The 55,743-nt window shown below is 73.6% G+C and carries 51 protein-coding genes (1 of these 51 only partly in view); 28 read left to right on the top strand and 23 right to left on the bottom strand.

The genetic code is table 11. The annotated features are described in order from the left end of the window. Positions 1-275 precede the first annotated feature (275 nt). Positions 276-1,022, bottom strand: a complete 747-nt coding sequence (locus ABZ261_RS15500; RefSeq protein ID WP_356859290.1) for a hypothetical protein — start codon at positions 1,020-1,022, stop codon at positions 276-278. Positions 1,023-1,146: 124 nt separating this feature from the next. On the opposite strand from ABZ261_RS15500, the gene ABZ261_RS15505 reads away from it, so the two are divergent. Together ABZ261_RS15505 and ABZ261_RS15510 are read left to right on the top strand one after the other, a co-directional pair. Then, a complete protein-coding gene (locus ABZ261_RS15505; protein ID WP_356859292.1) occupies positions 1,147-2,358 on the top strand; it encodes a pyridoxal phosphate-dependent aminotransferase in 1,212 nt (403 codons plus the stop codon). A 122-nt stretch (positions 2,359-2,480) separates the two neighbouring features. Beyond that, a complete protein-coding gene (locus ABZ261_RS15510) occupies positions 2,481-2,918 on the top strand; it encodes a hypothetical protein (RefSeq protein WP_356859294.1) in 438 nt (145 codons plus the stop codon). Between the two features lie 149 nt (positions 2,919-3,067). Here the strand turns inward: ABZ261_RS15510 and ABZ261_RS15515 are convergent, their stop codons facing one another. Both ABZ261_RS15515 and ABZ261_RS15520 read right to left on the bottom strand, forming a co-directional pair. Beyond that, positions 3,068-3,244 (bottom strand): hypothetical protein, encoded by a 177-nt coding sequence (locus tag ABZ261_RS15515; RefSeq protein ID WP_356859296.1) that lies wholly within the window; start codon positions 3,242-3,244, stop codon positions 3,068-3,070. Between the two features lie 225 nt (positions 3,245-3,469). After that, positions 3,470-5,293 (bottom strand): phosphoenolpyruvate carboxykinase (GTP), encoded by a 1,824-nt coding sequence (locus ABZ261_RS15520; RefSeq protein ID WP_356859298.1) that lies wholly within the window; start codon positions 5,291-5,293, stop codon positions 3,470-3,472. Positions 5,294-5,582: 289 nt separating this feature from the next. On the opposite strand from ABZ261_RS15520, the gene ABZ261_RS15525 reads away from it, so the two are divergent. The 5 genes from ABZ261_RS15525 to ABZ261_RS15545 all read left to right on the top strand — a co-directional run bounded on the left by ABZ261_RS15525 (position 5,583) and on the right by ABZ261_RS15545 (position 9,784). Continuing rightward, a complete protein-coding gene (locus tag ABZ261_RS15525) occupies positions 5,583-6,296 on the top strand; it encodes a hemolysin III family protein (RefSeq protein ID WP_356859300.1) in 714 nt (237 codons plus the stop codon). A gap of 114 nt (positions 6,297-6,410) precedes the next feature. Beyond that, positions 6,411-7,988: an MFS transporter gene (locus ABZ261_RS15530; protein ID WP_356859302.1), complete on the top strand. Its 1,578-nt coding sequence runs from the start codon at positions 6,411-6,413 to the stop codon at positions 7,986-7,988. Beyond that, complete coding sequence (locus tag ABZ261_RS15535) at positions 7,985-8,626, top strand: TetR family transcriptional regulator (RefSeq protein WP_356859304.1); 642 nt, start codon at positions 7,985-7,987, stop codon at positions 8,624-8,626. Before ABZ261_RS15530 ends, ABZ261_RS15535 begins: the two co-directional genes overlap by 4 nt. A gap of 33 nt (positions 8,627-8,659) precedes the next feature. Continuing rightward, positions 8,660-9,391: a Mut7-C RNAse domain-containing protein gene (locus ABZ261_RS15540; RefSeq protein ID WP_356859306.1), complete on the top strand. Its 732-nt coding sequence runs from the start codon at positions 8,660-8,662 to the stop codon at positions 9,389-9,391. A gap of 48 nt (positions 9,392-9,439) precedes the next feature. After that, positions 9,440-9,784 (top strand): hypothetical protein, encoded by a 345-nt coding sequence (locus tag ABZ261_RS15545; protein WP_356859308.1) that lies wholly within the window; start codon positions 9,440-9,442, stop codon positions 9,782-9,784. An 82-nt stretch (positions 9,785-9,866) separates the two neighbouring features. On the opposite strand, the gene ABZ261_RS15550 is transcribed toward ABZ261_RS15545, so the two are convergent. The 3 genes from ABZ261_RS15550 to mca all read right to left on the bottom strand — a co-directional run bounded on the left by ABZ261_RS15550 (position 9,867) and on the right by mca (position 13,195). Further along, positions 9,867-11,897 (bottom strand): thioredoxin domain-containing protein, encoded by a 2,031-nt coding sequence (locus tag ABZ261_RS15550; RefSeq protein ID WP_356859310.1) that lies wholly within the window; start codon positions 11,895-11,897, stop codon positions 9,867-9,869. Between the two features lie 175 nt (positions 11,898-12,072). Next, positions 12,073-12,321, bottom strand: a complete 249-nt coding sequence (locus ABZ261_RS15555) for a hypothetical protein (RefSeq protein WP_356859312.1) — start codon at positions 12,319-12,321, stop codon at positions 12,073-12,075. After that, positions 12,314-13,195 (bottom strand): mycothiol conjugate amidase Mca, encoded by an 882-nt coding sequence (mca, locus tag ABZ261_RS15560; protein WP_356859314.1) that lies wholly within the window; start codon positions 13,193-13,195, stop codon positions 12,314-12,316. The genes ABZ261_RS15555 and mca overlap by 8 nt, the downstream gene beginning before the upstream one ends. Before the next feature lie 160 nt (positions 13,196-13,355). Here mca and ABZ261_RS15565 point away from each other — a divergent pair, with 160 nt between their 5' ends. Both ABZ261_RS15565 and greA read left to right on the top strand, forming a co-directional pair. Beyond that, the gene (locus ABZ261_RS15565) at positions 13,356-13,754 is read left to right on the top strand and encodes a DUF4307 domain-containing protein (RefSeq protein WP_356859316.1); all 399 of its coding nucleotides are present in this window, start codon (positions 13,356-13,358) and stop codon (positions 13,752-13,754) included. Positions 13,755-13,944: 190 nt separating this feature from the next. Continuing rightward, positions 13,945-14,442, top strand: a complete 498-nt coding sequence (gene greA, locus ABZ261_RS15570; protein WP_356859318.1) for a transcription elongation factor GreA — start codon at positions 13,945-13,947, stop codon at positions 14,440-14,442. A gap of 153 nt (positions 14,443-14,595) precedes the next feature. Here greA and ABZ261_RS15575 read toward each other — a convergent pair whose 3' ends face one another. The 3 genes from ABZ261_RS15575 to ilvA all read right to left on the bottom strand — a co-directional run bounded on the left by ABZ261_RS15575 (position 14,596) and on the right by ilvA (position 17,917). Beyond that, positions 14,596-15,453 (bottom strand): ABC transporter permease, encoded by an 858-nt coding sequence (locus ABZ261_RS15575; protein WP_356859320.1) that lies wholly within the window; start codon positions 15,451-15,453, stop codon positions 14,596-14,598. Continuing rightward, positions 15,450-16,433, bottom strand: a complete 984-nt coding sequence (locus ABZ261_RS15580; protein WP_356859322.1) for an ATP-binding cassette domain-containing protein — start codon at positions 16,431-16,433, stop codon at positions 15,450-15,452. Before ABZ261_RS15580 ends, ABZ261_RS15575 begins: the two co-directional genes overlap by 4 nt. Before the next feature lie 254 nt (positions 16,434-16,687). Further along, positions 16,688-17,917, bottom strand: coding sequence for a threonine ammonia-lyase (ilvA, locus tag ABZ261_RS15585; protein ID WP_356859324.1), 1,230 nt, complete (start codon positions 17,915-17,917; stop codon positions 16,688-16,690). A gap of 162 nt (positions 17,918-18,079) precedes the next feature. Between ilvA and ABZ261_RS15590 the strand changes: the two genes are divergently transcribed. The 3 genes from ABZ261_RS15590 (at position 18,080) to ABZ261_RS15600 (ending at position 19,683) form a co-directional block, all read left to right on the top strand. Beyond that, on the top strand, positions 18,080-18,586 hold the full coding sequence (locus tag ABZ261_RS15590) for a MarR family transcriptional regulator (RefSeq protein WP_356859529.1): 507 nt from the start codon (positions 18,080-18,082) through the stop codon (positions 18,584-18,586). 190 nt (positions 18,587-18,776) lie between these two features. Then, a complete protein-coding gene (locus tag ABZ261_RS15595; RefSeq protein WP_356859326.1) occupies positions 18,777-19,304 on the top strand; it encodes an RNA polymerase subunit sigma-70 in 528 nt (175 codons plus the stop codon). Positions 19,305-19,434: 130 nt separating this feature from the next. Continuing rightward, entirely contained in the window at positions 19,435-19,683 is a 249-nt protein-coding gene (locus ABZ261_RS15600) for a hypothetical protein (protein WP_356859328.1), read from the top strand. 64 nt (positions 19,684-19,747) lie between these two features. Here ABZ261_RS15600 and ABZ261_RS15605 read toward each other — a convergent pair whose 3' ends face one another. Further along, a complete protein-coding gene (locus tag ABZ261_RS15605; RefSeq protein WP_356859330.1) occupies positions 19,748-20,902 on the bottom strand; it encodes a cystathionine gamma-synthase in 1,155 nt (384 codons plus the stop codon). A gap of 175 nt (positions 20,903-21,077) precedes the next feature. Between ABZ261_RS15605 and ABZ261_RS15610 the strand changes: the two genes are divergently transcribed. From ABZ261_RS15610 to ABZ261_RS15625, 4 genes are all read left to right on the top strand, one after another. Next, positions 21,078-22,196: a hypothetical protein gene (locus tag ABZ261_RS15610; protein WP_356859332.1), complete on the top strand. Its 1,119-nt coding sequence runs from the start codon at positions 21,078-21,080 to the stop codon at positions 22,194-22,196. 390 nt (positions 22,197-22,586) lie between these two features. Further along, positions 22,587-23,252, top strand: coding sequence for a peptide-methionine (S)-S-oxide reductase MsrA (gene msrA, locus ABZ261_RS15615; protein ID WP_356859334.1), 666 nt, complete (start codon positions 22,587-22,589; stop codon positions 23,250-23,252). Positions 23,253-23,338: 86 nt separating this feature from the next. Beyond that, positions 23,339-23,845 (top strand): hypothetical protein, encoded by a 507-nt coding sequence (locus ABZ261_RS15620; protein ID WP_356859336.1) that lies wholly within the window; start codon positions 23,339-23,341, stop codon positions 23,843-23,845. A 123-nt stretch (positions 23,846-23,968) separates the two neighbouring features. Continuing rightward, on the top strand, positions 23,969-24,706 hold the full coding sequence (locus tag ABZ261_RS15625; RefSeq protein WP_356859338.1) for a hypothetical protein: 738 nt from the start codon (positions 23,969-23,971) through the stop codon (positions 24,704-24,706). Positions 24,707-24,905: 199 nt separating this feature from the next. Here ABZ261_RS15625 and ABZ261_RS15630 read toward each other — a convergent pair whose 3' ends face one another. Beyond that, complete coding sequence (locus ABZ261_RS15630; RefSeq protein ID WP_356859340.1) at positions 24,906-25,946, bottom strand: NAD(P)-dependent alcohol dehydrogenase; 1,041 nt, start codon at positions 25,944-25,946, stop codon at positions 24,906-24,908. Between the two features lie 171 nt (positions 25,947-26,117). Here ABZ261_RS15630 and ABZ261_RS15635 point away from each other — a divergent pair, with 171 nt between their 5' ends. Continuing rightward, positions 26,118-27,029, top strand: coding sequence for a helix-turn-helix transcriptional regulator (locus tag ABZ261_RS15635; protein WP_356859342.1), 912 nt, complete (start codon positions 26,118-26,120; stop codon positions 27,027-27,029). Between the two features lie 209 nt (positions 27,030-27,238). On the opposite strand, the gene ABZ261_RS15640 is transcribed toward ABZ261_RS15635, so the two are convergent. The 3 genes from ABZ261_RS15640 to ABZ261_RS15650 form a co-directional block, all read right to left on the bottom strand. Further along, on the bottom strand, positions 27,239-30,547 hold the full coding sequence (locus ABZ261_RS15640) for a S8 family peptidase (RefSeq protein WP_356859344.1): 3,309 nt from the start codon (positions 30,545-30,547) through the stop codon (positions 27,239-27,241). 353 nt (positions 30,548-30,900) lie between these two features. Beyond that, positions 30,901-32,148: an Ig-like domain-containing protein gene (locus ABZ261_RS15645; protein WP_356859346.1), complete on the bottom strand. Its 1,248-nt coding sequence runs from the start codon at positions 32,146-32,148 to the stop codon at positions 30,901-30,903. A gap of 226 nt (positions 32,149-32,374) precedes the next feature. Then, complete coding sequence (locus ABZ261_RS15650) at positions 32,375-32,719, bottom strand: hypothetical protein (RefSeq protein ID WP_356859348.1); 345 nt, start codon at positions 32,717-32,719, stop codon at positions 32,375-32,377. 109 nt (positions 32,720-32,828) lie between these two features. On the opposite strand from ABZ261_RS15650, the gene ABZ261_RS15655 reads away from it, so the two are divergent. Continuing rightward, positions 32,829-33,152: an LAETG motif-containing sortase-dependent surface protein gene (locus ABZ261_RS15655; RefSeq protein ID WP_356859350.1), complete on the top strand. Its 324-nt coding sequence runs from the start codon at positions 32,829-32,831 to the stop codon at positions 33,150-33,152. Between the two features lie 200 nt (positions 33,153-33,352). Here the strand turns inward: ABZ261_RS15655 and hutH are convergent, their stop codons facing one another. From hutH to ABZ261_RS15670, 3 genes are all read right to left on the bottom strand, one after another. Next, the gene (gene hutH / locus ABZ261_RS15660; protein WP_356859530.1) at positions 33,353-34,909 is read right to left on the bottom strand and encodes a histidine ammonia-lyase; all 1,557 of its coding nucleotides are present in this window, start codon (positions 34,907-34,909) and stop codon (positions 33,353-33,355) included. 87 nt (positions 34,910-34,996) lie between these two features. After that, the gene (locus ABZ261_RS15665; protein WP_356859352.1) at positions 34,997-36,139 is read right to left on the bottom strand and encodes a GGDEF domain-containing protein; all 1,143 of its coding nucleotides are present in this window, start codon (positions 36,137-36,139) and stop codon (positions 34,997-34,999) included. A 176-nt stretch (positions 36,140-36,315) separates the two neighbouring features. Then, entirely contained in the window at positions 36,316-37,110 is a 795-nt protein-coding gene (locus ABZ261_RS15670; RefSeq protein ID WP_356859354.1) for an enoyl-CoA hydratase-related protein, read from the bottom strand. A 189-nt stretch (positions 37,111-37,299) separates the two neighbouring features. Between ABZ261_RS15670 and ABZ261_RS15675 the strand changes: the two genes are divergently transcribed. Beyond that, positions 37,300-37,920, top strand: coding sequence for a hypothetical protein (locus tag ABZ261_RS15675; protein ID WP_356859355.1), 621 nt, complete (start codon positions 37,300-37,302; stop codon positions 37,918-37,920). Positions 37,921-38,741: 821 nt separating this feature from the next. Here ABZ261_RS15675 and ABZ261_RS15680 read toward each other — a convergent pair. Together ABZ261_RS15680 and ABZ261_RS15685 are read right to left on the bottom strand one after the other, a co-directional pair. Further along, positions 38,742-39,866: an adenylate/guanylate cyclase domain-containing protein gene (locus ABZ261_RS15680; protein ID WP_356859357.1), complete on the bottom strand. Its 1,125-nt coding sequence runs from the start codon at positions 39,864-39,866 to the stop codon at positions 38,742-38,744. A 572-nt stretch (positions 39,867-40,438) separates the two neighbouring features. Next, on the bottom strand, positions 40,439-41,299 hold the full coding sequence (locus ABZ261_RS15685) for a biotin--[acetyl-CoA-carboxylase] ligase (RefSeq protein WP_356859359.1): 861 nt from the start codon (positions 41,297-41,299) through the stop codon (positions 40,439-40,441). Positions 41,300-41,408: 109 nt separating this feature from the next. On the opposite strand from ABZ261_RS15685, the gene ABZ261_RS15690 reads away from it, so the two are divergent. The 4 genes from ABZ261_RS15690 to ABZ261_RS15705 all read left to right on the top strand — a co-directional run bounded on the left by ABZ261_RS15690 (position 41,409) and on the right by ABZ261_RS15705 (position 44,151). After that, positions 41,409-43,022 carry an acyl-CoA carboxylase subunit beta gene (locus ABZ261_RS15690; protein WP_356859361.1) on the top strand — a complete coding sequence of 538 codons (1,614 nt, stop codon included), beginning with the start codon at positions 41,409-41,411 and terminating at the stop codon, positions 43,020-43,022. A 24-nt stretch (positions 43,023-43,046) separates the two neighbouring features. Then, complete coding sequence (locus ABZ261_RS15695) at positions 43,047-43,256, top strand: acyl-CoA carboxylase epsilon subunit (protein ID WP_356859363.1); 210 nt, start codon at positions 43,047-43,049, stop codon at positions 43,254-43,256. A 117-nt stretch (positions 43,257-43,373) separates the two neighbouring features. Further along, on the top strand, positions 43,374-43,502 hold the full coding sequence (locus ABZ261_RS15700) for a hypothetical protein (RefSeq protein WP_356859365.1): 129 nt from the start codon (positions 43,374-43,376) through the stop codon (positions 43,500-43,502). A gap of 31 nt (positions 43,503-43,533) precedes the next feature. Then, positions 43,534-44,151 carry a nucleoside triphosphate pyrophosphatase gene (locus ABZ261_RS15705; RefSeq protein ID WP_356859367.1) on the top strand — a complete coding sequence of 206 codons (618 nt, stop codon included), beginning with the start codon at positions 43,534-43,536 and terminating at the stop codon, positions 44,149-44,151. Here ABZ261_RS15705 and ABZ261_RS15710 read toward each other — a convergent pair. Continuing rightward, positions 44,123-44,731: a hypothetical protein gene (locus tag ABZ261_RS15710; RefSeq protein ID WP_356859369.1), complete on the bottom strand. Its 609-nt coding sequence runs from the start codon at positions 44,729-44,731 to the stop codon at positions 44,123-44,125. The two genes, ABZ261_RS15705 and ABZ261_RS15710, sit on opposite strands and share 29 nt — an antisense overlap. A gap of 365 nt (positions 44,732-45,096) precedes the next feature. Here ABZ261_RS15710 and ABZ261_RS15715 point away from each other — a divergent pair, with 365 nt between their 5' ends. Further along, positions 45,097-46,869: a biotin carboxylase N-terminal domain-containing protein gene (locus tag ABZ261_RS15715; RefSeq protein WP_356859371.1), complete on the top strand. Its 1,773-nt coding sequence runs from the start codon at positions 45,097-45,099 to the stop codon at positions 46,867-46,869. A 522-nt stretch (positions 46,870-47,391) separates the two neighbouring features. Here the strand turns inward: ABZ261_RS15715 and ABZ261_RS15720 are convergent. Continuing rightward, complete coding sequence (locus tag ABZ261_RS15720; RefSeq protein ID WP_356859373.1) at positions 47,392-48,324, bottom strand: DeoR/GlpR family DNA-binding transcription regulator; 933 nt, start codon at positions 48,322-48,324, stop codon at positions 47,392-47,394. Positions 48,325-48,490: 166 nt separating this feature from the next. Next, positions 48,491-49,939, bottom strand: coding sequence for an NAD(P)H-quinone dehydrogenase (locus tag ABZ261_RS15725; protein ID WP_356859375.1), 1,449 nt, complete (start codon positions 49,937-49,939; stop codon positions 48,491-48,493). Between the two features lie 96 nt (positions 49,940-50,035). Between ABZ261_RS15725 and ABZ261_RS15730 the strand changes: the two genes are divergently transcribed. The 3 genes from ABZ261_RS15730 (at position 50,036) to ABZ261_RS15740 (ending at position 53,424) form a co-directional block, all read left to right on the top strand. Beyond that, the gene (locus ABZ261_RS15730) at positions 50,036-50,473 is read left to right on the top strand and encodes a gamma-glutamylcyclotransferase (protein WP_356859377.1); all 438 of its coding nucleotides are present in this window, start codon (positions 50,036-50,038) and stop codon (positions 50,471-50,473) included. Positions 50,474-50,710: 237 nt separating this feature from the next. Next, the gene (locus tag ABZ261_RS15735; protein ID WP_356859379.1) at positions 50,711-51,535 is read left to right on the top strand and encodes a purine-nucleoside phosphorylase; all 825 of its coding nucleotides are present in this window, start codon (positions 50,711-50,713) and stop codon (positions 51,533-51,535) included. Positions 51,536-51,792: 257 nt separating this feature from the next. Beyond that, the gene (locus tag ABZ261_RS15740) at positions 51,793-53,424 is read left to right on the top strand and encodes a phospho-sugar mutase (RefSeq protein WP_356859380.1); all 1,632 of its coding nucleotides are present in this window, start codon (positions 51,793-51,795) and stop codon (positions 53,422-53,424) included. Between the two features lie 724 nt (positions 53,425-54,148). Here ABZ261_RS15740 and ABZ261_RS15745 read toward each other — a convergent pair. Next, positions 54,149-54,850, bottom strand: a complete 702-nt coding sequence (locus ABZ261_RS15745) for a PH domain-containing protein (RefSeq protein WP_356859382.1) — start codon at positions 54,848-54,850, stop codon at positions 54,149-54,151. A gap of 137 nt (positions 54,851-54,987) precedes the next feature. Here ABZ261_RS15745 and deoC point away from each other — a divergent pair, with 137 nt between their 5' ends. Continuing rightward, positions 54,988-55,743, top strand: the 5' portion of a protein-coding gene (deoC, locus tag ABZ261_RS15750; protein WP_356859384.1) for a deoxyribose-phosphate aldolase. The gene runs 201 nt beyond the window's last position; 756 of the gene's 957 nt are visible here — the first part of the coding sequence; it begins with the start codon at positions 54,988-54,990; its stop codon lies beyond the right edge, outside the window.

A 55,743-nucleotide genomic window follows, 5' to 3' on the forward strand; every position in this document is an offset into this window, starting at 1 on the left:
GGACTTCTTCGTCGCCCCGCGGGCCGCGGGCGGTCGGGGCGGCGCGGGCGGTCACGGGGGGCCGGGGTGCCGGACGGCCGTACGCCTCGGCGTCACCGCCCCTGCGCCTAGCGGGACTTCTTCGTCGCCCCGCGGGCCGCGGGCGGTCGGGGCGGCGCGGGCGGTCACGGGGGGCCGGGGTGCCGGACGGCCGTACGCCTCGGCGTCACCGTCCCTGCGCGTAGCGGGACTTCTTCGTCGCCGCGCGGGCGGGCGGGGCGTCGCCGCCCCTGTGGTCAGCGCGGTTTCTTCGTCGCCCCTCGGCCGTGGCCGCGGCCCGCGGTGGCGCCCGGGCCGGGCGCCGTCGGACCGGGCGACGGGACCTCGGACGCGGCGGGCGGGACGGGAGCGGAGGGCGAGGCGGCGGCCGGGGGGCCGCTCGGGCCGCGCGTGGCCGCGTCGGGGGCCGCGCTGGAGGCCGTGCCGCCGGTCGGGAGCGCGGCCGGGCGGGAGGGGGCCGCGGTGGAGCGGGCGGGGACGGGCGGGGGCGCCGACGCCGGGGCGGCGTCGTCCGTGCCGCCGTCCCCGGCGGCCGTGGACTCCCCGCCGACGACCCGCCCGCCGTCCGCGGGGCGCGGCGCGCCCGCACCGCCGGGGCCGCCGGCACCGCCCGCCGCGACGGCGATCACGGCGACGGTTGCGGCCACCCCGAGCACGCCGGCGACGACCGCCGCCCGGCGGCGGCCGCCCGTGCGCCGCTCCGCCCGGCGGGCGGCCCGCCCCGCGCCGGGCACACCGGTGCCACCGGAGCCCGGCGCCTGAGGAGCGGGCTCCGGCGGCACCGCAAGCAGCTCGCGCGTGGCGTCGTACACGTCCTGCCAGCCGTGCGCCGCCGCCGGGTCGGCGTACTCCTCGTAGGCCGGGGCCGGAGCCGGCCGCGGGTGGTACACGCTCGGCCCGGCCTCGGGCGCGCCGCCGGCGCCGTGCGGGCCGTACGCCCCCGCCTCGTACTCCCGTTCCGTGTACTCCCGTTCCGTGGGCATGACAGCGAATTCTAGGGACGCAAGTGACCGATGAGACAACCGGCGTCGATAACCGGGCAGCCTGCATGTCTCACGTGGTGGAAAACACGACCCATGAGGCGTTACCGGGCCGTAAGCTCACGACATGCAGGTGATCCAGTCGACCAAGCTCGCCAACGTCTGTTACGAGATCCGGGGTCCGGTTCTCGAGGAGGCCATGCGACTGGAGGCGGCCGGTCACCGCATCCTCAAGCTCAACACCGGCAACCCGGCCGCCTTCGGCTTCGAGTGCCCCCCGGAGATCCTGGAGGACATCCTCCGCAACGTCTCCTCCGCCCACGGCTACGGCGACGCCAAGGGACTGCTGGCCGCCCGCCGCGCGGTCGTCATGCACAACCAGACCATCGGCATCGAGACGGACGTCGAGCACGTCTTCATCGGCAACGGCGTCTCCGAGCTGATCGTGATGGCCATGCAGGGGCTGCTCGACGACGGCGACGAGGTGCTCGTGCCGAGCCCGGACTACCCGCTGTGGACGGCGGCCGTCTCGCTCTCCGGCGGCACGGCGGTGCACTACCGCTGCGACGAGCAGTCCGACTGGACGCCCGACCTCGCCGACATCGAGCGCAAGGTCACCGACCGCACCAAGGCGATCGTCGTCATCAATCCGAACAACCCCACGGGCGCCGTCTACGACGAGGCGGTGCTGAAGGGGCTGACGGACATCGCCCGCCGGCACAACCTGCTCGTCTGCTCCGACGAGATCTACGACAAGATCCTGTACGACGGCGCCGTGCACACCCCGACCGCCAAGGTCGCCCCGGATCTGCTCACCCTCACCTTCAACGGCATGTCGAAGGCGTACCGGGTGGCCGGCTACCGCGTCGGCTGGATGTCGATCTCCGGTCCGCGCGCGCACGCCGACTCCTACATCGAGGGCCTGACGATCCTGGCGAACATGCGGCTGTGCGCCAACATGCCGGGCCAGCACGGAGTGGTCGCCGCGCTCGGCGGACGCCAGACGATCAACGACCTGGTGCTGCCGGGCGGGCGGCTGAAGGAGCAGATGGACACGGCGTACGAACTGCTGACCCAGATCCCGGGGGTGAGCTGCGTGCGGCCGAAGGGGGCGCTGTACCTCTTCCCGCGTCTGGACCCGCAGGTCTTCAAGGTCAAGGACGACCGGCAGCTCGTCCTGGACCTGCTGCGCCAGGAGAAGATCATGGTCGTGCAGGGCACGGGCTTCAACTGGCCCGAGCCGGACCACTTCCGGGTGGTGACGCTGCCCGCGGTCGCCGACCTCCGGGACGCCGTGACCCGGATCGGGAACTTCCTGGACGGCTACAGCCAGCCGTAGGGCCGGCCGCGGCGCCGGCGGTCGCGGAACGGGAGCGGCGGACCGCAGTCCGTGACCCGACTCAACTTTAGACGTGATCCAAGCTAGGATGGCTTCCTGTCAGAGCACAGGAGGCCGCCCCCATGTACGAACCCATACGCACCAGGTCGGTGCACAGCACGATGGCCGGCACCCCCTCCGACCTCCCCCACCGGTCGCGCGACGAGGAACTGGACATCCAGCTCGCCGGGCACCTCGCCGCCCTGCTCGCCGTCACCGACGAGCTGCGCACGCTGACCCCGTCCGCCGACCTGGACACGGCCTCGGACCGTCTGGCGGCGCAGGTCGCACGGCCGCGGGGAGGACGTGCGCCCGTGCGGGCGGCGCCGACCGCTGCGGCGCCCGACCCGCGGATCCTGCACCGGCGCGCGCACACGCTCGCGGGGCGCGCCCTGGTGGTCGCCGCCTCGCGCGCGGACACCGCGGCCGCGATCCTCACGGCCCAGCGGATGGACGCGCACGCCGCCGCGCTCGCCGCGCCTACCGGGCTGAGCACCACGGAACTGAGCACCACCGCCTGACCCCCTCCCGGGTCCCCGATCGGCCCCGGTCCGCGTGCACCGCAGCGACGCGCGGACCGGGCGCCACGAACCGGCGACGCCCCGCCCGGGAAAGTGCTGCCCGGTGAACACGCCCCTCGGGGCGACGTGCCCGCGGATCGGCATGCCTCTCAGATGAACAGGAAGAAGAGCAGCAGGATCAGGGCCGCCACCAGGACCCACCAGACCCACACATGCCGGTGCCCGGTGTGCGGGCGGTCCTCGGGCCCTCCGCCCCGGGGGCGGTCCTCGGCCAGCCGCGGGTTGTCCGGACGGTCGCTGGAGTAGAAGTCACCACCGTCTGCCATGGGCTCATCACTCCTCTCGGTGGCCTGGCGGGTACCCCGCGGGAGCGGGCCCACACGGTCGCCGCAGGCAGGCGCTCCGGCCCCGGACGCGCCGCAGCCGCCGGTCCGGCCGGCCCCCGTCGGTCGGGGGCGGGCCGGGACCGGCGGCTGCGCGGTGACCACGGCCGGTCGTGACGATCGCTGGTCAGGGCACGGCGACCGGCCGTGGAGCCTCGGGCGGGCCGCTCAGCCCAGGCGCTCCACCAGCGCCCGGTACTGGTCCCACAGTTCCTTCGGGGTGTGGTCGCCGAAGGTGTCGAGGTGCTCGGGGATCAGCGCGGCCTCCTCGCGCCACACCTCCTTGTCCACCGTGAGCAGGAAGTCCAGGTCCGCCGCCGACAGGCCGAGGCCGTCGGTGTCCAGCGCGCCCTGGGCCGGCAGGATGCCGATCGGCGTCTCGACGCCCTCGGCCCTGCCCTCCAGCCGCTCCACGATCCACTTCAGGACACGGGAGTTCTCGCCGAAGCCCGGCCAGACGAACCTGCCCTCGTCGTCCTTGCGGAACCAGTTGACGTAGTAGATCCTCGGCAGCTTGGACGGGTCCTTGTCCTTCGCGACGTCGATCCAGTGGGCCATGTAGTCGCCCATGTTGTAGCCGCAGAAGGGCAGCATCGCGAACGGGTCGCGGCGCAGCTCGCCGACCTTGCCCTCGGCCGCGGCGGTCTTCTCGGAGGCCACGTTGGCGCCGAGGAACACGCCGTGGTTCCAGTCGAAGGACTCCGTCACCAGCGGCACGGCGGTGGCGCGCCGCCCGCCGAAGAGGATCGCGGAGATCGGCACGCCCTTGGGGTCCTCCCACTCGGGCGCGATGATCGGGCACTGGGAGGCGGGCACGGTGAAGCGGGCGTTGGGGTGGGCGGCCGGGGTGCCGGACTGCGGCGTCCAGTCGTTGCCCTTCCAGTCGGTCAGGTGGGCCGGGGGCTCCTCGGTCATGCCCTCCCACCACACGTCGCCGTCGTCGGTGAGGGCGACGTTGGTGAAGACCGCGTTGCCCCACAGGGTCTTCATCGCGTTGGCGTTGGTGTGCTCGCCGGTGCCGGGCGCGACGCCGAAGAAGCCGGCCTCCGGGTTGATCGCGTACAGCCGGCCGTCCTCGCCGAAGCGCATCCAGGCGATGTCGTCGCCGATGGTCTCCACGGTCCAGCCGGAGATCGTCGGCTCCAGCATGGCGAGGTTGGTCTTGCCGCAGGCGCTCGGGAAGGCGGCGGCGACGTACTTGGACTCGCCCTGCGGCGGGGTCAGCTTCAGGATCAGCATGTGCTCGGCGAGCCAGCCCTCGTCGCGGGCCATGACGGAGGCGATGCGCAGGGCGTAGCACTTCTTGCCGAGCAGGGCGTTGCCGCCGTAGCCGGAGCCGTAGGACCAGATCTCGCGCGACTCGGGGAAGTGCGCGATGTACTTGGTCGTGTTGCAGGGCCAGGGGACGTCCTCCTGGCCCGGCTCCAGCGGGGCCCCGAGGGTGTGGACGGCCTTGACGAAGAACCCCTCGTCGCCGAGTTCGTCCAGGACGGCCCGGCCCATGCGGGTCATGGTGCGCATGGACACGGCGACGTACGCGGAGTCGGTGATCTCCACGCCGATCGCGGACAGCGGGGAGCCGAGCGGGCCCATGCAGAAGGGCACGACGTACATGATGCGGCCCCGCATGGAACCGCGGAACAGCCCCTGGTCACCGGTGAAGATCTCCCGCATCTCGGCGGGGGCCTTCCAGTGGTTGGTCGGGCCCGCGTCCTCCTCCTTCTCGGAGCAGATGAAGGTGCGGTCCTCGACGCGCGCGACGTCGGTCGGGTCGGAGGCGGCGTAGTAGGAGTGCGGGCGCTTGATCGGGTCGAGCTTCTTGAACGTTCCCTTGGCGACCAGTTCCTCGCACAGCCGCTCGTACTCGGCCTCGGAGCCGTCGCACCAGACCACGTCGTCCGGCTGCGTCAGTTCGGCGATCTCGTTCACCCACGAGATCAGTTCCTGGTGGTTGGTGGGGACGCCGGTGGAAGCCGAGATGTCGCGCGCCACGGTTGCTCCTAAATGAGGGATTTTGTCCTGGTTGCCCCGTGGGGGCTGCGACCCGGATGCTTCACGGTTCGCTCATCCGGTGCCGACCGCACTCATTTGATCATCCGACGAGAGTGCCCATCTGTCCAGAGGAGCTCACAAGTGAGCGACGTGAGGAATGCCACGGTTTTCCAGGCACGTTTGCGACCCCTTTGCGTCCCGCTTGGGCAGACCTGAAGGTCTTTTTGCCCGGCGCCCACCAAGGCCGCGGCGACGGCCGACGCACAGTCCCGTCGGTACCATTTCCGGCATGACTGCGCCCGTCCCCGACGCGCCCACGGACACGCCGGCCGCCGGCCGCGGGCCCGTCGCGCTCTCCTTGCCGCATCCGGTCAAGCCGAGGCTCCGCGGCTGGCTGCACCTCGGCATGTTCCCGGCCGCACTCGTCGCAGGACTCGTGCTCACCGCCCTCGCCCAGTCGAGCCGGGGCCGCCTCGCCTGCGGGATCTACGCCCTGACGGCCTGCATGCTCTTCGGTGTCAGCGCGCTGTACCACCGGGGCGACTGGAGCCCCCGGATGGACCGCGTGCTGCGCCGCCTGGACCACGCCAACATCTTCCTGATCATCGCGGGCACCTACACCCCGCTCACCGTGCTCCTCCTGCCCCCCGACAAGGGCCGGTGGCTGCTGTGGGGCATCTGGACGGCGGCCGCCGCCGGCATCGCCTTCCGCGTCTTCTGGGTCGGCGCACCACGCTGGCTGTACACGCCCTGCTACATCGCGATGGGCTGGGCGGCGGTCTTCTTCCTGCCCGACTTCCTGCACGCCGGCGGCCCGGCCGTGCTGATCCTGGTGGTCGTCGGCGGCCTGCTGTACAGCGTCGGCGGCGTCGTCTACGGCATCAAGCGGCCGAACCCGTCACCGCGCTGGTTCGGCTTCCACGAGGTCTTCCACTCGCTCACCCTGGCGGCCTTCACCGCCCACTACGTGGGCATCTCACTGGTGGCCTACCAGCACGCCTAGCCCCCGCACCCACTCCACCCCCGAGGCCACGGCTCCCCGAGCCGTGGCCTTCTCGCGTTGCTGACACCTGATCATAGTTGACAGTCACGCGATTTTGATAGTTACTCTTATTTCATGACGACTGTCACCGAGCTGGACGAGACGCGGCGCGACCCCCGCCGCTGGTGGGCCCTGGGGGCCCTGGTGGCGAGCATGCTGGTGCTCGGCTTCGACACGACGATCCTCAACGTGGCCCTTCCGACGATGGCGGAACAGCTGGGCGCCACCACGGGCCAGCAGCAGTGGATGGCCGACGCGTACATCGTCGTGTTCGCGGCGCTGATGCTCCCGGCGGGCCTGCTCGGCGACCGGTTCGGACGGCGGCTCATGCTGATCACCGGGCTCGGGATCTTCCTCGCCGGATCGCTGGTGGGCGCGGTGGCCGGGGACGTGAACGCCGTCGTCGCCGCCCGGGCGGTCATGGGCGTCGGCGCGGCGCTGGTCACCCCGCTCGCCCTGTCCGTGCTGCCCTCGCTGTTCGGCCCGGACGAGCGCAACAAGGCCGTCGGCGTCATCTCCACCGCGTCCGCCCTCGGCCTGCCGCTCGGCCCGATCATCGGCGGCTGGCTGCTCGACCACTTCTGGTGGGGCTCGGTCTTCCTGGTCAACGTGCCCATGGCGGCGATCGGCGTCACGGCCTGCGTGTTCCTGCTCCCCGAGACCAGGGACCCGTCCTCACCCCGGGTCGGCGCCGTCTCCGCGGCCTGCACCGCGGGCGGCCTCGGCGCACTCGTCTACGCGGTCATCGAGGCTCCCGACCGCGGCTGGAGCGATCCCCTGATCCTCGCCCTGTTCGCCGCGGCCGCCGCTCTGATCGCCGCACTGGTGCTGCGCGAGCGCCGCGCGGAGCGCCCCCTGCTCGACCTGACCCTGCTCGCCCATCGCGGATTCCTGCTCAACACCCTCGCGGCGACCCTGGTGATGTTCGTCCTGTCCGGCCTGCTCTTCCTGGTGCCGCAGTACCTCCAGGCCGTACGCGGCAACGACGCGCTGGGCACCGGCCTCCGGCTGCTGCCGATGATCGGCGGTCTGATGGTCGCCACGCGCGGGGCGGCGCGGGCCGTCCGGCGGTTCGGGGCGCGCGCGACGGTCAGCGCGGGCCTGGTGGTGCTGGCCTTCGCCGCGTTCCTCGGCAGCCGTACGACGGTGGAGGCCGGTTACGGCTTCACCGCGCTGTGGCTCTCCCTGGCGGGCGCCGGCTTCGGGTTCGCGCTGGTCCCGGCCATGTCGGACGCGCTCGCCGCCCTGCCCAGGGACCGCGCGGGCAGCGGTTCCGGGCTGCTGATGACGCTGCGCCAGGTCGGCGGCGCGCTCGGCATCGCCCTGCTGGGCAGCCTGCTGTCCAGCGCCTTCCGGGACCGGCTGGACGTGGCCGGGCTGCCCGCCGGGCTCGCCGACGCCGCCGGGGACTCGGTCGTCGCCGCGCACGTCATCGCCGGCCGCACGGGCTCCGCCCGGCTGGCGGCTTCCGCGGACACCGCCTTCGTCCACGGCATGGGCCTGGTGCTGCTGGTGTGCGGCGCGGCGGCCCTCGTCTCGGCGCTGCTGGCCGCCGCGTTCCTGCCCGGTGCCGCGCCCGCCGGGCGGGACGAGCCTGACGAGCCGAGCACGAAGGAGCAGATGGCCGCGTCCGGGACCGATGCCGGAGAATGACCCGCATGACGGCCGCACGTTCCCCCTACTCCCCCGCCGACCGCCCCCGGCTCGGTCTCCGGGAGCGCAAGAAGATCAAGACCCGTGAGGCGATCCGCGCCGCGACCTACGCGCTGATCAAGGAGCAGGGGTACGACGCCACGACGATCGAACAGATCGCCGACCGGGCCGAGGTGTCGCCGTCGACCGTCTTCCGCTACTTCCCCACCAAGGAGGACATCGTCCTCACGGACGAGTACGACCCCCTGATGCTGGAGGAGCTGCGCGGACGGCCCGAGGACGAGCCGTGGGCACAGTCGCTGCGGTACGTGGTGGGCAAGGCCCTCGACCTGATCGAGCAGGAGGACCCCGAGGTGCTGCGGCTGCGGGCGCACCTCGGGGTGCAGGTGCCCGCCGTCCGCTCCCGGATGTTCGAGAGCATGACGGAGACCGGGCGCCTGCTGCGCCACGCCCTCGCGGAGCGCACCGGCCTCGACCCGGAGAGCCTCGAGGTACGCGTCTACACGATGGCGGTCATCGGCGGCCTGATGGAGGTCTCCATGCACTGGGCCGAGAGCGGCTTCGAGGGCCGTATGCGGGACCTCATGGAGCGGGCCCTGGACGTGCTGGAGCACGGCCTGACGACGGAAAAACCCTGAGGCGCGGCGCCCCGTCCGTGCGATGCTGACGGGGTGAACGGACCCGAGATCCACGTCGAAGTCGCCCCCGCGCTGCACCTGTTCGTACCGGCCGCCCGGCGCGGCGCGGCGACGGCCCTGGCCACGGACGGCGTGTCGACGCTCGGTCACGTCGTCGAGTCCCTCGGGGTGCCGCTGACCGAGGTCGGCGCCCTGGTCGTGGACGGCCGGGAGGTGCCGTTCTCGCACGTCCCGGCGGCCGGCGAGCGGGTGGCCGTCCGGCCGGTGGAGCGCCCCCAGCACGTGCCCGGCGCGCCCCTGCGCTTCCTCCTCGACGTGCACCTCGGCACCCTGGCCCGCCGGCTGCGGCTGCTCGGCGTGGACACGGCGTACGAGTCGACGGACATCGGCGACCCGGCGCTCGCCGCCCGCTCGGCCGCCGAGAAGCGGGTCATGCTCAGCCGCGACCGGGGCCTGCTGCGCCGCCGCGAGCTGTGGGCCGGCGCCTTCGTCTACAGCACCCGCCCCGAGGACCAGCTCCACGACGTCCTGGACCGCTTCGCCCCCGAGCTGCGCCCCTGGACCCGCTGCACCGCCTGCAACGGGCTGCTGAGGCAGGCCGCGAAGGACGAGGTCGCCGACCAGCTCAAGGGCGGCACCCGGCGCTCGTACGACGTGTTCGCGCAGTGCACGGAGTGCGGCCGGGCCTACTGGAAGGGCGCCCACCACGAGCAGCTGGAGGCGGTCGTGGAGCGGGCGCTGAGCATGCGCACCCAGGGGACGTGAGTACGGCGGCCGATCACCGGGGGCGGTCCGCGCGCTGGGATGGGGGGCATGGACACCACCACTGCGCAGCAGGCCGCCCTCACCCCGCGGCAGCGGGACGCGTTCCTCACCGGCTGGGCCGTCGCCGGGCTGGCCGCCCTCCTGCCGACGGTCGGGCTGGCCTGGCTGGTCGTGCTCTCCGGGGAACGCGGCAGCCGCTGCCTGATGTACGGCGAGCAGTGCCCGGCGATCCCCGGCTCCGCGCTGTACGGCGCCTTCTGGCCGGCGCTCGCCGCCGGTGCGGCCGCCCTGGCCTGGCCCCGGGGCCGCTGGACGGGCGCCAGGGCCGGCGCGGTGTTCGTGCAGTGGGGCGCCCAGCTCACCCTGGGCGCGCTGATCCTCGCCGGCGCCTGACGTCCGTCCACCGCGCCGCCCGCCGCGTCCGCCGCCGTCCGGTCCGCGGACTCGGCGGCGAACTCGGCGGCGGACGGTCCCGTCAGCCGGTGGCCAGCCGCGCCCGGAGGGCCTCCGGGTCCGTCACCGGCAGGTCGCACACGAAGCCGCGGCAGACGTAGGCGGTCGGTTCGCCGTCGCGGAGCACCCGGTCGGCGAGGAGCGGGAACTCGTCGCTGTCCGGGGTGCCGCGGGCGACGACGGCGCCCGGTGCGGTGGCCTGCAGCGCCGCGCGGTGCAGCGCCGTCGTCCGCGCGTCGTCCAGGGACGGCCCGACCACCGCCACCTCGCGCGGCCCGTCGAGCAGCGCCTCGGCGACGGCGAGACCCCATCCGATGAACCGCGGCACACGCGGTCCCAGCGTCTTGACGACCCCCAGCGCCCGCTCGGCGGCCGTCCGGTGGCGCTCGGAGCCGGTGTGCGCGGCGTACCCGAGCAGCGCGCCGGCCGCGGCGGTCCAGCCGGAGGGCGTGGCGTTGTCGGTGGGGTCCTGGGGCCGGCGGATGAGCCGCTCGGCGTCGGAGGCGGTGTCGTACAGGGCGCCGGTCGCCGGGTCGGTGAACCGGGTGAGCACCTGGTCGAGAAGCAGGCCGGCGAAGTCCAGCCAGACGCCCTCCCCGGTGACGGAGGCGAGCGCGAGGAAGCCCTCGGCGACGTCGGCGTAGTCCTCCAGCACGCCCGCGTGGGCGCCGGCGCGGCCGTCCCGGCTGGTGCGGGCGAGCCGGGCGTGTTCGTCCAGGTGGACGCGGACCAGGAGGTCGGCGGCCCCGAGGGCGGCCTCGGTCAGGTCGGGGCGGTCGAAGCAGGCGCCGGTCTCGGCGAGGGCGGCGACCGCGAGTCCGTTCCAGGCGGCGACGACCTTGTCGTCCCGGCCGGGTGCGGGCCGGCGCGCCCGCTCGGCGAGCAGCCGGCTGCGCACGGAGGCGATCCTGTCGGCGTCGAAGACGCCTTCCGTCTGCGGGAGCTGGAGGACGGACCGGCCGTGCTCGAAGGTCCCCTCGTCGGTCACGCCGAAGTACTGCGCGGCGAGGGCGGCGTCCTCGCCGAGCACCTCGCGGAACTGCGCGGGGGTCCAGACGTAGTACGCGCCCTCGACGTGCCGGCCGGTGCCGTCGTCGCTGTCGGCGTCGAGGGCGGAGGCGAAGCCGCCCTCCTCCGTGCGCAGTTCGCGGACCATGAAGTCGGCGGTCTCCAGGGCGACGCGCCGGGCGAGCTCCGATCCGCCGGCCCGCCACAGGTGGGTGTACACCCGGCACAGCAGGGCGTTGTCGTACAGCATCTTCTCGAAGTGCGGCACGACCCAGTCGCGGTCGACGGAGTAGCGGGCGAAACCGCCGCCGAGCTGGTCGTAGAGGCCGCCGCGGGCCATCCGCTCACAGGTGTCCCGGGCCATCTCCAGCGCGCCCTCGGCCCCGGTGCGCGCGTGGTGGCGCAGCAGGAACTCCAGCACCATCGACGGCGGGAACTTGGGCGCGCCGCCGAATCCGCCGCGCTGCGGGTCGTACTCGCGGGTGAGGCCGAGCAGCGCCTGCGCCAGCTCCTGCTCACCCGGCGCCCGGTCGCCCTGGTGGCTGATCTCCCGCTGGGAGAGGTCGCGGACGATCTTCCCGGCGACGTCGGCGACCTCGTCGCGGCGGGTGGCCCAGGCTTGCTGGACGCCCTCCAGCACCTGCCGGAAGGAGGGCATGCCGTGCCGGGGCGCGGGCGGGAAGTAGGTGCCGAAGTAGAACGGTTCGGCGTCGGGGGTGAGGAACACGGTCATGGGCCAGCCGCCGTGTCCGGTGGCCGCCTGCACGGCCTCCATGTAGACGGCGTCCACGTCGGGGCGTTCCTCGCGGTCGACCTTGACGCTGACGAAGTGCTCGTTCAGGTAGTCGGCGGTGGCCTGGTCCTCGAAGGACTCGTGGGCCATGACGTGACACCAGTGGCAGCTCGAGTACCCGACGCTCAGCAGGACGGGCTTGCCCGCCTTGCGGGCGGTGTCGAAGGCCTCGGCCGACCAGGGCCACCAGTCGACCGGGTTGTCGGCGTGCTGGAGCAGGTACGGGGACGTCTCATGGGCCAGTCGGTTCACCTCTCCACTCTCCCACGGGCTCCGGCGCCGCGGGGAAGGGCGACGGCACCGGGCGTGCCCGTGCGTCGCCGCGGGCGTCCGCGGCCGGGGAGCACCCCCGTCACGGCCGGCACGGCGCCGGACCGCCACGCCCGGAAGGCGAGGGGTGACGGTGCCGGCGGGCGGTGGCCTCGGGTCAGCCCTGCTGGGCCGGGGAGTCGGTGGTCCGCCCCGGCTGCTCGGCGTCGGTGTCCGGGGCCTCCTTGAAGTCGACCTTCTGCATGTGCTTGTTCATCGACTTCATCAGGCCCCACACCGCCAGGGCCATCACCGCGAAGACGATGAAGCCGAGGACGCCGGGGGTGACCTTGTTCTCGTCGACCTCCTTGGCGAGGGGGACGAGGTGCGTCACTGCCAGGCTCACGCTTGCGCTCATGTCAGACATTGTCCCGGATGCCCGCGAAGAGGTCGTCCTCGGGGAGGGAGGTGTCGACGAGGCACTTCGCCAGCTCGTACTCCTCCGTCGGCCAGACCTCCTTCTGCAGGTCCAGCGGCACCTTGAACCAGCCGCCGTCGGGGTCGATCTGCGTGGCGTGGGCGATCAGCGCCTTGTCGCGGATCTCGAAGAAGTCCGCGCAGGGGACGTGCGTGGTCAGCGTGCGCTCGGCGCGCTCCATCTCGTTCCACCGCTTCAGCCACTCCCCGTACGGCGACTCCAGGCCGCGGTCGAGCATCGCCTGGTGCAGCGCCTCGGTCCGGGGGCGGTTGAAGCCCTGGTTGTAGTACAGCTTCAGCGGCTGGTAGGCGGGGCCGAACTCGGCCTCGGGGTACTTCTCGGTGTCCGCCGCGCCCTCGAACGCCACCATGGAGATCTTGTGGGTCATGATGTGGTCCGGGTGCGGGTAGCCGCCGTTCTCGTCGTAGGTGGTGATCACCTGCGGGCGGAAGGAGCGGATCCTGCGCACCAGCTCGCCGGCCGCCTTGTCGACGTCCTCCAGGGCGAAGCAGCCCTCGGGCAGCGGCGGCAGCGGGTCGCCCTCCGGCAGGCCGGAGTCGACGAAGCCGAGCCACTCCTGCTTGACGCCCAGGATCTCGCGGGCCTCGTCCATCTCCTTGCGGCGGACCTCGTGGATGTTCTCCTCGATGTACCGGTCGCCCTGCAGCTTCGGATTGAGGATGGACCCGCGCTCGCCGCCGGTGCAGGTCACCACCAGCACGTCCACCCCCTCGGACACGTACTTCGCCATGGTCGCCGCGCCCTTGCTCGACTCGTCGTCGGGGTGCGCGTGAACGGCCATCAGTCGCAGCTGCTCAGTCAAGACTCAATCCTCGGTAAGTCGGCGCCCCGGGTCGGCGGGGCAGTCAATAGCGCCGTCCCGGACGGATGCCGTTGCGGGGTGGCGGTCGGGCGGCGGGCGGCAGGCTTCTATAGTGACCGAATCGGGGGGCGATTAATTCCGCGGAGCGGGAAGGACGATCATGAGTACGGCGAGCACGCGACCGCCCGAGGGCCGCTACGGCCGCCCCTCCGGCGAGCGCGCCGACCGCGGCCTCAGGATCGCCGCGTCGGTGCTGGGCGCCGCCCTGCTCGCGCTGATCGGTTACTTCGCCTACCACTACGTCGCGCAGAACGAGATCAGCGCCGAGGTGATCGCCTTCCAGGCGTCCGACGACGCGGTCCGGGTGCACCTGGAGGTCCGCAAGGACGCCGGCGCCTCCGGTTACTGCACCCTGCGGTCCCAGTCGGCCGACGGCGCCGAGGTCGGCCGGGCCGACTTCCGGTTCTCCGGGCCGGCCACGCGGATCGACAAGGTCGTCACCCTCCGTACGACGGCCCGGGGGACGACGGCCCAGCTGCTGGGCTGTCACGCCGGCTGACGCACCGCGGACACTCCGCGGTTTCACCCGGAATGCGTAGGCTCTGACGTGCATTGATGTGATTCTGGTGGCTTATGTCCTCCCCCTTCCGCCGTTGAATTGTTAGGCTCGTGGTTTCGCCCATCCAAGAAGGAACATTCTTCTGGGTAGGGCGATGCTTTGTATTCCCAGTACCGACGAGGAGCACCCTGTGACCCAGACCAGCGAGAACGTCACCTGGCTGACCCAGGAGGCGTACAACAAGCTCAAGGACGAGCTTGAGTACCTTACTGGTCCTGCGCGCACGGAGATCGCCGCCAAGATCGCGGCTGCGCGCGAGGAGGGCGACCTGCGCGAGAACGGCGGGTACCACGCGGCCAAGGAGGAGCAGGGCAAGCAGGAGCTGCGTGTGCGCCAGCTGACCCAGCTCCTCGAGAACGCCAAGGTCGGCGAGCCGCCGGCCGCGAACGGCGCCGTCGCACCGGGCATGGTCGTCACGATCGCCTTCGACGGTGACGAGGACGACACGCTGACGTTCCTGCTCGCCTCGCGCGAGTACGCGAGCGCCGACATCGAGACGTACTCGCCGCAGTCCCCGCTCGGCTCCGGCGTCATCGGCCACAAGGTCGGCGAGGACGCGGAGTACGAGCTGCCGAACGGCAAGAAGGCCTCGGTGAAGATCCTGAAGGCCGAGCCGTACACGGGCTGATCCCGGCCCCGGACCGCTTCGAGCCCCCGGCCGCCCCCAGGGCGCCGGGGGCTTCGCCGTGCCGCGGCGCCGCCCGCCCGGTCGCCGGCCGCCCCTCGTCCGGGGCGGCGGGCGGCGGGCGTGGGCGGTCGCCACCGGTGCCGGACGGTCGCGTCAGGCGGTCGCCGAGCGGTACTTGCGGACCGCGAGGGTGCGGAACACGGCGACGATCAGGACCGAGTAGATCAGCGAGGCCCACACCGGGTGCTGCATCGGCCAGGCGTGCGAGGTGGACCGGCCGGGGTTGGCGAAGAGCACACGGGCCGCCTGGACGGTGGCGCTGAACGGGTTCCACTCCGCGATGTGCCGCAGCCACGGCGTCATGTTGCCGGTGTCCACGAACGCGTTGGAGATGAACGTCACCGGGAAGAGCCAGATCAGCCCGCCGGAGGTGGCCGCCTCCGGCGTGCGCACGGAGAGGCCGATCAGGGCGCCGATCCAGGTGAAGGCGTACCCGAGCAGGAGCAGCAGGCCGAAGGCGGCGAGGATCTCGCCGGGGTTGGCGGTGCCGTCCGACCCGGTCCGCCAGCCGACCAGGAGGGCGACGACGGCGAGGACCAGCAGGGTGAGCGCCGTCTGCACCAGGTCGGCGAGGGTGCGGCCGGTCAGCACCGCACCGCGCGCCATGGGCAGGGAGCGGAAGCGGTCGATGAGGCCCTTGTGCATGTCGTCGGCGATGCCCGCGCCGGAGCTGGCGGTGGCGAACGTGACGGTCTGCGCGAAGATGCCGGCCATCAGGAAGTTCGTGTAGTCGGCGGCGCTGGTGCTGGCGCCGATCTTCATGGAGCCGCCGAAGACGTAGGTGAACAGCACCACGAACATGATCGGCTGGATCAGCCCGAAGATCACCATCTCCGGGATCCGGGACATGCGGATCAGATTGCGCCGGGCGACGATCAGCGAGTCGCGGACGGACCGGCCCAGGGGGTTGCCGGGCGCCGCGACGGGCGCGGCCTCGGTGACGGCGCTCATTTCGCGGCCTCCTTGTCGTTCGTCTCGTTCGGGTCGGTGCTCTCGGCCGCGTGGCCCGTCAGCGACAGGAAGACGTCGTCGAGCGTGGGGCGGCGCAGCCCGATGTCGTCCATCTCGATGCCGCGCGTGTCCAGCTCGCGGATGACCTCGGCGAGCAGCTTGGCGCCGCCGGTGACCGGGACGGTGAGCTTGCGGGTGTGCTCCTCGACCGTGACGTCGCCCTTGCCGAAGCCGCGCAGCACCTGCGCCGCGGTCGCGATGTGGTCCCGTTCGTGCACCACGACCTCGACGCGCTCGCCGCCGGTGCGGGCCTTGAGCTGGTCCGAGGTGCCCTTGGCGATGACCCGGCCGTGGTCGACGACGGCGATGTCGTGGGCCAGGTGGTCGGCCTCCTCCAGGTACTGCGTGGTGAGCAGCAGGGTCGTGCCGCCGGAGACGAGCTGCTTGATGACCTCCCACAGCTGCTGGCGGTTCCGCGGGTCGAGGCCCGTCGTCGGTTCGTCCATGAACATCACCGGCGGCGAGACGACGAGGGCCGCGGCGAGGTCCAGCCGGCGGCGCATGCCTCCGGAGTAGGTCTTGGCGGGGCGGTCGGCGGCGTCGGTGAGGTTGAACTGCTCGAGCAGCTCCGCCGCACGCGCCTTGGCCGCCTTCGCCCTCATCTGGTACAGCTGGCCGACCATCTGGAGGTTCTCCCGGCCGGTCAGGTATTCGTCGACCGCCGCGAACTGGCCGGACAGGCCGATGGACCGGCGTACCGCGTCGGGGTGTGCGAGCACGTCCACACCCGCGACGACCGCCTTGCCGCTGTCGGGCCGCAGCAGGGTGGTCAGGCAGCGGACGGCCGTGGTCTTGCCGGCGCCGTTCGGCCCGAGCAGGCCGAGGACCGTGCCCTCGGGCACATCGAGGTCGACGCCGTCCAGTGCTCTTACGTCGCCGAAGGTCTTCACCAGGCCTTCGGCATAGATGGCGCCTGGCATGTCTGTCTCCACGTCGTCGGGGATCTCCGGAAGCGTTGCTCCGCGAAAGGCTAGGTTTCTCCGTCCGATTCCGCTCGCCGTTTTCCGCGGCCGGGGCGGGCCTGAGCGGGCGGACCGGGCGACACGAGAGACCATAACGCGATGTATCGCGTCTCACAAGAGGGGTCCGCCCGGACGAGTGACGGCACGCGCCCCTCGCCCCCGCCGCCCGCGCCCGCCGGACGCCCCTGCGGACGCCCGTCGCGCGCACCGTGTCAGTCGATGACCGGGTAACCGGCGTCCCGCAGCGCCCGGCCGACCTCGGCGCAGTGCACCGGGCCCTTCGTCTCCAGGTGCAGCTCCACCTCCACCTCCGTGAGCCCGAGCCGCGGCCCGGTCCGCACGTGGCTGACGTCCAGGACGTTGGCGTCGGCCGACGACAGCACCCCGAGCAGTGTGGCCAGCGCGCCCGGCCGGTCCGTCAGCCGCAGCCGGACGGCCAGGTAGCGGCCCTGGGCGGCCATGCCGTGCCGCAGCACGCGCTGCATCAGCACCGGGTCGATGTTGCCGCCGGACAGCACCGCGACGACCGGCCCCGCGAAGCCGTGCGGTTCGGCCAGCAGCGCGGCGACCGGACTGGCCCCGGCCGGTTCCACGACCAGCTTCGCCCGCTCCAGGCACAGCAGCAGCGCCGCCGGCAGCTGGTCCTCGCTGACCGTGCGTACCTCGTCGACCAGGTCGGCGACGATCCCGAACGGCACCGCGCCCGGCCGCCCCACCCTGATCCCGTCGGCCATCGTCGCCGGGCTGTCCAGGGACACCGGGCGTCCGGCGGCCAGTGAGGGCGGGTAGGCCGCCGCGCCCTCCGCCTGCACGCCCACGACGCGGACGTCCGGCCGCAGCGCCTTCACGGCCACCGCGACACCGGCCGCCAGACCGCCGCCGCCGATCCCCACGACGATCGTGCGCACCTGCGGGCACTGCTGGAGGATCTCCAGCCCGACCGTGCCCTGACCGGCGATGACGTCCGGGTGGTCGAAGGGGTGGATGAACACCGCGCCCGTCTTCGCCGCGTACTCCTGGGCGGCGGCCAGCGTCTCGTCGACCACCTGGCCGTGCAGGCGCACCTCGGCGCCGTAGTCCCGGGTCGCGCTGATCTTCGGCAGCGGCGCTCCCTTCGGCATGAACACCGTGGCGTGCACGCCGAGCAGCGAGGAGGCCAGCGCCACTCCCTGCGCGTGGTTGCCCGCGCTCGCCGCCACCACACCGGCCGCCCGCTCCTCCGGCAGCAGCCCGGCGATCCGCACGTAGGCGCCGCGCAGCTTGAACGAGCCGGTCCGCTGCAGGTTCTCGCACTTCAGGTGCACCGGCGCGCCGATGAGCCGCGACAGGTGCCGGCTGCCCTCCAGCGCCGTCGTCCGCGCCACACCGGAGAGCATCCTCCGGGCGCCGCGCACGTCGTCCAGGGTGACCGAACGCAGGGAAGCAGCCGTGCCGTAGCTCATGGCCGACAGCATCGCAGTCCACGTCCGGGCGCGACGGGTGTGACCAAGCTCCGAGACCGGTTCGCGCAGCGCCGGTACGGTCCGCCGCCGGGCCGCGTACCCTGTCCCCCAACCCAGCAGCCCTCATGAAGCGAGCCTCCGGCCATGCCCACAACACCTGACATGTCGATGGACATGACGACCGTCGGTGACACCGGTCTCCTCGACACCCTCCAGCACGAGGTGGCGGTGTTCGCCCGGCGTGCCGAACAGACGCGGCTCGGCGGCGTCGGCCAGGTGCGCAACTCCATGGACCGGGCCGCGTACCTGCTGCTCAACCGGCTCGACAGGGAAGGCCCGATGGGGGTCAAGGCGCTCGCCGCGAGCATGGGCATCGACTCCTCCACGGTCACCCGGCAGGTGGCGCCGCTGGTCGACACCGGGCTCGTCAAGCGCACCTCGCACCCGGAGGACGGACGTGCGGTGGTGCTCCAGCTGTCGCCGCGCGGGGCCGCCCGCCTGGAGGAGGTGCGCTCCTCCCGGCGTCAGCTCATGGCCGAGTTGACACACGACTGGGCGCCGGAGGAGCGCGAGCAGTTCTGCACGCTCCTGACCCGCTTCAACCGCGCGCTCTCCGCGCGGATGTCCGTGCAGGGCGCCGGGCCGGCGGAGCAGCCGCCCGCCTCCTGAGCGCTCCCCCGCCCGTCCGCGTCCCGGCCGCCCCGCCCGCGTCCCGCCCGCGTCCCGGCCGCCGCACCCGCACCGGTCGGCTCCGGACCCTTGACCCCGGGCCGCCGCTGGCCTCATATGAGACCGGGTCCTGCGTCGTACGCGATTCACCTGTCCCGTACCGGACAGGACCCCGGCAGGGGGAGGCGCGGTGCGTGATCGGCAGCCGACCCGCGGCGCCCGCCGGGCCCGGGAGTTCGCGGCGTTCGCCGCCGGCGCGTCCGGGCGCCTGCTGCATGCCGCCACACTGCTCACCGCGGAGGCGCCGGAGGCCAACCCGCGCGCGCGGCGCCTGGTGGTCCGGGCGCTCGCCCACACCTACGCCCGCTGGGACCGGCTGCGCGGCGAGGACCCGTACGACTGCGCCCGCCAGTACCTCGCCACCCGCTTCGCGCACGCCGCCTGGCACCGGTACGGCGCCTTCGGCCGGTCCCGGCCGGCCGCCCGCGGCCCGCTCGCCGCGCTCGGCGCGCGGGAACGGCTGATCGTGGTGCTGCGGCTCCACGAGGGCCTCGCCGCGGAACAGGCGGCCGCGCTGCTCGGCCTCCCCGCGGACCGCGTGCACACCGTGTGCGACCGCGCGACGGCCACCCTGCTGCATCCTCCGCGCCCGGCCGCTCCCCGCCCGGCGCCCGCCAGGACGCCCCCGGCGTGGGCGAGGGACACGGGGAGGCCGTGACCGTGCGGCGCCGGTGGCGCGTGGGGGCCGGGGGTCAGGGGGCGACGTACGGGCCGGGGCCTCCGGGGGACGCCGTGCGGACGCGGGGCCGCCGGAGCGAGGGGCGCGCCGGTGGGCGGAGGAGGCGCTGGTGAAGCGGTCGGAGCGGGAGGACGCCGTACGGCGGCTCATGGAGCAGGGTCCGGCCCCGGTGCCGCCGGACCTGTGCGCGGAGGCGGTGCGCCGCGGCGAGCGCCTGCTGCGGCGCCGGCGGCTCGCCCGCCGGGTCCTGTGGCTGCTGGCGTGGGCCGCGGCCGTCGCGTTCGCGCTGTGGGCGGCCGACGCCCACCCGTGGGCGGAACCGCCCTCCCGGACGACTGAGCCGGTCAGCGGCTGGTGACCCGGCTCCCCGCCGGCCGGGAGCCGCTGCGCGCGGTCGCCGGCCGGAGGCGGAGGGGCGTCCGTCAGCCGAGGGCCCGCCGCAGGTCCTCCAGCAGGTCCTCGACGTTCTCGATGCCGACCGACAGGCGCACCAGGTCCGCCGGGACCTCCAGCGCGGAGCCGGCCGCGGAGGCGTGCGTCATCCGGCCGGGGTGCTCGATCAGCGACTCCACGCCGCCGAGCGACTCGCCGAGGGTGAACACCTCGGCGCGGTTGCACACCTCGACCGCGGCGGCCTCGCCGCCCTCGACCCGGAAGGACACCATGCCGCCGAACGCCTTCATCTGCTTGGCGGCGACCTCGTGGCCGGGGTGCTCGGGCAGGCCGGGGTAGAACACCTCGGTCACCCGGGGGTGCCGGGACAGCATCTCGGCGATCTTCGTGGCGTTCTCGCTGTGCCGGTCCATGCGCACCGCGAGGGTCTTCGTGCCGCGCAGCACCAGCCAGGAGTCGAACGGGCCGGCGACGGCGCCCATCGCGTTCTGATGGTAGGCGAGCTCCTCGGCCAGCCCCGGGTCGGAGACGATCAGCGCACCGCCGACCACGTCGGAGTGGCCGCCCATGTACTTGGTCAGGGAGTGCACGACGACGTCCGCCCCGAGCGCCAGCGGCTGCTGGAGGTACGGCGTGGCGAAGGTGTTGTCGACGACGAGCTTCGCGCCCGCGTCGTGGGCGACCTGGGCGACGGCGGCGATGTCGGTGATGCCGAGCAGCGGATTGGAGGGGGTCTCCACCCAGACGGCCTTGGTCTTCGGGGTGATCGCGGCCCGGACGGCGGCGGGGTCGCTGGTGTCGGCGACGGACCACTCCACCCCCCAGCGGGTGGCGACCTTGGCGAACAGCCGGAAGGTGCCGCCGTAGGCGTCGTTCGGGATCACCACGTGGTCACCGGGGCTGAGGAGCGTCCGCAGCAGGGTGTCCTCGGCCGCCAGGCCGGACGCGAAGGCGAGGCCGCGACGGCCGCCCTCCAGCGCGGCGAGGTTCTCCTCCAGGGCGGTCCGGGTCGGGTTGGCGCTACGGCTGTACTCGTAGCCGCCGCGCAGTCCGCCGACGCCGTCCTGCTTGTAGGTCGACACCTGGTAGATCGGCGGGACCACTGCGCCGGTGAGGGGATCCGCGGTGTTGCCCGCGTGGATCGCGAGGGTCTCGAAGTGCTCACTGATGTGCCTGTCGCTCATGTGCAACGAGCGTAATGCGCCGAATCGGCTCCTGACGCCCGCCGGGCGCGCGGGGGCGCCGGTGAAAGGGAGCCGAAGCTCACACCGCACCCCGTTGTCATGGCCTGGACCGGACTTGTCCACAGGCCGGCGGCGGGGTTCGCCAATTGCCGGCGGCGTCTGGTTCGCTTGAGGCATGTCGATTCTCTGGCTGCTGATGGCGCTGCTCATGCTGAGCTTCGTCCTGCTTCCGCTCGTGCGGCGCAGGCGCGGGGTGATCGAGCAGGTTCCCCCGGGGCACCCGGACGCCGCCGACCCGGCGGACTACGGCTTCGTGCGCCAGGAGGAGCTGGACGTGCGCATGCCCGGCCCGGACCAGGACCTGCTGGACGTCCTGGAGCTGGTGCAGCGCACCCAGGACCACCGGGCCGCGGCCCAGCTGCTGGCCGGCACCGAGACCGAGGGCGAGCTGCGCTGGCAGCGGGTGCAGGCCTTCGCCGGCGCCGCCGCGCTGGAGCTGCAGCAGCGGCCCGGCGGGTTGCACGAGACCCCGGGCGGCCAGTGGCTCAGGGTCTGGCGGGCCGAGCAGCCCAAGGACGCGGGCGGCGCCGCCGTCCACGCGGAGTTCCTGGTGCAGCAGGCCTGGCGGACGTCGACGCCGGGCACGGACGACTTCCGGATCATCATGGAGGAGGCCCGGGAAGCCTGCGCCCAGGCCGCCCTGCTGGCTCCCGGCGACCCGGTGCCGTACATCGTCGAGCTGTCCGCCGCCCGCGGCCTCGCCTACGGGCAGGCCGAGTTCGAGCAGCTGTGGCTGAAGATCCTGGACCGCGCCCCGCACCACATGGGCGCCCATCTGGCCGCGCTGCACTACTGGTGCGAGAAGTGGCACGGCTCGCGCGAGCAGGCGTACGCCTTCGCCGAGGCCGCCGCGGCCCGCGCCCCGCGCGGCTCCCTGCTCGCCGCGCTGCCGCTGTTCGCGGTGTTCGAGCACCTGCCGGAGGTGAACCTGGTCGCCGGCTTCTACCGGAGCGAGGTCGTCACCAGGGCCGTCCACGGCGCGCTGCACGCGGTGCACTCCGCCCGCCCCGACGACCCGATGCTGCCGCACGTGCGGCACCTGCTCGTCTTCTTCCTGGTCCGCGCCGAGCGCTGGGCGGAGGCCATGCAGCAGTTGATACACATCGACGGCCACGTGGGCGCCCTGCCCTGGGTCCTGTCCGCCGACCCGGCCGCCGAGTTCGCCGTCTACCGCGCCCTGGCAGTGGCCGGCTACGAGGCGAACGGGGGCAGCCCGGCCGGCCTGCCCGGCTGAACCCACGGCCCCGGAACCACGGCCCGCGGGTCCTCCCCGCACCCCGCATCGCCCTTCTGACCTGCGGAGGGCATACTCCGCCGTCCCCCCACCGCACCACCGGCACCGCGCGCACCACCGCACCGACCGGCCACCGGTCCTCATGCGTCGCCATGTCCGCGACGAGGCGGCGGCGCCGGAGCAGTTCACGCTGGTCGACGGGTTGCGTCGACGCACTTCCGCGGCGGTACAGCGGCGACACGGCCGCGCCCTGCTGCCAGGTCCGCGACAGGGTGGCGCAGGCGGTGGCGGCGGGGCCTGACCGGAATGCGGCGGGTTCGCCGGACGTTGTAGCGGGTGCCGGCGCCGCCGAGGCGGCCGGCGCCCACCCCAGACCGACAGGGAGACCTCATGCTTCTCGGCCGCACCCCCCAGCTGCCCACCCCCGAGCAGGCGCTCGGGGGCCGCCCCGCACCGGCCTACGAGGTCCCCGACCGCCACACCGTCCTCGGCACCCCGCTGCTCGGTCCCTACCCCGAGGGCCTTCAGATCGCGGACTTCGGCCTGGGCTGCTTCTGGGGCGCGGAGCGCAGGTTCTGGCAGCTGCCCGCAGGTGTGTACACGACCCTCGTCGGCTACCAGGGCGGCTACACCGAGCACCCCACCTACGAGGAGGTCTGCACGGGCCTGACCGGCCACACGGAGGCCGTGCGCGTGGTGTACGACCCCCGGCAGATCTCGTACGACCGCCTGCTGAAGACGTTCTGGGAGTCCCACGACCCGACCCAGGGCTTCCGCCAGGGCAACGACGTGGGCACCCAGTACCGCTCGGCGATCTACACCCACACCCCCGAGCAGGCCGCCGCGGCCGAGTCCTCCCGCGAGGCCTACCAGAAGACCCTCGCCTCCTCCGGCTACGGCACGATCACCACGGAGATCCTCCCGGCCGCAGACCGCCCGTTCTACCCGGCCGAGCCGTACCACCAGCAGTACCTCGACAAGAACCCGGGCGGCTACTGCGGCATCGGCGGGACCGGGGTGTCCTGCCCGATCGGCGTGGCCAAGGCCGACGGGTGAACCCTGGCGTCACACCGGCGCTGCTGGAAGCACTGTGGCGGGAGCGACGGCCGTCGGGCCCGCCCATAGCCCACACGTTCCGCAGCATGTACGTGGATCGCTGGGTGCGCTTCCACAGTCTCCCCGGCTCGAAACGCTACCCGCAGTCCGAGGACGAGTACGCGACCGTCTTGGAGCGGCACAACACGATCCTCGACGAACTGTTCACAGAGCTGGAAGTGTTCGTCGTGACCATGGACTGGTCCTGCACACCGACCGGTCCCGCCGGCTTCCCGACGCCACGAGAGGAACTCCACCCCGACAGCGCCCTCTGGTGGATCGAATCGGACCAGGACGACCCGGACCCGGAATTCCACACCCACACTCGGCTCTACGCCGATCGGCGTCGGTGGCGACACGGCTGCGTCGATGGCCTGCTGCGTGCCATCACCGACGAGGCGCTCGTCGAGGTGTTCATCACCGACACGGGACTTCAACGCATCTACCACCCGTACGACGGCGGCGCTGACGTCATCCTCACCACGGCTGCCGAGCGAGACGCGCTTCGTAACCGGCACGCCGCCTGGCTCTCCAGCCACCCTGCTGGCCTTTGACGCGCGGGAACTGCTACTGGACGGGCTGAGGGCCGCGCGGCGGTGATCGGGGCGACGGGGGCGGGGGGAACCGCGTAGATTCGCCCTTCGTGCCTACAGGGGTCTGAGGGGGAGGACATGGGAATGCGCACGTACCTGATCGGCGGGGGGTGGGGCCGCGCCGAGGTGTACGAGCCGTTTCTCCGGGCGGTGCCCGGTGAGCGGCGGGTCGGGTGCCTGATCGTCGACGAGGGGGACGGGGCCGCGCAGTTCGAGCGGTACGCGGCGGCGCTGCGGAAGGCGGGGCCGCCGTGCGCGCCGGTGCCGTTGCTCGTGCCGGTCGGCGGGCGGTTCGAGCCGGAGACCGCGCTCGACGGGATCGACGGACTGCTGGTGTGCGGTGGGCTGACGCCCGCGTATCAGGACGTCCTCGCGGGGTGCCTGGAGCGGCTGCCGGAACTGCTGGCCGCGCGTGAGGCGCCGTACGCCGGGTTCTCCGCCGGGGCCGCCGTCGCCGCGCGACGCGCCGTGGTCGGCGGGTGGCTGGTGGACGGGGTCGCGGTGTGCCCGGAGGAGACCGGGGAGGACCTCGCGGAGATCGAGGTGCGCCCCGGTCTGGGACTCGTGCCGTTCGCGGTCGACGTGCACGCGGCCCAGTGGGGGACGCTGGCGCGGCTGGTGGCGGCGGTCGGACGGGGGGACGTCCCGTACGGCGTCGCCGTCGACGAGAACACCCTGCTCACGGTGGCGGACGGCGAGGCCCGGGTGTCGGGCGCCGGCCGGGTCCATGTCGTCCGGCCGGGCGCGGGCGGTGTGCTCGTGCGGGCGTACGGCGCCGGGGAGGGCTTCCCCGCGGAGCAGCGGGCCGGCGACTGCCGTTGAGAGCGCCCGGCTCGGGTGGGGGTTGCGGGGGCGGATGCCGGTGGCCGAGGCGCGGCCGGCCCCGCCCGCCGGGGTCGTCCGGGACCGGGGCGGCCGGCCTACCCCGGCGGGCGGGCCGGCCTCGAAGCCGGACGCCGCCCGCGCCGCCGGGGCGGGGCCGGCGGCGCGGGCGGCGGTGGTGTGCGGGGGTGTGCGGTGGTCAGATCGTCGCCGTGTCGATGACGAAGCGGTAGCGGACGTCGCTGGCCAGGACCCGCTCGTACGCCTCGTTGATCTCGGCCGCGCTGATCAGTTCGATCTCGGCGCCGATGCCGTGCTCGGCGCAGAAGTCCAGCATCTCCTGGGTCTCGCGGATGCCGCCGATCGCGGAGCCCGCGAGGGTCTTGCGGCCGCTGATGACGGAGAACAGGTTGAGGGAGACGGGCTCCTCGGGGGCGCCCACGTTCACCAGGGCGCCGTCGACCTTCAGCAGCGACAGGAGCGCGCCGAAGTCCATCGGCGCGGACACGGTGGAGACGATCAGGTCGAAGGTGCCGGCCAGTTCCTCGAAGGTCTTCGGGTCGCTGGTGGCGTGGTAGTGGTCGGCGCCCAGCTTGAGGCCGTCGTCCTTCTTGCGCAGGGACTGGGAGAGCACCGTCACCTCGGCGCCCATGGCGTGCGCGAGCTTGACGGCCATGTGGCCGAGGCCGCCGAGGCCGACGACCGCGACCTTCTTGCCGGGGCCGGCGTTCCAGTGGCGCAACGGGGAGTACGTGGTGATGCCGGCGCACAGCAGCGGCGCGGCCACGTCGAGGGAGAGGCCGTCGGGGATGCGGACGACATAGTTCTCGTCGACGACGATCTTCTCGGAGTAGCCGCCGTAGGTGGGCTCGCCGTCCCTGCCGACGGCGTTGTAGGTGCCGACCATGCCCTTGAGGCAGTACTGCTCCTCGCCCCGCAGGCAGTTCTCGCACTCGCGGCAGGAGTCGACCATGCAGCCGACGCCCACCCGGTCGCCGACCCGGAACTTGGTCACACCGGGGCCGACCTCGGTGACGACACCGGCGATCTCGTGGCCGGGGACCATCGGGAAGATCGCCTCGCCCCAGCCCTCGCGGACCTGGTGTATGTCGGAGTGGCAGATGCCGGCGAACTTGATGTCGATCAGGACGTCGGACTCGCCGACCGCCCGGCGCTCGATGGTCGTCCGCTCCAGCGGAGCCTTGGCGGCGGGCGCGGCGTACGCGGCAACAGTGGTCATGGCGGTCTTCTCCTAGCAGTGTCTCGCGTGGCCGGCCTCCTTGCGGCCGGCCACGGAATCCAGCGTGCCCCGTCGGCCGCGGGTCACCCAGACCACGCGTTTGCGTACGACCGCCGTGCCTACCACCGGCGGGGTCAGGCTCCTGTGCGTACGACCGGGAATACTGGAGGCATGGAGAGCAGGGACGGACAGCCGGACGCGGTGGCGGTCACCGGGCGGCCCCTGGACCGGCGGGCGGAGCTGAGCGAGTTCCTGCGCAGCCGGCGGGCCCGGCTGAAGCCGGAGGACGTGGGACTGCCCGACTTCGGCCGGCACCGCCGGGTGCCGGGGCTGCGCCGGGAGGAGCTGGCGCAGCTGGCCGGGGTGTCGGTGGCGTACTACACGCGCCTGGAGCAGGGCAACGGACGGAACGTGTCGGCGGAGGTGCTGGACTCGATCGCCCGCGCCCTGCGGCTGACGGACGCCGAGCACGCCCACCTCACCCATCTGGCGAAGCCGAAGGCGCACAAGAAGAAGCCGGCGGCGCGGCAGCAGCAGGTGCGGGGGGCGCTGCGGCAGCTGCTGGACACGCTGGACGGCGTGCCGGCGTACGTCCTCGGCCGGCGTACGGAAATCCTGGCCTGGAACCGCATGGCGGCGGCCGTCTTCGGCGACTGGGCGGAGCTGCCGCCGGCCGAGCGCAACTGGGCCCGGCTGGTCTTCCTGCACCCCGACTACCGCGAGCTGTTCGTGGACTGGGAGCAGAAGGCGATCGACATCGTCTGCGCGCTGCGCATGGACGCGGGCTGTCATCCGGACGATCCGCGGTTGTCGGCTCTGGTCGGTGAGCTCTCCGTCAAGAGCGCGGAGTTCCGCCGGCTGTGGGCGACGCACGACGTCAAGGAGAAGAGCCACGGCGTCAAGCACCTGCACCATCCGCTGGTGGGCGACCTGGCGCTGAACTTCGAGAGCTTCCGGCTGACGGACGGCTCGGAGCTGTCCCTGATCACCTATCACGCCGAGCCGGGTTCCCCCTCGGCCGACTCGCTCCGTCTGCTGGCGAGCTGGGGCACGGACGCGAAGCGCGCGGTGCCGTCGGTCTAGGGCGGATCCACGCCCTGTCGGCCCGGCCGATCAGGACCGGCGGGGCCGGCGGGGCCGACGGGGCCGGCAGGACCGGCGGGGCCGGCGGGGCCGGCGGACGGACCGTGCCGCCGCCCGCCCGGAGCGGGTCCGCGAAGTGCGAAAGCCCGCGGGAGGCGTCTGCCTCCCGCGGGCCGCGCGTCGCCCGGGGCCGCCGGGCTAGTGAGGGGTCACTTGCCGTAGTAGGCGTTGTAGATCGTGATCTCCGACGTGTTGCCCTTCTTGTCGGTGATCTTGGTACGGAAGGAGACGGCCTTGTCCTTCGCCGGGTTCTTGACCGTGATCCTGCCGTTGCGGACGTCGGTCTTCTTGAAGTCCTTGCCGTCGTAGGAGACGTAGACGGCGAGGGACTTCAGGTTGCGGCCGGCGGCCGAGCCCTCCACGGTGACCGGGAAGGTGACCGTCCTGCCGGCGGCGACCCGGCTGTCGAGGCCGGTCGTGGCGCCGAAGTGCAGGGCGGAGGCGGGCAGCTGGGTGAAGCCGTCGGACGGCTTCTCGGAGCGGAAGGTCCAGGCCGCGTCGATCCGCGTGGAGGCCTGCGACACCTTCGGGGACCGCTTGACCGAGGTGGTCAGCCGGTACGACGCGTCGCCGGCCGGGACCTTGAAGGTCTTGTCGCCGAAGAGCGGGTCGTCGTGCGAGCCGGCCTTGACGCCGTTGCGGTACAGGGTGGTGGTCACCGAGGTGAAGTCCGAGTAGCCGGCGTGCCTGGCGGAGTCGGCGAACAGCGGCAGCGAGCCGTAGATCTCGTTGCCGTCGCGGAACAGGCCGAGGGACCCGCTGTTCACGTGGGGGCCGAACACCGCGGTGTTGACCGTCTTGGTGTAGGACTTGCCGGCCTTGAAGGTGAACCGGCCGAGGTCGTAGCCGCCTTCGGCGACCGGGAAGCCGTCCTCGTCCGTCCCGTTGTCCTGCTCGAACCTCAGCTGCCAGGTCACGTCGCCCTTGGCGGACAGGTGCAGGGTGCGGGTGCCGGGCAGGCTCTGCGGGACGCCGAAGGAGGTGGCGCCGGTGCTCGCGGGCAGCCAGCCCACCGCCTCGACGGCGCCCTTCTTGCCGCTCGCCGCCGCGCCCATGCGGACCTTCACCGTGGCCAGGTCACCGGCCTTGTAGTGCCTGGTGTAGCCGGTGGCGAGCTGCTTGACCCGGCTGCCGGAGGTGACGTCGTACTGCTCGTGCGCGCCGTCGGTCCAGTGGCCGTCCCACTGCTGGTACAGCGATCCGTCAGTGATCTGCGGACCAAGGTACGCCGTGCGGAGGCTGGCGTATTCGTCCAGCCACAGTCCGAGCGAGTACTCACCATCGCCGCTCACCACCGTGTAGGACGGGGACGCGAACACGGACTTGGCGGCGGTGTCAGGGACGGTGATGTCCACCGGCTTGGTCTTGCGGGCGTCGAGCGTAAGCGTCTGCTTCTTGGCGACGTCCAGCTTCGGCTGGGCCAACCAGTTCACGCCGTTTTCGGGATGCTGTCGGTCCTGGTACAGGTCGGCATCCAGTATGTACCGGCCCTTGGGCACGCGTACCGTCACGGTGCCGGACGAGCTGGACGGGTAGAACTCCGCCCCGCGGGCGAGTCCGGACAGGCCCCAGAACGTCGCGTCGGCGGCTTTCGCCGGCTTGCCGTCGCGGCCGATGAACTTCAGCGTGACGTCGTACGACTCCACCTCGCGCTGTACCGCGGCGGCCGTGCGGACCGTCTGGCCGCCGCCCGTCGCCGTCACGTACGCGGAGTAGGCGCCGTCGCGCGTGCCGCCCAGCTTGGTGTCGACGGTGAGGCCGACCGCGGCCCTGCCGTGCGCGGGGACGGTCACCTTCGCCGCGCCGAGCCTGAAGAAGCCCGACGGGGCCGCCGCGCCCTTGGGGTCGGTGGCGGTGCTGGTCAGGGTGAGCGTGACGGCCTTGTCGCCGAGGTTGCGGTACGTGATCTGCTTGGTGACCGGCTTGTCGTCGGTGTGCGGCCACTGCTGCACGCCGAAGCTCACGGACACCGGGTCGGCGACGACCGTCTGCTTGATGGCCCTGTCGACCTGGATACGGCCCGTGCCCTGCTGGAACGGGGTGTACGCGCCGCCCTTGGCGGAGCCGGTCAGGGCGCCCTTCAGCTCGGCGTGGCCCCAGTCGGGGTGCTCCTGCTTGAGGATCGCGGCGGCGCCCGCGACGTGCGGGGTGGCCATCGAGGTGCCGGAGATGGTCAGGTAGCCCGCGGGCTTCTCACCGACCTCCTCGCCGATGAGGCTGCCCTCGGCCGCGGCGGCGGTGATGTCGACGCCGGGCGCGGTGACGTCCGGCTTGATGGCGCCGTCGCCGGTGCGCGGGCCGGTGGAGGAGAAGTCGGCGAGCTTGTCCTTCTTGTCGACGGCGCCGACGGTGAGCGCGGCGTCCGCGCTGCCCGGTGAACCGATCGACTGGGGGCCCTCGTTGCCCGCGGCGATGGCGAAGAGGACGCCCTTGTCGGCGGAGAGCTTGTCGACCGCGGCCTCGAGCGGGTCGATCTCGGGGGTGTCGTAGCCGCCCAGGCTGAGGTTGATGACGGAGGCGCCCTGGGAAACGGCCCATTCCATGCCGGCGAGGATGCCGGAGTCGTCGCCGAAGCCGCTGTCGTCCAGGACCTTGCCGTTGACGATCTTGGCGTCGGGGGCCACGCCCCGGTACTTGCCGCCCGACTTGGCGCCGGTGCCGGCGACGATGGACGCGACGTGCGTGCCGTGCCCGACGTGGTCGGCGGTGTCGCCGGTGGCGGTGAAGTTCTTCGCCGCGACCACCTGGCCCTTGAGGTCGGGGTGGTTCGCGTCCACGCCGCTGTCCAGGACGGCGACCTTCACGCCCTTGCCGGTGTAGCCGGCCTTCCACGCGGTCGGCGCGCCGATCTGCGGGACGGACTTGTCGAGGGTGGCCCTGCGGACCCCGTCGAGCCAGACGTGGGCGATGCCGGCGGCGGTCCGGTCGCCGCTGGTGACGGCGTCCCACAGGCCGGCGGTGTCCTCGACCGGGGCCTGCACGGCGTCCGCGTTGAGCGCCTTCAGGCTGCGGCGCAGGGTGCCGGCGTCGCGGACGTCGGCCTTGGCGGCGGTGGCGGCGCCGCGGTAGCCGACGATGACCTTCAGGCCGTCCTTCTGGGCCTTGCGGGTGGCTGCCTTGTTCAGCTCGGTGATGTCGAACAGGCGCCGGTCCAGCGTGCCGGAGGCGATCAGGTGGGCCGCGTCGGCGGGGACGACCAGTGTGTGTCCGGCTGTCCTGCGGACCTGGACGGGTATGTGCGCGCGTCCCTCGGCCCGCTCCAGGCCGACGACACGGCCCTTGGCGTCGAGGGCGACACGGTCGCCGGTGATGAGGGTGACATGGTGTTCGGCGGCGGCCTTCGGGGCGGTGGCGGACGCCGGGTCGCGCGCGGGCTTCGCCGACGCCGGGCTGGTCATGCCCGCCGCCAGGGCGACTGCTGCGGCCGTCGCCACGGTGGCCGCAGCCGCACTCTTCACTTGTCTGGGCAAGTTCTCCCCCTGGAGATGAAGTACCGGGTGAATTCCCCGTTCACCCGGCCGGGGGAAGACTCGCACATCTGCACGCCAATCCCCCGGAAGCACGCAGTATGCCGGGGGTGATCAGGGCGCTCAAGAGGCGGCAGGACGGTGAGGAGGCGTCTGCGGCAACTGTTACGCGGTGGCCGGGTGGCTGTTACACAACCGCGAAATGCCGTATGCGGGAAGGGTGTTGACCCACCGCAGGATGCGCGGGAGGTCCGGTCCGGCCGCCCGGGTCTTGGTGCGCGGGGCCGGAAAACAGCGGTGCCGCCCCCGGGACGGGGGCGGCACCGACGGGATGTGAGCGGGTGTCAGACGGCCGAACCGGCCTTCCACTGCGCCCAGTCCATGTTCCAGCCGTTGAGGCCGTTGTCGGGCGCGACCGTCTTGTCGCCGGTGTTCTGGACGACCACGACGTCACCGAGCAGCGTGTGGTTGTAGAACCACGCGGCCGGCGTGTTCGGGTCGTTCGCGCCCTTCTTGTCCTGCAGGCCGACGCAGCCGTGGCTCGTGTTGACGTTGCCGAACACCGACGGGGCGCCCCAGTAGTTGCCGTGGATGAAGGTGCCGGAGGTGGTCAGGCGCATGGCGTGCGGCACGTCCTTGATGTCGTACTCGCCCTTGCCGTCGTCGTCGGTGAAGCCGACGGTCGCGCCGTTCATCCGGGTCTCCTTGAACTTCTCGGAGATCACCATCCGGCCCTCGTACGTCTTGTTGTCGGGCGAGCCCGCGGAGATCGGTATGGTCTTGACGACCTTGCCGTCCTGCGTGATCTTCATCTGCTTGGTCTTCGCGTCGACGTACGAGACCTGGTTGCGGCCGATGTGGAAGGTGACCGTCTTCTGCTGGACGCCGAAGACGCCGTCCGCGCCCTCGACGCCGTCCAGCGCCAGCTTCAGGGTGACGGTGGAGCCTTCCTTCCAGTACTCCTCGGGGCGGCAGTCCATGCGGTTGGCGCCGAACCAGTGGCACACCACCTCCTGGCCGGTGCTGGAGCTGACCGTGATGCCCTTCTGCACGGCCGCCTTGTCGGTGATCGCCTTGTCGAAGTGGATCGACACGGGCATGCCGACCCCGACCGTCGAGCCGTTGTCCGGGGTGTAGGTGCCGATGAAGCTGTTGGCCGGGGAGACGGTGGTGAAGGAGGCGTTCTCGTGGGCCGTGCGGCCCTCGGAGTCCTTGGCCTCCGCGGCGACCCGGTAGGTGGTGGAGCGCTCCAGCTGCACGCCGGGCTTCCAGCTCTTCTTGTCGGCGGAGAGCTGACCGGCGACGGTCTTGCCGTCCTGGGTGGTCATGGTGACGGCGGTGAGCGTGCCCTTGCGCACCGTGACGGTCGCCGAGTTGTTGATCGAGGCGTTGTTGGAGCCGTCCTTGGGCGTGATCGTGATCTGCGCCTCCGACGACTTCTTGGCCGCCGCCGCGTCGGCCTGGGCCTGCGAGGAGTCGCCGCTGCCACTGGCCGCAGCGTCGTCGCCGCCGGAACACGCCGTGAGCACCAGTACGCCGCCGAGCAGAGCGGACGCGGCCCTCAGGCCCGTGCGCCGCTTACTGTCCGTCATCACAAGCTTCTCCATCGTTGCCGAGTCGCGAAAAACCCCGAGAGTCCCCGTGGGAACCTTCAACGCTACGGCCGGTCGGTCCCGTTCCAGATCGCCTGGATCTGTGGGGCACGCCACGTCCGCGGAACGCAGTCCGCGGGTGGTGCGGGATTCGGTCCGTGCGCCCCCTAGGACGACGAAACCCGGACGGCGGTTGCCGTCCGGGGTCTTGGGTGCCCCGGGACGCTCAGCCGATGCCGCCCTCTTCGCCGTCGCTCACCCCATCATCCTCGTCCAGGTCCCACTCCGGCGAGTCGGGGTCGTAGTCGATCCGCTCGCTCGACCAGGACGCCTGCTGGAGCTCCACCCCGGGGACCTCGCCGACCAGGTCGAACGGGTCCACGAGGTAGGCCAGGGCCTCCGCGGCGTCCTCGGTCACGGCGCCCTCGGCGTGGGCCCGCTCCCCCTCCGGCAGCCCGGACTCCTGCGCGAGCCGGCGCAGCGCGGCCTTGGTCACCTCGTCCTCGTCCTGCACCTCCAGGACCAGCTCCACGCGAAGCCGTACAAAACGTGATGTCTCTTCAGTGCTCATGGCGGGAGCGTACGGCCGAAACCTCCCGTGACTTTCCTGTGACCCGCGACTTTCACTAACATCGCCCCACACGGCCAATTCGCCAGCGTCACAAGGGGATCGATATTCCGTGTCATCCGCTCGCCGTCCGCTGCTGACCGCCACCGCCGCGGGCACCCTGCTGTGCGCGCTGTGGTTCGTCCCGTCCGCGAACGCCTCGCAGGACGCCCCGGCGAGACAGACGGCGTCCACGTCCACGCCCGTGCAGGTCACGCAGGCCAGGGCGGTGACGGCGGCGAGCACCGGGACCGAACGGCAGGCGGCGGACGCCACCGAACTGGCCGACACGGGAAGCTTCGACACCACTCCGTACATCGTCGGCGGGAGCTTTTTCCTCACCGTGGGCGCCGGTTTCGTCGTGTATTCGGTGCGCCGCGAACGCCTGGGATTTTGACTTCATTTGACGAACCTGTGACCTCCACCGCTGCGGGTCGGCGGGAAGGGCGGGTCACCGCGGTCGCCTCGTGAAGGCGCAGGCGGCCGAGCCGAGGTGACGCCCCGTCCGGCCGGGCCGGCCGCACGACGTGGGCCCCGTCCGGCTGGGCCGGCGGCATGACATGGGCCCCGGCGGGCGCGCCGGGGCCCCTGCGCGTCTCAGCGGAGCGGGCCGGTGACCTTCTCCACGGCCGCCACGAGGTCGCCGCCGCGCACGAACGCTTCGGCGGCGGCGAGGTCGGGCGCCAGGAACCGGTCGGGGCCGGGGCCCTGCACACCGGCGGCCCGTACGGCCTCGACGACCGCCTGAGAGGCGGGGGCCGGGGCGAGGCCCTCGCGCAGTTCGAGGGCGCGGGTGGCCGCGTACAGCTCGATGGCGATGATCCGGGTGAGGTTGTCCACGGCGGTGCGCAGCTTGCGGGCGGCCGACCAGCCCATCGACACATGGTCCTCCTGCATGGCGGAGGACGGGATGGAGTCGGCGGAGGCCGGCACGGCGAGCCGCTTCATCTCGCTGACCAGCGCGGCCTGCGTGTACTGGGCGATCATCAGGCCGGAGTCGACGCCCGCGTCGTCGGCGAGGAACGGCGGCAGGCCGTGGCTGCGGTTCTTGTCCAGCAGCCGGTCGGTGCGGCGCTCGGCGATGGAGCCGAGGTCGGCGGCTGCGACCGCGAGGAAGTCCAGGACGTAGGCGACGGGAGCGCCGTGGAAGTTGCCGTTGGACTCCACCCGCCCTCCCCCGGTGCCGATGCCCTCAGGCAGCACCACGGGGTTGTCGACGGCGGCGGCGAGTTCGCGCTCGGCGACCAGGCGGGCGTGCGCGAGGGTGTCGCGTCCGGCGCCGGCGACCTGCGGGGCGCAGCGCACGGAGTAGGCGTCCTGGACGCGTGGGGCGTCGTCCTGGTGGTGCCCGGTGAGCTGGGATCCCTCGAGGACGGCGAGCATGTTGGCGGCCGCGGCGGCCTGCCCCGGGTGCGGCCGGATGGCGTGCAGCTCGGGCGCGAGGACCCGGTCGGTGCCGAGCAGCGCCTCCAGGGTGAGGGCGGCGGTGATGTCGGCGGACTTGTAGAGGATGTCGAGGTCGTCGAGCGCCATGATCAGCATGCCGAGCATGCCGTCGGTGCCGTTGAGGAGGGCGAGGCCCTCCTTCTCGCGCAGCTCGACCGGCTGGATGCCGTGCTCGGCGAGCAGCTCGCCGGCGGGCCGCACGACGCCGTCCGGGCCCTCGGCGTCCCCCTCGCCCATGAGGGTGAGCGCGCAGTGGGACAGGGGCGCGAGGTCGCCGGAGCAGCCGAGGGAGCCGTACTCGTGCACGACCGGGGTGATGCCCGCGTTCAGCACGTCGGCCATGGTCTGCGCGACCTCGGGCCGGACGCCGGTGTGCCCGGAGCAGACGGTCTTCAGGCGCAGGAACATCAGGGCCCGTACGACTTCCCGCTCGACGCGCGGGCCCATGCCGGCGGCGTGCGAGCGGACGATGTTGCGCTGCAGCTGGGCGCGGAGCTCCGGGCTGATGTGCCGGGTCGCCAGGGCGCCGAAGCCGGTGGAGACGCCGTAGACCGGGTCCGGCTTGGCCGCCAGCGCGTCCACGATCTCGCGGGCCGCCGCGAGGGCCGCCACCGCCTGTGCCGACAGCTCGATGCGGGCACCGCCGCGCGCCACGGCGAGAACGTCGGACGCCGTGACCCCGGACGTCCCCACCACCACAGTGTGCATATCCATATTCAGGAGCGTACGCATTGAATGCACCGCTGTCACCAGTGGGCCGCCGGAGCGACCCTTACCCCGCATGTGGGCTTCGCCTCACGGCAGGCGCCCGCGGAACCGGCGGCGCTCGCCCCGCGCGGGCGGCGGCTCGTCCGCCAGCCGTACGACCGGATCGTCCGGCCCCTCCCGGCCGGCCACCACCGGGCGGTCCGCGCCCAGGGCCTTGGCCCGGTACTGGGCGGCGTCGGCGAGCCGGAACAGCCGGCGCGCGTCCCGCACCTCCCCGATCGGGTCGTCGGTCGAGGCCACCCCGCACGCCACCCCCTCCCCCAGCTCCAGTTCGGCGGCCCGACGGCACAGCTCGTCGGCCGCCTTGACCACGTCGTCGGCGGGCGGGCCGAGGGCGAGCAGGCAGAACTCGTCCCCGCCGAGCCGCGCGGCCAGCGCGCCCGGCAGCATCGCGCCGCACAGGGACAGCACCGAGCCGAAGCGTTCGAGGAGACGGTCGCCGACGGCGTGCCCGAGGGTGTCGTTGACCCGTTTGAGTCCGTTCAGGTCGCACACGACGAGACTGACCGGCGCGCCCTCCACGCGGTGCCGCTCGACGGCCTCCTCCAGGCGGACGTCCACGGCACGGCGGTTGGCGAGTCCGGTCAGGGCGTCGGTGAAGGCGAGCCGGCGGGCCTCCTCGAGCCGCTCGGTCTGCGCGATGCCCGCGGCGACGACGGCGGCGAGGACGGTGGCGAAGTCGGCGTCGCCGGGCCCGAACACGGGCGCGCCGACCGGGCGGGCCACGTACAGCTCGCCCCAGGCCCTGCCGTGCAGAACGACGGGGGCGACGACGCAGCAGCCGCGGCGGCGGCGGCGCAGGGCGGCGACCCGCTGGTGAAAGTAGCCGGGCGTGCCGACGGCCGACCCCTCGGCGGTCTCCACCCACGCGTGGGGCCCGCCTCCGCCGGCCCACCGCTCGTGCAGGAACTCGGTGATCTCCGGGAACTGGTGCACCGGGTAGGCCTCGGCCTCGGGGAACTCCTCCTCGTCGGGCGCGCGGTCCCCCACGTTGACCAGGACCCGCAGCCGGCTCAGCTCCCGCTCCCACACCGAGAGCGCGGCGAAGCTGCCGTCCAGCGCGTCGCAGGCCCCGAGGGCGGCGGCCTGCCAGCACTCCCGCGGGGTGTGCGCCGCCGCCATTCCCTGCGCCAGCGTCACGACCGCCGCCAGCCGCTTGTCCTCGCCCATTAGTCCAGATTAGGGAGTATTAGGGCGATTCGGGATGTCGGTGGGGCGATCAGGTGGACGGCGCGGCCGCCTCCGCCGGACCGCGGACCGCCGCCGCACACGCACCCGCGACGGCCGGTCGCGCGGCACCGCGCGGCACCGCGCGGCCCATCCGGGGCGCCGACCCGCCCGGCGCCTCACTCACCCGGCCACTGGGGCTTGCGCTTCTCGTTGAACGCCGCCACCCCTTCCGCCCGGTCGCCCGAGAAGGCCACCGAACGCCACGCCGCGTCCTCCACCTCCAGCCCGGCCCGCAGATCCAGCCCGTGCCCCAGCCGCAGCGCCCGCTTGGCGGCCCGCAGACCCACCGGCGAGTTCCCGGCGATCCGCTCGCCCAGCGCCAGCGCCTCCTCGCGGTCCCGGCCCTCCTCCACCAGCCGGTCCACCAGCCCCAGCTCGGCCGCCTCCGCCGCCTCGACCCGTCGCGCCGAGAAGATCAGCTCGGCGGCGCGCGCCGCGCCGACCCGCCGCGGCAGCAGCTGCGTGCCTCCGCCGCCCGGGATCACGCCCACCGACACCTCCGGCAGCCCCACCACCGCCGTACGGTCGGCCACGATCAGGTCGCAGGACAGCGCCAGCTCGAACCCGCCGCCCAACGCGAAGCCGTGCACCGCGGCGATCGTCGGCATCGGCAGCTCCAGCACCCCGGTGTACGCCGCCCGCGCCACCGGCCGCTGCCGCACCAGGTCCGCGTCGGTGAAGGAGTTGCGCTCCTTCAGGTCCGCGCCCACGCAGAACGCGCGCTCGTGCGACGAGGTGAGGACGACCGCCCGGGCGTCCCGGTCGGCGGCGAGCGTGGTGCACGCGCCCGCGAGGGAGCGGGCCATCTCCGTCGAGACGGCGTTCATCGCCTTGGGCCGGTCCAGCACCAGCTCCGCGACGTGCCCGTGCCGCCGCACCAGCACGAACTCCCCGAACCGCTCCTCGCTCATGACACCCCTCCGGTTAACGCGGGTTAACTTTCCGTGCTCCGATCATCGCAGCCGTACCGCGTCCCGTGAAGTGCGGAGGGCTACACCCGTTCGAGTGACATCCGTCCGGCTCACCGTCCATCGGTCAGCGCAGCGCATAGCGTGCGCTGCGCCCCGGCGCGCCCCGGGCGCACAGCGGGGAGGGAACCCATGACACCGACAGCCGCACGGTCCGGTCCGAGGCGGGAACACCGGCCGGCCGGCACGTCCGGGGTCCGGCGCGGGCGGCACCGCAAGGCCCGCCCCCGCGCGGCGCTGCTCGCCGCGGGCGGGCTCGCCCTGACCGCCGGCGTCCTCGGCCTGGTCCGGATCGCCTGGGAGCCGGGGGGCGGCGCACCGGGCACGGCCGAGGCCGCGCCCCGGCCCGGGCCGGGCGACGACGGCGGCGGGGACCGCCCGGCGGACACCGCGGCCACCCTCGCCGCCACCCCCACCGCGCCGCCCTCGGCGGCCTCCGCCCTGGGCGGCAGGAGCCCCGCGCCGACGGCCACCGCGCCCCCGTCCACGACCGCGGCGCCGGCCGGCGGCACCGCCGCCCCGGCCACCCTGCCGGCCACCCACCCGGCCGCCGCCCCGGTTCCGCCCCGCGGCACACCGCGGCCCTCGCCGACGACGTCCGCGGCCGCCCCGCGCCCGGCGCCGGAGGCCCCCATCCCCGCCCCGGTCCCGACGCCGACCAAGGGCCACGACACGCACGCTCCCCGCCCGGACCGGGTGTGCCTCCCGGTGATCGGCCTGTGCGTGCACGTCCCCGGTGACCAGGGCCCCTGAGGGAAGCCATGCCGTCACGGCGCGAGTCCGGGCCGGGACGGGCCCCGCGAGGCGTGGGCGGGGGGCGGGGCCGGGCCGTCCGGGTGAGTGCGGGACCTGCGGGCGGCCGGCGGCCGGACTCGGGTCCCGTGGGGCGCCCGGCGGGCGCGAGCCGTTGGGGTCAGGGCGGTCCGCTCGGCCGGGTGACGCCGTCGCGGGGCGCCGCACCGGGGCTGGGCCGTCACGGGCACGGCGTGGCGGGTGACGGGGGCCGACCGGCGCGGGCAGCAGGTGACGGGCAGGCGGGTTCGTTCGGACCAGGTCGGAGGACGAGATCGGTTCAGGTCGGACCGGGCCGGATCGGGCCGCGGCGGACGGTGCGGTGCATGGCGAGGCGGAGGATCACCCGCGTGCCGGGCGTACCCGGCTGGTCCGGCGACGCGGCGAGGTGCCGTGCCGGGCGTCGCGGCGCAGGGCTGATCCGAGCGACCCCCCGGGGCCGGGCCGTCGCGCGGCACGGAGCCGGGGACCGGGCCGGGGCGATCGGGCCGGGGCGATCGGGCCGTTCGGGCGGGTCGGCCGGGCAGGGGAACGGGGGCCGGACCGCGCGGGCGACAGGCGGCGTCGGACCGGGTCCTGCGGGGGTGCGGTCAGGCGGGTCCGCGACAGCCGGCAGGAGCGGGAGTGGGCGTCGTGGTCCCGGTGACGGTCGGGCCGGGCCGTCCGGGTCGCGGCCGTCCAGGCAGGTGACGGGGCCGGGGCGCCGTCGGCAGGGTGCCCGCGAACCGGACCGTCGCGGGCGGACGTCCGCCGAGGAGCGGGCCGTCGCGGGCGGGCGACGGTCAGGCGGTGCCGTCGCGGCGGGTGAGCAGCCACGGCTCGACCACGCCGAGCCCGCGCACCGGCCGCTGCCACATCGGCTGGAGCGCAAAGCGGTACATCGGCGGCTCCTCGCCCTCCTTCTCCGCGGCGGCCGCGGCCTCCGCCGCCTCCGCCTCCGAGGCCGGGGCCTCCCCCGTGCGGATCAGCTCCTCGGCGAAGGCGCTGTCCACCAGGACGGCGTCCCGCGGCGCTATGGAGGTCAGCCGGGAGGCCAGGTTCACCGTCGTGCCGAACACGTCCCCCATCCGGGTGGTCACCGTGCCGAACGCCATGCCGACCCGCAGCTCGGGCATCGTCTCGTCGTTCGCCAGCGTCTCCACGAGCCGCAGCGCGATGTCCGCGGCCGTCCCGGCGTCGTCCGCCGCGTACAGCACCTCGTCGCCGAGGGTCTTGATGAGCCGGCCGCCGCGGGCCGCCACCAGGTCGGCGGCGGTGGTCTCGAAGGCCTCGACCAGCTCGCCGAGCTCCTCCTCCTCCATCCGGCGGGTGAGGCGGGTGAAGCCCACCAGGTCGGCGAAGCCGACGGCGAGCCGACGGTCGACCATCTCCTCGTCGTCCGCCGCCTGCACGACCCGGCCCGTCGCGGCGGCCAGCTGGCGGCGCCAGACGTAGACCAGGAACTCCTCCAGTTCCGGCAGGAGCAGCTCGATCAGCGGGTACGTCACCTCGGTGCGGGTCATGCCGGGCTCCGGGGGCTCCGTCAGGCCCTCCAGGAAGGAATCGATCTGCCACTCCGCCAGCCGGGCGGTGGTCTGCCCGGTGGAGCGGGCCACCTGCACCGCCATGGCCTCGCTCAGCAGGCCCGCCTCCACCAGGCCGGCGAGACGGCGCAGGGCGAGCACATCGGCCTCGGTGAGGGCCTTGGCCTGGCCTATGTCCGCGAAGCCCATCGCCCGCCAGAACCGCGACGCCAGCTCCATGGAGACGCCGGCGCTGCGCGCGGCCTGGAACGGGGTGTAGCGGCGCTCGGCGCCCAGGATGAGCTGTTCGAGTCGCAGGGCCAGCGGGTCCTCGCCGGTGTCGGGGGCGTGGGGGTCCACCCGGCCGTCCCCGCCCGCGCCGGAGCCCGTGTCGTCGACGGTCACGCGTGCTGCCCTTCCGATCTGCCGCGGTCAGGTTTCGACCGGCCTCAACTCTACGGCAGGTGTGCGCCAGCTCACTCCGTCGGGTTCGGCCGGCCGGCCGCCGCCGGGCACGCGGACCCGGCTCCGGGGCTGCGTCCCCGCCCGCGTCGGCGCAGATCCGGGCTGCGTCCCCGGCCCGCGTCGGCGCAGATGCGGGGCCGGGCCCGCCGCTCCGGCCCGCGGGGGCGGCCCCGGACGCGGTGCGGGGCTCGCCGCCGTCGGCGCAGGTCCGGGGGCTCGCCCGCCGATCCCGGCCGCGGGTCCGCGCCGGCCGGTTGCGCGGTCCCGCGCGCCCCTGGGGGTCGCCCCGCCGGGGGCGCCGCGGTCGCACCCCCAGTGAGGAGGGGACGCAGGGGCAGGGCCCGCGGCCGGCCCCTCGGCCACCTCCACCGACACCGACCGGTGCGCACAGTCCCGCCCCGCGGCCCACCCTGGGACGTGCTCCCGTGCCCCCCGGCCGCACCGCGGGACCGACCCGCCCGCGCGGCAGCACACCGCGGCACGCAACCCGCGTCCGCGTCGCGGGCGGTGGTTCAGGCGGGGCGGAGGTGGACGATGTCGCCCGCTCCCACCGGCTCCTGGACGCCTTCCTCCGTGGCGATGACGAGGCGTCCGTCGCCGTCCAGGGCGACGGCCTCCCCGACGACGGAGCGGTCGCCCGGCAGCTCGGCCCGGACGGCCCGGCCGAGGGTCGCGCAGCCCGCCGTGTACGTCTCCTGCAGACCGCTCACCGAGGCATCGCCCTCCGCCGCGCGCCAGCGCCCGTACCAGTCCTCCAGGGAGCGCAGCACCGCCCGCAGCAGCGGGTCGCGGTCCGTGCCCTGCGCTCCGGCCAGGGCGAGGGAGCCGGCCTGCGGGACCGGCAGCTCGTCGGCCCTCAGGGTGACGTTGACGCCGACGCCCATGACGACGCCGTCCGCGCCCGCGCGTTCGGCGAGGATGCCCCCGGCCTTGCGCTCCTCGCCGCCCACGGTCACCAGCAGGTCGTTGGGCCACTTGAGTGCGGTGTCGACGCCCGCCGCCCGGGACAGGCCGGTCGCCACCGCCACCCCGGTGAGCAGCGGCAGCCACCCCCAGCGGTCCACCGGCACCTCGGCGGGCTTCAGCAGCACGGAGAAGAACAGGCCGGAGCGCGGCGGGGCCGTCCAGCGCCGGTCCAGGCGGCCCCGGCCGGCCGTCTGCTCCTCCGCCACGAGCACCGCGCCCTCGCCGGCCTTCCCGGCGGCGGCCAGCGCGGCGAGGTCGGAGTTGGTGGAGCCGGTCCGCTGCACCACCTCGATGTCGCGGTACAGGCCGCCCTCCCGGACCAGCCCGCGCCGCAGCGCCGCGGCGTTCAGGGGCGGGCGGTCGAGGTCGGACCAGCGGCTGTCGTCTGATGGATCGTGCGGCGTCATGCAAGCCACCCTAGGTGTGGCAAACGACGCAGTGCCGTTCGGTGGGCCCGCCACTAGTCTACGGATGAGTAACCGTCCCCCCTTTTGAGCAGGCAGGGAGCCGTTCCCGATGTCCGAGCCGGAAGAGCGTCACGAGGTCCCCGAGACCGACATCCACACGACCGCGGGGAAGCTCGCGGATCTCCAGCGGCGCATCCACGAGGCGACGCACGCCGGCTCCGAGCGCGCCGTCGAGAAGCAGCACGCCAAGGGCAAGCTGACGGCCCGTGAGCGGATCGAGCTGCTGCTCGACGAGGGTTCGTTCGTCGAGCTGGACGAGTTCGCCCGGCACCGGTCCACCCACTTCGGGCTGGACAAGAACCGTCCGTACGGGGACGGGGTCGTCGCCGGGTACGGCACGGTGGACGGCCGCCCGGTCGCCGTGTTCTCGCAGGACTTCACCGTCTTCGGCGGCGCCCTCGGCGAGGTCTACGGCCAGAAGATCGTCAAGGTGATGGACTTCGCGCTGAAGACCGGCTGCCCGGTCATCGGCATCAACGACTCCGGCGGCGCCCGCATCCAGGAGGGGGTCGCCTCCCTCGGCGCGTACGGCGAGATCTTCCGCCGCAACACCCACGCCAGCGGTGTCATCCCGCAGATCAGCCTGGTCGTCGGCCCGTGCGCGGGCGGCGCCGTCTACTCCCCGGCCATCACCGACTTCACGGTCATGGTCGACCGGACCTCGCACATGTTCATCACCGGCCCGGACGTCATCAAGACCGTCACCGGCGAGGACGTCGGCTTCGAGGAGCTGGGCGGCGCTCGCACCCACAACACCGCCTCCGGCGTGGCGCACCACATGGCCGGGGACGAGAAGGACGCCATCGAGTACGTCAAGCAGCTGCTGTCGTACCTGCCGTCCAACAACCTCTCCGAGCCGCCGGTCTTCCCGGAGGAGGCGGACCTCGCCGTCACCGGCGAGGACCTCGAGCTGGACACCGTCGTGCCGGACAGCGCCAACCAGCCGTACGACATGCACACGGTGATCGAGCACGTCCTGGACGACGCCGAGTTCTTCGAGACGCAGGCGCTGTTCGCGCCGAACATCCTCACCGGGTTCGGCCGGGTCGAGGGCCACCCGGTGGGCATCGTCGCCAACCAGCCGATGCAGTTCGCGGGCTGCCTGGACATCGACGCCTCCGAGAAGGCGGCACGCTTCGTGCGCACCTGCGACGCCTTCAACATCCCGGTGCTGACGTTCGTCGACGTGCCCGGCTTCCTGCCCGGCGTCGGCCAGGAGCACGAGGGGATCATCCGCCGCGGCGCCAAGCTGATCTACGCCTACGCCGAGGCGACCGTCCCGCTGATCACCGTCATCACCCGCAAGGCGTTCGGCGGCGCCTACGACGTCATGGGCTCCAAGCACCTGGGCGCCGACCTCAACCTGGCCTGGCCCACCGCCCAGATCGCCGTCATGGGCGCCCAGGGCGCGGTCAACATCCTGCACCGCCGCACCATCGCCGAGGCGGAGGCGAACGGCGAGGACGCCGAGGCGGTCCGGGCGCGGCTCATCCGGGAGTACGAGGACACCCTCCTCAACCCCTACGTCGCTGCCGAGCGCGGCTACATCGACGCGGTGATCATGCCGTCCGACACCCGCGCCCACATCGTCCGCGGGCTGCGTCAGCTGCGCACCAAGCGGGAATCCCTGCCTCCGAAGAAGCACGGCAACATCCCCCTCTAGGCCCTGCGGACCCTGGGAGCGGTCATGAACATCAAGGTCGTACGAGGCAACCCGACCCCGGAGGAGCTGGCCGCCGCCCTGGCGGTGGTCCGCGCCCGCGCCGCGGCGGCGGCGGCACCGCCGTCCGGCGCGAAGGGGCCGAGCGACGCGTGGTCCGACCCGGCCCGGATCGCGTCCGCCCGGGTGCCCGGGCCCGGACCGGCGTCCTGGACCCGCACCTACTGGCCGGCCTAGGGGGCCCGGCGCAGGGCGCCCGGGGGGCGAGGCCGCGCACCGCGGCCCGTCACCGGGCGCCGAGATGAGTAGCCGTACTCAGGCGCCCTCCCCGGCCGAGGCCCCACGCTGGGGGGCATGCTGTGGTCAGACCCGGAGGACGAGCCGCCCAAGGAACTGCGCGACGCGCAGGACATGCTGCGGCGGCTCGGCCTCCTCATGGCCCTGGCCATGGTCCTGGCGATGATCGTGATCGGTCTCAGGTGAGCCGGGCGGCCCGCCTGACTACCCTGACCGCATGACTGTCAAGCACCGCAGGCGACTCGTGCTCGCCTCCCAGTCCCCCGCCCGGCTCGGCCTGCTCCGGCAGGCCGGCCTCGCCCCCGAGGTGATCGTGAGCGGCGTCGACGAGGACGCCGTCACCGCGCCCACCCCCGCGGAGCTGGCGCTCGCCCTGGCCGAGGCGAAGGCCTCGGTCGTCGCGGCGCGGCCGGAGGTGCAGGGCGCCCTGGTGATCGGCTGCGACTCGGTGCTGGAGCTGGACGGGCAGGCGCTCGGCAAGCCGGCGGACGCGGAGGAGGCCACCGGCCGCTGGAAGGCGATGCGCGGGCGGGCCGGCGTGCTCCAGACGGGTCACTGCGTGTGGGACACGGAGGCCAAGAGGTACGTGTCGGCCACCGCCTCCACCGTCGTCCGCTTCGGCGAGCCGAGCGACGAGGAGATCGCCGCGTACGTGGCCTCGGGGGAGCCCCTCCACGTCGCCGGGGCGTTCACCCTCGACGGGCGTTCCGCGCCGTTCATCGAGGGCATCGAGGGCGACCACGGCAATGTGATCGGCATCAGCCTGCCCCTGGTGCGCAAGCTGCTCGGGGAACTGGGCGTGGGCATCACGGAGTTGTGGGCGCCGGCCGAGTGACCTCGCGGGCGGGGACGGAGTCCTGCGGCTCCCCGTCCCCGTCCTGCGGCTCCCCGTCCCCGTCCTGCGGCTCGTCCCGGCGGCGCACCGGCGCGCCCGGGCCCGCCGGTGCGGCGCCCGGCTCCGCCCGCGTCTGCGGCCCGCCGCCCTCCAGGGGCGTTCCGCCGCCGGCCGCGCCGTCCGGGCCGGCCGGGCGGTCGTAGGTCACCAGGAGCAGGACGAGCAGGCCCAGGACGGCGACCATGCAGGCGAACGCCGTCCGGCCGACGAGAGTCCCGAGGAACGCGCCGAGCAGCCCGTGCACCACGGCGGCGCTGATCAGCAGGACGCGGCCGAAGCCGGCCGGGGCGCGGTCGCGGACCGCGACCAGCGCGGCCACCAGCGCGCACAGCGCGAAGTAGGCGCCGAAGAGGAGACCGCCGATCTTCGAGGACATCGACATCACCGACGGGTCGAGGCCGGCCACGGACATGCCCTGCCGGTCGACGACCATCCCCAGGAACCAGTTCAGCGCCGCGACGAGGAACGCCTCCGCCAGGAGGACCACCGCCAGGACCCACGCCACCGGTCTGCGCACCACCGGCCCCCACCCACTCTCACACCAGCAGCCTGTTACCTCGGGTACGTTCCCGGACGGCGCGAACGCTACTGACGGGTAAACCCGGGGGCAAGGGTCCGGGCGGCGGCAAAGAATCATTGGGCCATTCGTAGGGACTCCACAAAGAAACGAAGTGGGCCGCAGCACGCTCTCACAGAGACCTTGCCCACATGGGAAGGCTAGGGTTTTCCGCGGGAGTCCTGCGTACCGAGGTGCGACAAGGGCTGTCGCGGGTCGAGCGAGCCTCGAATCACGCTCCGTGTGGGCAAGCTCACCATGGGGGACGGGTCGAAGTGCCGTGTCGGCAGTCCCTAAACTCGGCTTGTTTCAAGGAGGGAGCCTCAATCGTGCGCAAGGTGCTCATCGCCAACCGTGGCGAAATCGCTGTCCGCGTGGCCCGGGCCTGCCGGGACGCCGGGATCGCGAGCGTGGCCGTCTACGCCGACCCGGACCGGGACGCTCTGCACGTCCGCGCCGCGGATGAGGCGTTCGCCCTGGGCGGTGACACCCCGGCCACCAGCTATCTCGTCATCGACAAGATCCTGAACGCGGCCCGCGAGTCCGGAGCGGACGCCGTCCACCCCGGTTACGGCTTCCTCTCGGAGAACGCCGACTTCGCGCAGGCCGTCCTGGACGCCGGGCTGATCTGGATCGGCCCGCCGCCGCAGGCCATCCGGGACCTCGGTGACAAGGTCGCCGCCCGGCACATCGCCCAGCGTGCGGGCGCCCCCCTGGTGGCCGGCACGCCGGACCCGGTCTCGGGCGCCGACGAGGTCGTGGCGTTCGCCAAGGAGCACGGCCTGCCCATCGCCATCAAGGCCGCCTTCGGCGGCGGCGGCCGCGGGCTGAAGGTCGCCCGGACGCTCGAAGAGGTCCCCGAGCTGTACGACTCCGCCGTCCGCGAGGCGGTGGCCGCGTTCGGCCGCGGCGAGTGCTTCGTCGAGCGCTACCTCGACCGCCCCCGCCACGTGGAGACGCAGTGCCTGGCCGACAAGCACGGCAACGTGGTCGTCGTCTCCACCCGTGACTGCTCGCTGCAGCGCCGCCACCAGAAGCTCGTGGAGGAGGCCCCGGCGCCGTTCCTGTCCGAGGAGCAGGTCGCCGAGCTGTACCGGGCGTCCAAGGCGATCCTGCGGGAGGCCGGCTACGAGGGCGCCGGCACCTGCGAGTTCCTGGTCGGCCAGGACGGCACGATCTCCTTCCTGGAGGTCAACACCCGACTGCAGGTCGAGCACCCGGTGACCGAGGAGGTCGCCGGCATCGACCTGGTCCGCGAGATGTTCCGCATCGCCGACGGCGAGGAGCTCGGCTACGACGACCCGGTGCTGCGCGGTCACTCCTTCGAGTTCCGCATCAACGGCGAGGACCCGGGCCGCAACTTCCTCCCGGCCCCCGGCACGGTCACCCGGTTCGACCCGCCCTCCGGCCCCGGTGTCCGGCTGGACGCGGGCGTGGAGTCCGGCAGCGTGATCGGCCCGGCGTGGGACTCCCTGCTCGCCAAGCTGATCGTGACCGGCCGCACCCGCAAGGAGGCCCTGGAGCGGGCGGCCCGCGCCCTGGACGAGTTCCAGGTCGAGGGCATGGCCACCGCGATCCCGTTCCACCGGGCGGTCGTCAGGGACCCGGCGTTCGCCCCGGAGCTGACCGGCTCCAGCGACCCGTTCACCGTGCACACCCGGTGGATCGAGACCGAGTTCGTCAACGAGATCAAGCCGTTCGCCGCCCCCGCCGACGCCGAGGCGGAGGAGGAGATCGGCCGCGAGACGGTCGTCGTCGAGGTCGGCGGCAAGCGCCTGGAGGTCTCCCTCCCGTCCTCGCTGGGCATGTCGCTGGCCCGCACCGGCCTCGCCGCCGGCGCCAAGCCGAAGCGGCGCGCGGCGAAGAAGTCCGGCCCGGTCGCCTCCGGAGACACCCTCGCCTCGCCCATGCAGGGCACGATCGTGAAGATCGCCGTCGAGGAGGGCCAGGAGGTCAAGGAGGGCGACCTGGTCGTCGTCCTGGAGGCCATGAAGATGGAACAGCCCCTCAACGCCCACAAGGCGGGCACCATCAAGGGCCTGACCGCCGAGGTCGGCGCGTCCATCACCTCCGGCGCCGCGATCTGCGAGATCAAGGACTGAGCCGTAGGGCACGCCAGGCGCCCGGTGAGCCGTTCCGAACGGCTCACCGGGCGTCTCGCCGTCCAGGCCCCCACGACGGGCTCCGGCCGGCCCCGGGGCGGCCAGGACCGCCCCGGCCCACCGAACCGCACCGTGCGCCGCCGGCCTGCGAGGTGGGGACGGTCCGCTGCCGCGGGGGCTCGATCACCGGGTGGTCTCTCGCAGCGGGAGCACGGACGGCACCGGCGCCGCAGAGGCGCACAGGTCCGCTGCCACGACGGGCGGCAGCCGGAGGCGAAGGCGACCGGCCCGCCCGCACGGCCACCGGCCGGCGTGGTCCCGACAGCCCCGGACCACCGGGCGGGAGCCCCGGACGCACCCGCATGCGCCGGCCGGCGTGTCGGCCGTGCGCCGGCCGGCGGGGGATCGTGCGGGGCCGTCACGCCCCGGTGGGGGACGCGGAGGCCCCGGCCGGCCCGCCCCCGTCGGCGGAGCGGGCGGCGTGGGCGGGGTCCGCGGGACACCCCGGACCGCTGTGGGCGGTCACCGGCGCCGGAGATCCGCCACTCGGCCACGCTCGGGCCCGGCCGCCGGCTCGCCCAGGCCCGCGGAGCGCAGCGGCGCATGCCCTCGGCGGGGCCCCGGCAGCGGAGCGCGCCGCGCCGTGGGCCCCTGCTCACCCCCCGGGCTCCCGTTCGCCCCCGTCACGGCGATCTGCACCCCCTGGTCGGCGAGGGCCTGGAGTTCCGTGGCGGCGCGGTCGTCGTGCGGAGGCGGGTCGTCGGTGACGAGCCGGGTGATGAGGTCCGTCGGCACGGTCTGGAACATGGTGTCGGTGCCGAGCTTGGTGTGGTCGGCGAGGACCACGACCTCCGCGGCGGCCTGGACGAGTGCCCGGTCCACGGACGCGGAGAGCATGTTGGACGTGGACAGGCCGCGCTCGGCGGTGAGCCCGCTCCCGGAGAGGAAGGCCTTGGACACGCGCAGCCCCTGCAGGGACTGCTCCGCGCCGGAGCCGACGAGGGCGTAGTTGGAGCCCCGCAGGGTGCCGCCGGTCATCACGACCTCCACCCGGTTGGCGTGGGCCAGCGCCTGGGCGACCAGGAGGGAGTTGGTGACGACCGTCAGTCCCGGCACGCGCGCGAGGCGGCGGGCCAGCTCCTGCGTGGTCGTGCCGGCCCCGACCACGATGGCCTCGCCCTCCTCGACGAGGCCCGCGGCGAGGTCGGCGATGGCCGTCTTCTCGGCGGTCGCGAGGTGGGACTTCTGCGGGAAGCCGGACTCTCGGGTGAAACCGCCCGGGAGTACCGCACCGCCGTGCCGGCGGTCGAGGAGTCCTTCTGCCTCCAGTGCCCGCACGTCCCGCCGTACGGTCACTTCGGAGGTCTGGACGACGCGGGCGAGCTCACGGAGCGACACGGCACCGTTCGCTCGCACCATTTCGAGGATCAATTGGCGACGTTCAGCAGCGAACACGAAACTGACAGTAACCCCAGCGACCGTCTGCTTTCAGCAGTTTGCGCCGAATAGCAGAAGTTGTTCGCGCAGCGAGGCGGGAGGTGGTATAGGCCCCTCCCGCCCCGACTATGCCGGACGCACATCCGCCGACCGCCCCTGACCAGCGGGAAGTGAGCCGGGGCCGTCAGGCCTCCGCGCTCGCCTTCCGGGTGTGCAGCTGCCGGGCGACCTCAGCGATCGACCCCGACAGGGACGGGTACACGGTGAAGGCCTTCGCGATCTGTTCGACCGTCAGATTGTTGTCGACGGCGATCGAGATGGGGTGGATGAGTTCCGAGGCGCGCGGCGCGACGACCACACCGCCGACGACGATGCCCGTGCCGGGCCGGCAGAAGATCTTCACGAAGCCGTCCCGGATGCCCTGCATCTTGGCGCGCGGATTGCGCAGCAGGGGCAGCTTGACGACCCTGGCGTCGATCTTGCCGGCGTCGACGTCGGCCTGGGTGTAGCCGACGGTCGCGATCTCCGGGTCGGTGAAGACGTTGGAGGACACCGTCTTCAGGTTCAGCGGGGCCACCGCGTCGCCCAGGAAGTGGTACATGGCGATGCGCCCCTGCATGGCGGCGACGGACGCGAGGGCGAAGACACCGGTCACGTCACCGGCCGCGTAGACGCCCGGAGCGGTCGTCCGCGACACCTTGTCGGTCCATATGTGCCCGGACTCGCGCAGCCTGACCCCGGCCTCCTCCAGGCCGAGCCCCGCGCTGTTCGGGATGGCGCCGACGGCCATGAGGCAGTGGGAGCCGGTGATGACCCGGCCGTCGGCCAGCGTCACCTCGACCCGGTCGCCGACGCGCTTGGCGGACTGCGCGCGGGAGCGGGCCATGACGTTCATGCCGCGGCGGCGGAAGACGTCCTCCAGGACGGCGGCGGCGTCCGGGTCCTCGCCCGGCAGCACGCGGTCCCGGGAGGAGACGAGGGTCACCTTGGAGCCGAGTGCCTGGTAGGCGCCGGCGAACTCGGCGCCGGTCACGCCGGAGCCGACCACGATCAGCTCTTCCGGCAGCTCGGTGAGGTCATAGACCTGGGTCCAGTTCAGGATGCGCTCGCCGTCGGGCCGGGCGTCGGGCAGCTCGCGCGGGTGACCGCCGGTGGCGATGAGGACGGCGTCGGCGGTGAGGGTCTCCTCGGTGCCGTCGGCGGCGGTGACGACGACCTTCCGGGAACCGTCCAGGGCCTGCATGCCGTCCAGCCGGCCGCGGCCGCGCATGACCCGGGCGCCGGCACGCGTGACGGAGGCGGTGATGTCGTGCGACTGGGCGAGCGCGAGCCGCTTCACCCGCCGGTTGACCTTGCCGAGGTCAACCCCGACCACCCGGGCCGCCTGCTCCAGCGGCGGGGTGTCGTCGGCGACGATGATCCCCAGCTCCTCGTAGGAGGAGTCGAAGGTGGTCATCACCTCGGCCGTGGCGATCAGCGTCTTCGACGGCACGCAGTCGGTCAGCACCGACGCTCCGCCCAGACCGTCGCAGTCGACGACGGTCACCTCCGCACCGAGCTGAGCGGCCACCAGCGCCGCTTCGTATCCGCCGGGTCCGCCACCGATGATCACGATCCGAGTCACGTACCCCATTGTCCCGCACGCCCCGAGGTGCCACTGCCCGGGGGCGGCGCCGAAGCACCCGCGGGACGCCCGGGGCGCGCGGGGCGGCTGCCGTACCCTCTCTCCATGTCGCTCTATGCCGCGTACGCCGGCAACCTCGACGCGCGTCTGATGTCCCGCCGCGCCCTGCACTCGCCGCTGCGCGCCACCGGCTGGCTGAACGGCTGGCGGCTGACCTTCGGCGGCGAGCAGCTGGGCTGGGAGGGGGCGCTGGCGACCATCGTCGAGGACCCGCTGGCGTCGGTCTTCGTCGGTCTGTACGACATCGCGCCCATGGACGAGGAGTCGCTCGACCGGTGGGAGGGCGTGGGGCTCGGCATCTACCGGCGCGTACGGGTGCGCGTGCACACCCTGGACGGCGAGGAGCCCGCCTGGGCGTACGTCCTCGACGGGTACGAGGGCGGGCTGCCCTCGGCGCGCTACCTGGGCGAGATCGCCGACGCGGCGGAGTCGGCGGGGGCCCCGCACGACTACGTGATGGAGCTGCGCAAGCGCCCCTGCTGAGCGGAGCCCGTCCGGTCCCTCCCTCCGCCTCCCCGGTCGCGGCCGCGGCCTCGTCGGAGGTCGCGGCCTCCCACGGCGGTCTCCCGCGCCTCGCTGCGCACCCGGCGACCTCCGTGCCGGTTCCGCACCTTTCGCACGCTTTCGCCGGCGCTCCGCGAAAACCTGCGGGTCGACTGACGCAAACCCGTGAGCTCCGTCATCTACGCGCGTAGGCGAAGAGCGGCTACCCTCGTCCGCGTGAACGCATCTCTTCTTCCGGACGACATCCAGGGCGACCCCTACGCCGCCGCCGACGCCGCCGCCGCGCGCCTGCGCGAACTCACCGGCGCCGAGACCCACGACGTCGCCCTCGTGATGGGCTCCGGCTGGGCTCCCGCCGTGGACGCGCTGGGCGCCCCCGACGCCGAGTTCCAGGTCACCGAGCTGCCCGGCTTCCCGCCGCCGGCCGTCGAGGGGCACGGCGGCAAGGTCCGCTCGTACTCCTCCGGTGACAAGCGCGCCCTGGTCTTCCTGGGCCGCACGCACTACTACGAGGGCCGTGGCGTCGCCGCCGTCGCGCACGGTGTGCGCACCGCCGTCGCCGCCGGCTGCAAGACCGTGGTCCTCACCAACGGCTGCGGCGGTCTGCGCGCGGGCATGCGCCCCGGCCAGCCGGTGCTGATCAGCGACCACATCAACCTGACGGCCACCTCCCCGATCGTCGGCGCGAACTTCGTCGACCTGACGGACCTGTACTCGCCGCGCCTGCGCGCCCTGTGCAAGGAGATCGACCCCACCCTGGAGGAGGGCGTCTACGCCCAGTTCCCCGGCCCGCACTACGAGACCCCGGCCGAGATCCGCATGGCCCGCGTCATCGGCGCGGACCTGGTCGGCATGTCCACGGTCCTGGAGGCGATCGCCGCGCGCGAGGCGGGCGCCGAGGTGCTGGGCATCTCCCTGGTCACCAACCTGGCCGCGGGCATGACCGGGGAGCCCCTGAACCACGAGGAGGTCCTCCAGGCGGGCCGCGACTCGGCGGCCCGGATGGGCCAGCTGCTGGCCCAGGTGCTGGGCCGCATCTGACCGGACGCGGCGCCGCCCGGCGTGCCGCCGGGTGGAGGCGTGGTGCCGCGTGCCGCTCGGCGGAAGCGCGGCAGGGCGGGCCGCGCCGGGACGGACGAGCGGCGCGGCACGAACGGTGAGCGGGGTGCGGGCGTCGCCGGCGGCGGCCCCGCCGCCCCGCCCGTCCGCCCGCCGGCCGGGCGGCGGGCGCGGAGCACGGAGGCCGGGGGCCGGACCCCCGGGGCGACCAGGCAGACACAGGAGAGGTTGATCCCAAGGTGCACGACGATCTCATGGCCAAGGCCAGCGCATGGCTCGCCGAGGACCCGGACCAGGAGACCCGCGACGAACTCGCCGCGCTGATCGAGGCCGGTGACGTCGAGGAACTGTCGGCCCGCTTCGGCGGCACCCTCCAGTTCGGCACCGCCGGACTGCGGGGCGAGCTCGGGGCCGGCCCGATGCGCATGAACCGCAGCGTCGTCATCTGCGCCGCGGCCGGCCTCGCCGCGTACCTGAAGAGGCACGGCCACACCGGGGGCCTCGTCGTCATCGGCTACGACGCCCGCCACAAGTCCGCCGACTTCGCCCGCGACACCGCCGCGGTGATGACCGGCGCCGGCCTGCGCGCGGCCGTGCTCCCGCGTCCCCTCCCCACCCCCGTGCTGGCCTTCGCCATCAGGCACCTCGGCGCCGTCGCGGGCGTGGAGGTCACCGCCAGCCACAACCCGCCCCGGGACAACGGCTACAAGGTCTACCTCGGCGACGGCTCCCAGATCGTGCCGCCCGCCGACGCGGAGATCGCCGCCGAGATCGCCGCCATCGCCTCGCTGAACGACGTGCCCCGCCCGGACTCCGGCTGGGAGACCCTGGACGACGCGGTCCTGGACGCCTATCTGGCCCGTACGGACGCCGTCCTGGCCGCCGGTTCCCCGCGCACCGCCCGCACGGTGTACACGGCGATGCACGGCGTCGGCCGGGACGTCCTGCTGGCCGCCTTCGCCCGCGCCGGCTTCCCCGAGCCGGTGCTGGTCGCCGAGCAGGCCGACCCGGACCCGGACTTCCCGACGGTCGCGTTCCCGAACCCGGAGGAGCCGGGGGCGATGGACCTGGCGTTCGCGCGGGCCCGTACGGCCGACCCGGACCTGGTCATCGCCAACGACCCCGACGCCGACCGCTGCGCGGTGGCTGTCAAGGACGGCGGCGACTGGCGCATGCTGCGCGGCGACGAGGTCGGCGCGCTGCTCGCCGCCCACCTGGTACGGCGCGGCGCGCGGGGCGTCCTCGCCGAGTCGATCGTCTCGTCCTCCCTGCTCGGCCGGATCGCCGCGAAGGCGGGTCTGCCGTACGAGGAGACGCTGACCGGCTTCAAGTGGATCGCCCGCGTCGACGGCCTGCGCTACGGCTACGAAGAGGCCCTCGGCTACTGCGTGGACCCGCAGGGCGTGCGCGACAAGGACGGCATCACGGCAGCGCTCCTGATCACCGAGCTGGCGTCCGTGCTGAAGGAGGAGGGCCGCACCCTGCTGGACCTCCTCGACGACCTCGCCGTCGAGCACGGCCTGCACGCCACCGACCAGCTCTCGGTGCGCGTCCAGGACCTGTCCCTGATCGCCGACGCGATGCGCCGCCTGCGCGAGCAGCCGCCGACCGAGCTGGCGGGCCTGCCCGTCACCCGGGCCGAGGACCTGACCCGCGGCACGGACACGCTGCCGCCCACCGACGGCCTGCGCTACACCCTCACCGGCGCCCGCGTCATCGTCCGCCCCAGCGGCACGGAGCCGAAGCTGAAGTGCTACCTGGAGGTCGTCGTGCCGGTGACCACGCACGCCGGCCTGCCGGCGGCCCGCGCCCGCGCGGCGGAACTGCTCGCGGCCATCAAGCGCGACCTGTCGGCGGCCGCCGGCATCTGACCGCCGCCACCCACCGGGGCGCACCGCCAGGGGGCGCCGCCTCCGGCCGGCTCGGTGCCGGACGCGCCAGGAGCAGCCCAATGGCGGGAGGGGCAACTCGGGCCGCGCGCACAGCCACGGCACGTGCAGCGCCATGAGCGCGCCCGGCCACGGCCGCCGGCCGCCCAGCACGGCCGGCAGGCCAGGACGGCCGGCAGGCCGGTCACCGCCGTGGCGGCGACCAGGGCGAGCGCCTGCCCGCCCGTCCGCGACGGCATGGGCGCCCACCGCGGGGGCAGCGCGTCGAGCCATCGGCGGGACTGCTCCCCGTTCCGGGGAGGGCAGCCGTCGGGGAGGGCGGAGGCGGACAGGGGCAGCGGGCGCCGCGGGGCCGTGGTCATCCCTTCCGGACGTGCGGTGGGACAGACCTGCGGTGGGAGAGGGTGAGAGGGGACGAGGGGCCCGCCGGGTGGGGGACCCGCGGGGCGTGCCGGCCGCGCGGGTGCGAACCGGACCACTCGGCGCGGGCGGCCGCGGCGGACGGCGGCGCCCTGTGCTGTGCCCGCACGCCCCCGGTCGCCGACCGCCTGCGCGCGGGGGCGACGCCGTCGGTGCGCGCCGGCCGTACGGAACACCTCGTCCCTGCCGCGCGCCGGACGGGTCCGCCCGGACAGGAGCCGCGGCACGCGCCCCGCGGGCGGCAGCCCGGCCCGCCGGGAGGAGAGGTCCCGCTCCCCGAGGGGCCTCAGCCCACCGCGAGGAGGATCGCCAGCAGCACCGCTCCCGCCACCGCCGGCGCGGCCACCTCCCAGGCCCAGCGCACCCTCGGCTCCTCCTGGGTCCCGTCCGCCTCGCCGCGGCGTTCCAGGAGGTCCCGCAGGTCGTCCATGATCTGGTCGGTCTGCGCCCGGACCGGTCCGGAGTCCTGGCCGCGCAGGGCGAGACCGCCGAGGCCCGGGCCGCCCGCTGCCGGCCCGCCGGCCCGGCCGCCCGGCGTCAGGCCGCGTGCCGCGTCCGCCGCCGCCCGCTGCTGCCGGCGGGCCGCCTTCTTGCGGGCCCGCAGCGAGACCGGGATGGCCCACAGCTGGTACTTGGCGCCGGACCTGGCGACGACCTCGTTGGAGTAGCCGGAGCGCAGGGCGGCGATCTCGCCCCAGGGCAGGGTGATCACCCGGAAGGGGTTGCGGACGCGCAGCCGGTCCTCGTTCGCGAAGACCGCAGGGCGGAGGGTGAAGGCGGTCACCAGAGGTACGACCAGGATCATCCCGGCCAGCGCCAGCCACGGGGTCCGGCCGTGCCCGTTGAACAGCGCGTCGCCGCCCAGCCAGAGCACGATGGCGAGCAGCAGCGCGCCGCCGACGAGCGCCATGGGCGAGCGGTAGACCCGGTCCCTGGCGACGGGCGCCGGGGACGGTGACGCGGGTGACGGGCGGTCGGGGGTGGTCATGGCCCCGATTCTGCACGACGCCCGCGCCGGCGCGGTCGCGCTCCCGGCAACCGGCGCTCATCCGTGATCTCGGGGTTCTGGACGAGCGCTGAGGGGTGTACAGCCGCTACGCGCGTAGATATGCTCGTCTGGTGACCATGCCCAGTACTGCACCCGCCGCGCACGCGCTCGCCGACGTCACCGCGTCCGACAGCACGCTGCGCCGCTTCCTCCACGGGCTGCCCGGCGTCGACGCGGTCGGCCTGGAGGCGCGTGCCGCCTCCCTCGGCACCCGTTCCATCAAGACGACCGCGAAGGCGTACGCCATCGACCTCGCCATCTCGATGGTCGACCTGACGACGCTGGAAGGCGCGGACACCCCGGGCAAGGTCCGGGCGCTCGGCGCCAAGGCGGTCCACCCCGACCCGACCGACCGCACCACGCCCACCACGGCCGCGGTCTGCGTCTACCCCGACATGGTGGCCGTCGCCAAGGAAGCCGTCGCCGGCTCCGGCGTCAAGGTGGCCTCCGTCGCCACCGCCTTCCCGGCCGGCCGCGCCGCCCTGGAGGTGAAGCTGGCCGACGTGCGCGACGCGGTCGCCGCCGGCGCCGACGAGATCGACATGGTCATCGACCGGGGCGCGTTCCTCGCGGGCCGGTACCTGAAGGTGTACGAGGAGATCGTCGCCGTGAAGGAGGCCTGCGGCGGCGCCCGCCTGAAGGTCATCTTCGAGACCGGCGAGCTGTCGACGTACGACAACATCCGCCGCGCCTCCTGGCTCGGCATGCTCGCCGGCGCGGACTTCATCAAGACCTCCACCGGCAAGGTCGCCGTCAACGCCACCCCGGCCAACACCCTGCTGATGCTGGAGGCGGTGCGCGACTTCCGCGCCCTGACCGGCGTCCAGGTCGGC

It is taken from the genome of Streptomyces sp. NPDC006193 (assembly GCF_040613915.1).
Lineage (GTDB): Bacteria > Actinomycetota > Actinomycetes > Streptomycetales > Streptomycetaceae > Streptomyces.

Bases quoted from the DNA above. Each gene is read 5' to 3' on its own strand.
- ABZ261_RS15500 (WP_356859290.1), bottom strand. From the start codon at position 1,022: ATGCCCACGGAACGGGAGTACACGGAACGGGAGTACGAGGCGGGGGCG.
- ABZ261_RS15505 (WP_356859292.1), top strand. From the start codon at position 1,147: ATGCAGGTGATCCAGTCGACCAAGCTCGCCAACGTCTGTTACGAGATC.
- ABZ261_RS15510 (WP_356859294.1), top strand. From the start codon at position 2,481: ATGTACGAACCCATACGCACCAGGTCGGTGCACAGCACGATGGCCGGC.
- ABZ261_RS15515 (WP_356859296.1), bottom strand. From the start codon at position 3,244: ATGGCAGACGGTGGTGACTTCTACTCCAGCGACCGTCCGGACAACCCG.
- ABZ261_RS15525 (WP_356859300.1), top strand. From the start codon at position 5,583: ATGACTGCGCCCGTCCCCGACGCGCCCACGGACACGCCGGCCGCCGGC.
- ABZ261_RS15530 (WP_356859302.1), top strand. From the start codon at position 6,411: ATGACGACTGTCACCGAGCTGGACGAGACGCGGCGCGACCCCCGCCGC.
- ABZ261_RS15535 (WP_356859304.1), top strand. From the start codon at position 7,985: ATGACCCGCATGACGGCCGCACGTTCCCCCTACTCCCCCGCCGACCGC.
- ABZ261_RS15545 (WP_356859308.1), top strand. From the start codon at position 9,440: ATGGACACCACCACTGCGCAGCAGGCCGCCCTCACCCCGCGGCAGCGG.
- ABZ261_RS15555 (WP_356859312.1), bottom strand. From the start codon at position 12,321: ATGTCTGACATGAGCGCAAGCGTGAGCCTGGCAGTGACGCACCTCGTC.
- ABZ261_RS15565 (WP_356859316.1), top strand. From the start codon at position 13,356: ATGAGTACGGCGAGCACGCGACCGCCCGAGGGCCGCTACGGCCGCCCC.
- ABZ261_RS15575 (WP_356859320.1), bottom strand. From the start codon at position 15,453: ATGAGCGCCGTCACCGAGGCCGCGCCCGTCGCGGCGCCCGGCAACCCC.
- ABZ261_RS15580 (WP_356859322.1), bottom strand. From the start codon at position 16,433: ATGCCAGGCGCCATCTATGCCGAAGGCCTGGTGAAGACCTTCGGCGAC.
- ilvA (WP_356859324.1), bottom strand. From the start codon at position 17,917: ATGAGCTACGGCACGGCTGCTTCCCTGCGTTCGGTCACCCTGGACGAC.
- ABZ261_RS15590 (WP_356859529.1), top strand. From the start codon at position 18,080: ATGTCGATGGACATGACGACCGTCGGTGACACCGGTCTCCTCGACACC.
- ABZ261_RS15605 (WP_356859330.1), bottom strand. From the start codon at position 20,902: ATGAGCGACAGGCACATCAGTGAGCACTTCGAGACCCTCGCGATCCAC.
- ABZ261_RS15610 (WP_356859332.1), top strand. From the start codon at position 21,078: ATGTCGATTCTCTGGCTGCTGATGGCGCTGCTCATGCTGAGCTTCGTC.
- msrA (WP_356859334.1), top strand. From the start codon at position 22,587: ATGCTTCTCGGCCGCACCCCCCAGCTGCCCACCCCCGAGCAGGCGCTC.
- ABZ261_RS15620 (WP_356859336.1), top strand. From the start codon at position 23,339: ATGTACGTGGATCGCTGGGTGCGCTTCCACAGTCTCCCCGGCTCGAAA.
- ABZ261_RS15625 (WP_356859338.1), top strand. From the start codon at position 23,969: ATGCGCACGTACCTGATCGGCGGGGGGTGGGGCCGCGCCGAGGTGTAC.
- ABZ261_RS15630 (WP_356859340.1), bottom strand. From the start codon at position 25,946: ATGACCACTGTTGCCGCGTACGCCGCGCCCGCCGCCAAGGCTCCGCTG.
- ABZ261_RS15635 (WP_356859342.1), top strand. From the start codon at position 26,118: ATGGAGAGCAGGGACGGACAGCCGGACGCGGTGGCGGTCACCGGGCGG.
- ABZ261_RS15645 (WP_356859346.1), bottom strand. From the start codon at position 32,148: ATGACGGACAGTAAGCGGCGCACGGGCCTGAGGGCCGCGTCCGCTCTG.
- ABZ261_RS15650 (WP_356859348.1), bottom strand. From the start codon at position 32,719: ATGAGCACTGAAGAGACATCACGTTTTGTACGGCTTCGCGTGGAGCTG.
- hutH (WP_356859530.1), bottom strand. From the start codon at position 34,909: ATGCACACTGTGGTGGTGGGGACGTCCGGGGTCACGGCGTCCGACGTT.
- ABZ261_RS15665 (WP_356859352.1), bottom strand. From the start codon at position 36,139: ATGGGCGAGGACAAGCGGCTGGCGGCGGTCGTGACGCTGGCGCAGGGA.
- ABZ261_RS15670 (WP_356859354.1), bottom strand. From the start codon at position 37,110: ATGAGCGAGGAGCGGTTCGGGGAGTTCGTGCTGGTGCGGCGGCACGGG.
- ABZ261_RS15675 (WP_356859355.1), top strand. From the start codon at position 37,300: ATGACACCGACAGCCGCACGGTCCGGTCCGAGGCGGGAACACCGGCCG.
- ABZ261_RS15685 (WP_356859359.1), bottom strand. From the start codon at position 41,299: ATGACGCCGCACGATCCATCAGACGACAGCCGCTGGTCCGACCTCGAC.
- ABZ261_RS15690 (WP_356859361.1), top strand. From the start codon at position 41,409: ATGTCCGAGCCGGAAGAGCGTCACGAGGTCCCCGAGACCGACATCCAC.
- ABZ261_RS15695 (WP_356859363.1), top strand. From the start codon at position 43,047: ATGAACATCAAGGTCGTACGAGGCAACCCGACCCCGGAGGAGCTGGCC.
- ABZ261_RS15700 (WP_356859365.1), top strand. From the start codon at position 43,374: ATGCTGTGGTCAGACCCGGAGGACGAGCCGCCCAAGGAACTGCGCGAC.
- ABZ261_RS15705 (WP_356859367.1), top strand. From the start codon at position 43,534: ATGACTGTCAAGCACCGCAGGCGACTCGTGCTCGCCTCCCAGTCCCCC.
- ABZ261_RS15725 (WP_356859375.1), bottom strand. From the start codon at position 49,939: ATGGGGTACGTGACTCGGATCGTGATCATCGGTGGCGGACCCGGCGGA.
- ABZ261_RS15730 (WP_356859377.1), top strand. From the start codon at position 50,036: ATGTCGCTCTATGCCGCGTACGCCGGCAACCTCGACGCGCGTCTGATG.
- ABZ261_RS15745 (WP_356859382.1), bottom strand. From the start codon at position 54,850: ATGACCACCCCCGACCGCCCGTCACCCGCGTCACCGTCCCCGGCGCCC.